We start from the raw sequence: 57,671 nt of genomic DNA, 5'->3' as shown, positions 1-57,671 counted from the left end.
ATACTGGAAAATTCGCACATATTGCTGAACCATCTGCAGCAAGTATGAAAAGTTTATCTGATTTAGTTAAAAAGAATAAAGTTAATATAGGATTCACTCAAGATCCTGATGCAGACAGACTTGCATTAGTTCTTGATGACGGTACTATCATAAGCGAAGAATACACTTTGGCCTTATGTGCTAAATATTTATGGCTTGTTGGTAAAGGAAATGCTGCTGTAAACCTATCTACTTCAAGAATGATAGATGATTTAGCTAAAGAAAAAGGATACTCTGTTGACCGTACAAAAATAGGAGAAATAAATGTTTCTTCTCATGTTGTAAAAAATAAATTATACTTCGGAGGAGAAGGAAACGGAGGAATAATAGTTCCTGCTGTTACTCCAGGAAGAGATTCTCTTTTGGGCATAGCTTTAATATTGGAATTAATGGCTAAAACAGGAAAAACTATCACTGAACTTGTAAATGAAATACCAAAATATGAAATAGTTAAAGAAAAATTGGAAGTATCAAAAATAGATGAAGATAAATTCTTAAAACAAGTTAAAGAAGAGTACCCTAAAGCCAAAATAACAACTATTGATGGAATAAAAATAGATTTGGAAGAAGGTTGGCTTCATGTTCGTTCATCAAATACAGAGCCTATAGTAAGAATAATAGCTGAAGCTAAAAGCAAAAAAGATGCTAAAGATTTAATTACTGTAGCTATGAATATGATAAAAGGAGTAAAAACTCCTGTAAAGCCTACTAAAGAAACGAAACCAAAAAAAGAATCAGTTAAAAAAACTAAAAAGTAAACATAATTAATAAAAATAAAAAAACTCTGGAAAATTGTCGTTCCAGAGTTTTTTATAAACAAAAATCACATATACTTCGACTTTTAAACCAAAAAAGTCGAAAATTTTAAAATGATATTTTTAGCTTGACAAATTCAATATATTTTGTTTTAATATAATATATATTTAACTAATAAAAATTTTTTTGTTATATTTATATATCTTTACATATCAAAAAAGGGTAAATATGGACTTAAATCTTAAAAATAAAACAGCTATAGTAACAGGTTCAAGTAGAGGAATAGGAAAAAAAATAGCAGAAACTCTAGCAAAAGAAGGAGTTAATGTTGTAATCACTGCTACAAATTTAGAAAAGGCCTCTCAAGTAGCTGAAGAAATAAAATCTACTTTCAATGTAGAAACTTTTGCAATTCAACATGATGCAAAATCAAGCGAATCTTGTAAAGAAGTAGTTGCTAAAACTATAGAAAAATTCGGCTCTATTGATATACTTGTAAATAATGCAGGTATTACTAAAGATATGTTAGTACTTCAAATGGAAGATAATGCATGGAATGATGTAATATCAACAAATCTTTCAGGTACTTTTTATATGTCAAGAGAAGCTGCTAAAAATATGCTTAGAGCAAGAAAAGGCAAGATAATCAATATATCCAGTGTTATAGGAAAAATGGGAAATGCAGGACAGGCTAATTATGCTGCTGCTAAGGCTGGAATCATAGGAATGACTAAATCTATGGCCAAAGAATTTGCCCCTAGAAATATATGTGTAAATGCAGTAGCTCCGGGATTCATACAAACAGATATGACAGGAGTTTTACCTGAAGATACAGTAAAAGGAATTATGAGCATTACACCGTTGAAAAGATTAGGAACACCTGAAGATGTATCTAATTTAGTACTATTTTTAGCTTCTGATATGAGCAATTATATCACAGGAGAAGTAATAGCAGTTGACGGCGGAATGTCAATGTAATTAATTATATAAAAGCATATAATGTGTTTAAAAGCACTTTATTAATAATAAACAATAAATTTAAGGAGAATTAAAAATGGCATTAATCGATGAAATTAAAGATGTTGTTGCTAATCAATTAAACATCTCAGACAAAAGTAAAATCACTGATACAGCTTCTTTCGTAGATGATTTAAACGCTGATTCACTTGATTTAGTAGAATTAATCATGGAATTAGAAAAACGTTATGAAATCAAAATTCCTCAAGAAGATCAAGAAAAAATCAAAAATGTAGCTGATGCTGCTAAATACATTGAAGAACATAAAAAATAATTATACTATTTAATTTCCCGTAAATAGAATTATGTCTTTTACGGGAAATTTTTTGTATAGTTCAAAATCATAGGAGTTTTATATATGAGTGAACGTAGAGTTGTAATTACGGGGCTTGGAATAGTAAGTTCTCTAGGAAATGATGTAAAAACATTTTGGGATAATTTGCTTAATGGTGTTTCAGGTATAAAAACATTAAGTAAATATTTTGATCCTGAAAAAGAGCAGCTTATTACCAAAATCGGTGCTGAAGCTTTACCAGTTGAGGGCGATTATTATTCTGATAAAAAAATGTTAAGAAGATTAGACCCTTTTATTAATTTTGGAATATATGCCGCTCATCATGCATTTAAGCAGGCTGGTATAGAACCTAAAACAGGCTTTGATCCTTTAAGAGCCGGTTGTGTTCTTGGTAGCGGTATTGGCGGTATGACTACTCTTTTATCAAATCACAAAATCATACTTAATGACGGACCTAGCAGAGTATCACCTTTCTTTGTACCTATGCAGATAATTAATATGACACCTGGTTTAATATCTATGGAATATGGTATGAACGGACCTAATTACAGTACAGTTACTGCTTGTGCTTCTTCAAACCATTCTATAGGTTTAGGATACAAACATATTAAAGATAATGAAGCTGATATTATGGTAGTTGGAGGTTCTGAAGCTACTATTAACCCTCTTACTATAGCTGGTTTCAATAATGCTAGAGCTTTATCTACTAGAAATGATGAACCAACTAAAGCATCAAGACCTTTTGATAAAGGAAGAGATGGATTCGTTATTGCCGAGGGTGCTGGTATATTGATACTTGAAGAGTATGAGCATGCTAAGAAAAGAAATGCTAATATACTTGCTGAAGTTTGCGGTTATGGATTTACTGCTGATGCTAATCATATCACTGCTCCTTTAGAAGACGGTGCTATGGGTGCTAGAGCTATGTCTTTAGCTATAGAAAGTGCTAAAATCTCACCTGATAAAATCAGCTATGTTAATACTCATGGTACTTCTACTCCTGTAGGAGATATAGCTGAAATTAAGGCTATTAAAAAGGCTTTAGGTGAAGATCATGCTAAAAAGATAAAAATTAACTCTACAAAATCTATGACAGGTCATGCTTTAGGAGCTGCAGGCGGTATAGAAGCTATTGCTACTATTATGAGTATTATTGAAGGTAAAGTTCACCCTACTATCAATGTGGAAGAACAAGATCCTGAATGCGATTTAGATGTTGTTGCTAATACTGCTCAAGATTATAAAATAGAATATGCTATAAGCAATTCTTTCGGTTTCGGCGGACATAATGCTTCTATAGTATTCAAGAAAATATAATTAATTTTTTAATAAAATTAAAAAAATAAAAGCCCTATTTATTATAAATGGGGCTTTTTATTTTAACATTTTTTAATACTAAATCATAATAGAGATACATTGTGATTATTTACAAACTAAATTATAAATTTTATGCTTAAATAGTTTTTCCAATTAAATACTTATCTTCTAAAACTTTCAAAGGCTTGCTTACTAGTTTTGCTATAAATCCTACAAAAATTGCCGCTATAATAGTACCTTCCCTAACTCCTTCTAAATGTCCTAAATATATTAGAATAGTAGTTAAAGAAATCAATACTAATGTAACATCAAAAGCTATTTTAGTATTTCCAAATTTTACAGGAAAAACTTTACATATAGCCAATACCAATCCCTCTCCCGGAGTAGTAACTAATTTCGCCATAACCTCTATACTTACTCCTACACCAACCATCAATATCCCTATAATACATAAAATCCATTGCTGAAAATAATTTGTATATGTTATATCTTTTATTAAAGATTGTGAAAAATCTATCATCATTCCAAATAAAATCAATGCCGGTATCTGAAATAGCTGAAATAAATCATATTTCTTTCTTAAAAGGACTATTTGTAATATTATAAATAAGATATTAATAATAATAGTAGTTTCTCCAACCGAAAGCCCTGATATATAGCTTGTAACATATGGTACGCTTGAAATTGGAGAAGTACCTAATGATGCCTTAATTGAAAATGCTATTCCCAAAGACATCAAATAAAGCCCTATCAAAAATATAATACATCTCTCAATAAAATGATTTTTAAAAATTTCTTTGTTCATTGTTCGACTCCGTTATCTGTAAGTGATTTGCATATTTCTATTAATAAAATTTTAAGTTCTTCCTGTTTATCCTGAGGTATATTTTTTATTGCCTCATTTTCTATTCTTTCAAAAATGTCAAGCATAGCCTTTGAAATTTCTTCTCCTTTATCAGTTAAAGAAACATAAAGTGACCTTCTATTTCCTTCATGCTGTTTTCTCTCTATAAGACCGGCTTTTTCCATACCTAATAATATACTTCCAACCGTTGTCTGCTCTATTTCAAGGTAATTTGCTATAGTTTTTTGATCTGCTTCCTTGAATTTAGATAAAAAATACAATACTTTAGGCTGTCCTGATGTAAGCCCTATTTTATTAGCCTCGTACATTATTTTACGGGCAAATATAGAATTGGTTTTCATTAACAAATAATGCAGATTTTCCAATAGTGAGAATCCTTATAATAAGTATACGTATAATAACAATACTTATTATATACTAATACATTTAAAAGTCAAATAACATATACTACATATAGGTATATAGAAAAAATTAAAAAAGTGATTGACTTTTAATAAAGTTAGAGTATACTAATTATATAAATAAAATTAAAAAATAAGCGAGGGGAAATAAATATGTCAGTACAAGAATTAAAAACAGATAATTTTGAAGCAGCTATAAAAGGAGATAAAGCTATATTAGTTGACTTTTTCGCTGAATGGTGTGGACCTTGTAAAATGCAGACTCCTGTATTACATAAAGTAGCAGATCAATATGCTGATAAAATGAATTTTGGAGCTGTTAATGTTGATGAGGCTGAGGAAGTTGCTGCTAAATATGGTGTTCAATCTATACCTACTCTAATGGTATTCAAAGGTGGAGAAATGGTAAAAAGAGCTGAAGGTATGAAAAATGAAGCTCAATTAAAAGAATGGTTGAAAGAATATCTATAAATAAAATATTTGATTTTTAGCCTAATTTTATTAAAAATTAGGCTTTTATTTATTCTAAATTGATATATAATTCGCAATTATATTATAAAAAATTCAAGGTATAATATATGCTAAACACTAATAATAAATTGCTAGAAAATATATCAAATGAATTCAATATAGAAAATAATGAAGTTGAAAATATCGTTCAAAAATTATTCTCAAAAATAACATCATCCATTTTAAATAAAAACAGATTTTATATTTATAAAGTTGGTATTTTAAGTTTAGATAAAGATAATAATATCATATTAAATAAAGAAGATGAAGATTTTGATGAATCATTAGAATCACTCAATGTTACAAATAATAATATAAAAAATATTTTTTTAGAAAAATCAATATATAAAAGTATATTCAAAAATATAGCCGATATATCAAAAGAAGAAAATGTATACATCAAAGATTTCGGTACTTTTTCAAATACTAGTTTTGAATCCGATAATCATCTAAAAATCAAAATAAAAGAATTAGATAATAATGAAATAGTAGAAGACATACTAGATGAATTAGACAGTCAAATAAAAAATAAGAGTATTAATTATAATTCAAATAATGAGGAAATTGAAGAAATTATTGAAATTACTGATGAAGAGAATAAAGAAGAAGAAAACAAATCTATAGATAATAATATTGTAGGAAATATATGGAAAAATTATAATTCTATAGATTTAAATAGCATGATAAAAAATTTAAATGAAAAAGAAGTTATAGAAAATAAATCCGAAAAAGTAGAAAAACTAGAAGAATCAAAAATTAATAATAATATATCCGATAATAACAACAATGATTATCCTGAAATGAAAGAATATTCAAAAGAAGAATTATTGGATATTAATCATTTTGATAAAGAAGATTTAGAATACAATGATACTGATAATAAGGAGGATATAGAAGTAGATAATATATTAGAAGTAAATATACAAAAAGAATTATTTAATAAGAATAACAACAATAATAATAAAACACTAAACACTAATATTAAAAAATCAGGAAATAAAACTATGGATAAAAAAAATATAAAAAGAAACAATTCATTACTTGTGGGTATTATAAGAGTAATATTTATAATAATAATAATATTTATACTTGGTATAGCATCAACAATATACTATACAAACAATAAGATGATATCTGGTAATAATATAGAAAATAGAAAACTTTATGATATAGTTAATGAATATTTTAATCAAATAGATTCAGCAAACTTATCATATATCACTTCAAAAGACATGTATTATTGGGATATAGCAAAAACTATATATGGAGATGCTACATACTGGCCTTTAATATATGCTTATAACAACGATAAGTTTAAAATAAGTAATGTTATAAAAAAAGGAAGTACTATATCTTATAGAAACATTCCGGATTTTTACTCTGTAAGAGAGATAAAATATTTAAATAATACATTATCAAAATCTTATATATATGTTTACCCTATACTAACAAATGATAATAAATATAATCATGCTTTATGGGCATTAAAATTATCAGCATATTATGATTTGAATGTATTTAAAAACAATTCAAATGTAATACCTGAAGAAACATATATGGAAATATTAAATAATAATAGTACAATAAATACTACATATAATGATCTTATAAAATATGGTCAATTAAATGAAAATATAGTTTTATCAATTTTTGATATTATAAAGGAAGCATTAGGAATAAAAAAATGAAAGTTGTAACTACAGAAGATTTAATTAATATAGATAAAAAAACTATAGAAAAAATTCCTTCCATACTTCTTATGGAGCATGTAGCAAGTGAAATTTTTTATTTACTTGTAAAAAGACATAGAAAATTATTATATACAAAAACTGTTTATATTTTTTCATCTGTTGGAGGAAACGGAGGAGATGGGCTTGCAATAGCTAGATATTTAATAAAAAACGGATATGATGTTAAAATATATATAACAGGAAATCTTGACAGAGTTAATAAAGATACATACTCTAATTTTAATATATTAAAATCTATGAATATAGATATTAATTATTTAGGAAGCGAAGAAGATGCTGTATCCGCTGCTGAAAATATAGAAAGAAAATCTATAGTATTAGATTCATTATTCGGAACAGGCGGAAACAGACCATTAGAAGGAATACAAAAAACTCTTATAGACTGCTTAAATAATTTAGATGTTCTTAGAATAGCAATAGATATACCTTCAGGATTAGCTTCAAAAATAAATGACTATGATAATGTGCATACTTGTTTTAAAGCTCATGAAACTTATACAATTTGCTTTGCAAAAGATATATTCTTCTTATATAGAACTAGAGAATATATAGGAAAATTATTCATAATAAAATCAATATTTCCTAATGAAATACTAGATAGTTGGGGATATAAAGCAAAACTAATAGACTATAATGAAAAAATACATATAAACAGAAACTCACTATACAGCAAAAGAGAACAAGGAATGCTTGCTATAGTGGCAGGAAGCGATAATTATATAGGTGCTGCCGTTTTAGCTGCAAATGCCGCTTATAGATTAGGTGTAGGATATATAAGACTATATGTACCTAAAGGCATAGTGAAAAATATAAGAGATGCTGTAATGCCTTCTATGCCTGAAGTTGTTATTATAGGAGTTGGTGAAGAAAATCAAAAATTCTTCACAGAAAATGATATTGAAATAGTAAATGATATTAATAAAAGTGATGCTTGTATAATAGGCTCAGGTATAGGCAGAGATATGTCTACAGAAATTTTCATAAACAGTATATTAAAGCAAATAAATATACCTACTGTTATAGATGCTGATGCTTTATACTTAATGTTTGAAAGCACTCTTAATGAACTTAACAATAATTTTATAATTACACCTCATATATATGAATTTGAAAAACTTACACAAATCAATCATATAGAGGCATTAGAAAATCCATATCAGGCATTATTAAGATACAGACAAAAAACTAATGCTTCAATAGTCTTAAAAGATGCTGTAAGTTTCTTAATGCATGAAAATGATATATATATAAATTATAACCCTAGAGAATCTATGGGAAAAGCAGGCATGGGAGATGTTTTTGCTGGATTTATAGGTGCTTTGCTTGCTAGAAGATTAAATGTATTAGAGGCTTCAAAATTAGCATTGATAATACAGTCTAAATCTTTTAATATATTATCAAAAAAATTCGGAAATGATTATATTCAGCCTAAAGATTTAGCAAATATTTCATACAAAATACTAAAAAGGATATAAATTTGCCTAGAGAAGTTTACGACCCTAAAGAAAAAGAATTAGAATTCTATGGTAAAAGAGATATAAAACCTCCAGCTCCTAAAAGAGAAGTAAGTATATTTGCAAGAAGATGGTTCATGTTTTTATACGGTACTTTTCTTACATTAGCTGTAGTTGGTATGCTTTTGTATAAAAAAGGATTCTTTAATAATATACCATTATTTGAAGCTTTAAAGCCTAAAACTGATGTAATAGTAAAGATTAATAAAGCACAGTCTATTGATGATGTTATAATAACAACTATAGAACTTGAAAATTCTAATTACACTAATTCTGAAAGTGTAGAAATACTAAGAACTTCTTTCTCATTATACAAATATAGAAAATTAATATTTTCAGGAGATCGTTCTTTTAATAATATAAGATTCCCTGTAGGTCAAAGAATAGGATTTGAGCTTAACTTTGATAAAAATTATTGGAAAGAAGCTAATAAACTAGAAATAATACTGCGTTTCGATAATAATCTAGTCAAAACTAATAGCATAAATACCAAAAAAATCAAAATAAAATATTGATCTATAGCTAGACAACTATATTTTGTCAATTTTAATATTTTTGCAGATGCATTATCAACTTTTTTGACACGGCTTCGCCAAAGTTGCTGCCTACACATACCAAAGGTATGCTACGTGAGCTTGACTTCGTCGGCACGCTTCGTAAAAACGCAATTGATAGAACTTTATATTTGAAAAATACTTATTAAATATAGGATATATCCTAAATTTGGATTAAAAATGCCGTTCTTCGCCGTAGGCGTACTTCGGTATGGTTCTCGCCGCAGGCGGGCTTCGCCTTATACCAATACCGAAAGGTACCTTGCCTACGGCACGCAGAGCGTCGGTAAAAGAACTGGGGGTGTTACGAAGTACGCAGAGCGGCACGACTGTGTGCTTTGCAGGGCTAGTCCCCACAAATAATAAAAATAACAAAATAATTTTTGACAAAATATAATTGTTTGGGTATATACTACAAAATAAGCAAAAATAAAAAGAACTGCTATTTTATAAACAGTTCTTTTTATTTATATATTTTTCAATCTAATTAATTAGATAATTATATTTATTGATTAGAAACAGTATTTGTATTTTCCATAGTTGTATCAGCATTAGTAGGTGCTGTTAATGGAGCTGATGGCTGCTGCTGAGTAGTTGTAGTATTAGCAGGAGTATTTGTAACATTTTCAAAAGCAGTTTTCTGAGTGCTTATAGCAACAGATATAAGTAATGCCCCTACTATAAATATAGTAGAAAGAAAAGTAGTAGCCTTACTTAAAGCATTTCCTCTTTGACTGCCCAAAACATTAGCCTGAGCACTTGAAAATAAACCTTCAGCTTTACCACCTTGTATAATTATTATCAATATTAGTAGTACACATATTATAGAATAAACTACGATTCCTAAAGTTAGTAAAGCGTTCATATATATTTTTCCTTAAAATTAATTTCTTATATTATAAATATTATTTTGTTGCTAAAAATTATAACATCATACAAAATATTTTTCAAGCATAAAAGACTTAATTTTATTTAAGAAATATGGTATTATGTAAATAAAAAAATATTTTTATTAGTAAATTTAAATTTTTTCCGTTAATACTAATAAGGATTATAATATAATGGCAGGTGCTTTATAATGGCTGTAAAAAAGACAGATACTAAAAAAAGACTACTAAAAAACTTTAGACACCAAAAAACTGCATCCAAAACAGCAGAAGAAAAAACTACTGGCAGAATTTCATATAAGGAATTATCTGAAGAATTAAGATTAAAGTTGCAAAAGTCTGATGAAAAAATAGCTGAATTAAATAAAAAATATAAAAAAGTAGTAGATATACAAAAAAAGAAAATAGAAGATAAATACAAAAAAATAATAGAAGATTTAGAATCAAAAAAATCTATACCTGCCAGAACACAAAGCAGTAATGCTGAGATAAATAAACTTCAAAAAAGATTGGAGAAATTAGAAAAAACCAATCAAAAATTAGAAGAAGAAAAAAGAAAAATAGAATTAAAAAATGAAGAATTAAAACAGAAGGCAAGAGAAGCTTTAAAATCAAAAAGCGAAATGTCTTCAAAAAGTGCCAAAACAGACAGAGAAGCTCTAAAAGAAATTAAAGCATTAAAAGAGCAATTATTAGAATCAGAACAAGAAAAGAAAGAATTAAGAGCAAAATTAAAAGAAGCTGTAGCAGATTTAAAAAATGCTAAGAAAAATACAAATAAACTTTCAAAAGAAGATAAAGAACAATATAAAGAAAATTTGAGAATATTAAAGCAGATAGAAAAAGAATCAAAAGCATTAGATAAAAAAAGAGAACTTCTAAAAAAAGAAGAAGAAAAACTTAAAGAAATAAGAGGCGATATAAAAAGTTCTGCTAAAGATATAGCTTCTACAATGAGAAAAAGTTATATAGCTGCTGATGATGAAGATGATAATGATGGTAATTTATTATCAAATATGGATGCCAAAACAGAAGAAGGCATTACAAAATTAGCAACTTTATTATGTGCTGCTATGGACGATTACAGAGAGCAGAAAGAAAAAGAAAGAGAAGAAGCTGAAAAAGAAGCAGAATCTGTATCCGTTTTATCTGAAGGCGAAGAAAGATTAAACAAAGCATCTGAAGAATTAGAAACTCTCGTTGAAAACAGATTGGAAGATTCAGAAAGTACAAAAGATGAAAATTTAAGTAAAAGACCTTTCACTATTATTGATAAAATAGAAAATAGCCGTGTAGAAATTAATGAAGGATATACTCCTCCTGCAGGCGGACAAGCTATAGTAGCTTCTCCTGATTCTACTCAGCAAATAGGACAAGCTCCTCAACAAGGACAGCAGCCTAATATCACAGTTAAAGTTGAAGCTCCTAAAGAAAGTGCTAAATTGGCTAAACCTGAATCTCAATTAAGACCAGCCAGTGAAACACCTACTATGAGAATGAAACTTTTAGATGATATAGATGATTATGAAAAGAAACTTGTAATCACTTATGGTTTTGATAATATGCCTGAAAACACTTACTATTCTAAATACAAAAGAATATTAAGAAATGCTGCTAGAATAAGTTTGTTCGGTAATTTACAGGAAGGTCTTGAAATGTTCAAACTTATAAGAGATCAGAATATACCTGATGAATATAAGCAGATGATAGATAAAAACATACAAGATATCACTTACTATTTAAGAGGCTTGCATAGAGTTAGAATGGAATAAATACAGGATAAAAAGAATAATGAAAAAGCTTATAAGAATTATATTAGCATTATTGATAATACCTATATTATCATGCTCTCAAAAAAAAGTAGTAGATAGAGAAATAGAAGCCGTTTACGATAAAAAAGATAATTCTTATACCATTACATATCCTGAATATAATAAACAGTATCCTAAATTTATAAATTTAAAATATGGAAAAAGCGTAAAAATAAATGAAGGAATATCATTAACTTATAATATAGATTCTGATAATATACCTATACAATTAAATATAGAAGTAGAAGAAAATGATATAACAAAAAAACTTTCTATAGAAAATCCATTAGTTAATAGAAATATAAACCTTACATTATACGCTACAAATTTTACTCCGCCATTAGAAAAAGATAAATTGGATAAATTATCTGTAAGTATAGAAACTGTAGGAAATGTTGATACAAAAGATAAAGTAAAAATTGCAATCAATCAATATGATGATAAAAGAAAAACAAGAGAAAATATAGCATTAATACTTCCAGAAAGCGGACATATAGCAAAAAGCAACCCTCCTTTCGTTATGATAAATAAAAGAACAACTCTCACTAGAATATCAATATCTAAAGAGCTTTCATTTACAACACGTTATGAATATACATTGAGAAATAATAGTTTCTTTTCTATAACTAATACATTAGAAAACGGAAAATGGTATATAGCATTCGATGAAAACGGAGATACAAATTTAAGAAAAATTTACCATTTCTTTATAGATGATAGCAGTACAAAGATAATACCTATAACAAATAAAACTTTTAATATACCAAGACCTTTTGTATTTATAGATAAGCAAACATTTGAAGTTTTATACAATTTATTATATAGGGCAACAAGACTTCAGCCTTCTGTGCTTTTAAGAAATATAAATGCATTCAAATCATATACTTCAGCAAATATGGGTAAATGGTCTGTTAACAACATAGCATATTCATTTACCGATGATACTAATAAATTATACTTTGAAAATCTTCCTTCCCATACAATGGTTATGTCTTTAAAAGCTGCTTTTGAACCTAATAATAATTTACTAAAATATGAAATAAAGCAGATGATAAGGGATATAGTAAATTTAGATGAAACAAAAATAGAAAATTATAATGTTATAGATGCTGTTAATATATTGGCTAATTCTTTGCTTATGCCATTTGATTTAATGTATGATGAGTTTTCTCCTGAAGAAATAGTTTTAATGAAGCAGGAATTTATAAAATATGGAGAAACACTTTATAATTATATAGTAGAAAATCCATCAGAATACAGAAATAAAAACACAATAAAATATGTTACAACATTAGGCTTAATAGCAATCAATATGCTTAATGAAAATGTCAATCAGGATCAAATTAGAAATTGGCATTATTTTTCTATGAATTATATAAACAGCATGGTATTTTCTATGTTCGAAAGTGACGGAAGTTTTAAATCTTCAATAAGTGAAGCATTTGATACTATTATGCCTATATTAACTTATGCATTATCATTAAAAAATGTAGGTATATTTGATGCTTTCACTTTAGAATCATTTAGAAATATAGGAAAATATTTATCAATAGTAGGATATCCTTCAGGCTATACTTTGCCTATAGGATATACTGGAATATATAATAGAAGCAAATTAAGATTCGATACAGGTGCTAGAAATGCAGTTATGGAGCTTTTAAGCAAAATGTATGCTAATCCATTATATAAAAATTATGCTGTATTTGCACAAAGCGAATCTGCTGATATAAGATATCTTCCTTATGTATTAATGTGGAATAATTACTATCTTAAAGATAATGTTAATTCTACTGTTGATTTTCAATTTGAAACTTTACTTTTGAAAAAAATACAAACTGCTATTTATAATGAAAATATAAAAGCTCTAAATGCTCCTTATTTGGCAGTATATGCAAAAGGAAGAAATGCAGATGAGTCTTTCGGACTTAATCATAATGATAGAATGAGCTTCGTATATTACAATTACGGAGATTCTATAATAGATGAATTAGGATACAATTTTGATTCTAATAATTATACTATTTTCAAAGATGCTGATTTTCATAATGGCATATCAATAGATACAGACAAAATAGAAGAAAATATGGGCAGTTATTCTTATATAGAAAATATCACTAATTATTATAAGATGTTCTATGCTCATGCTAAAGCAAATCAAAGATATACATACCCTGTAAATCTCAAAAATTATGATAGAAGATTTTACTATTTAAAACCTAATATTTTGATAATAAAAGAAAATATTGAAGCATTGCCTGATATAACAAGAGAATATCATGTTTACGGATATAAATATAAATGGAATGTAAATTCAAAACTTCCTATAACTTTTGATAATGAATCTAATAAATTCATTATAGACGGTGCTTACTCTTATACATATATACAAATACTTTCATCAAATGAATTAGAATATAATGTTATTCAAACTAATATAGGACAGAATAAATTATATACAGCACAAGTATCAACTAGAGAAAATGTAAAGAAATTTGAACCTTGGATAATAGTAAGCACAATGCCGAAAAATAATGTTCCTATTGGTATGAGAAGAAATATTTTAAATCCTAATATAAATATAGGAAATTTCACAAGTACAAATTTGAACTTCACTGCCGGAAATAAACAATACTATATAAATATAGAAGATTATATAAATACTTCAGATAATACAAATAAAATAAACAATATACTATATACAGAAAATAGGGAAAGTGTTATAATAAGTTCAGATTAATTTTAATTAATTATAAAGGACTTATTAATGAATATATATATAGCTGATTCATATCGAGATTATACCGTATTCACAGCAAAACATATTCTAAATTTCTTAGAAAAGAAACAGGAAAAAAAGAAAAACTTTACATCTCTGTTTCCAGTCAAGATGATACTAAAGATATCTATAAAGAAATAGTGGAAAATGTTAAAAACTATAAAATTAATTTCAAAAATATATTTATATTTCAGCAGTCGGAATATATAGGTTTAGCCCCGACAGATAAAAACAGTAAAGCGTATTTTTTACAAGAAAATTTGCTTTCAAAAATAGATATACCAAAAGAAAATGTATTTTTATTTGATGGAAGTGGTGATGAATCTCAAATGGATAAACAGCTTGAAATAATAAATAAAATAGGAAGATTCGATGTTATATGGTATTCGCTCACTGCTGATTCAACTTCTGCAGGAAATGAAAGAATGTCATCATTATCTTCATTATTTAGAATAAAAACTTTAAGCGAACATTCTGTAAATGAAATTAAAAATAAATTTGAAGATGAAAGCAAAGTGCCTACTACTGTATTTAGTATGGGTATGGGATTTATAGATATGGTTGATACTGTACTGCTAACATCATCTGGAATAGATAATTCATGTTCTTTAAGAGATTGTTTAGAACAGGGAATAAGTAATTCTTCACCTTTAAGCAAATTACAAAAACACAGTGATGTTACAGTAATAGCAGACTATGAATCATCTTTGAGATTATCAAGTCAAACCGTATTTATGAAAATAGAAAAAAATATAAAATAAAAGGAGAATATACATGAGAATCATTATTACAAATGAAAGCGTTTATGAATGGGCTGCTTATTATACTGTTAAATGTATATTAGACTATGCAGATCAAGACAAGCCCTTTGTGTTATCTTTTCCTTTAAGATATGTCAATAAATCGTATTATCAAAAATTATTATCTTTCTACAATGATAATATAGTATCTTTCAAAAATATTCATATAGTTTCATCTGGTGAATATATAGATTCAAATATATCACAAAAATATTTAGAAGATAATTTTTTAAAATTTATAGATATACCTAAAGAAAATGTACATTTATTTGACAGTAATGTAGCAAATAGGAAAGAAGAAGCTAAAAGAATGGCTAATTTAATAAAAGAATTAGGCAATATCACTTTATTGATAGATAATTTAGCTGAAGATGGAAGTTTCTTACTTAATACTCCAAGCTCATCATTAGAAGGAAGCGTTAGAGATAAAAAGATAAGCGAAATAATAAGAAGCTATGAATCTAAAAAATTCAATATGCCTATAGAAATGTTCCCAAGAGAAGGTTTTACATTAGGTTTTGAAGAAGCATTTAATGCAAAATATGTACTTGTTATGGCTAGCGGATACGATGTTTCTGATGCTTTGGCTCATTGTGTTGAAGGAGCTATAAGCCAATTCTACCCTACTTCAGTATTACAGGAACATAAAAAACTTATTATTGTTGCCGATGAAGAATCAAGCAGCGATTTAAAAGTAAAAACTTATAAATATGCTAAGAGTTTGGAAAGCAAAAGTTTACATCCTAAAGAACTTATTAAAGGACTTTATAAATCTTATTATGCTCTTACAAACATCAAAATATTTGACGGTGAAAAGTTTATAGATGGACATTGTATTGTTATAGAAAATAATGTCATAAAAAGCGTAGAAAAAGAAATTGATGTTGATGCTGTTATTACAAGAATAGATTTAGGAGGAAAGATAGTAGCTCCTGGATATATAGACTTGCAGGTTAATGGTATAGGAGGCTATGATATTAATGCTGATCCTTCTATAGAAACATTAAAAAACATGAATGAAGTTTGTCAAAGATATGGCTGTACTTCATATTTACCTACTGTAATTACAAACGGTGATGATTATATGTTAAAAATCATAGACTTGTTTAACAGTATAGAAGATTTATCAGTAATAGGCGTATTAGGAATACATTTTGAAGGACCTTATATATCACATGAAAAAAGAGGTATTCATAATGATAAATTTATAAGAGAACCTAATATGGAAATGATAGATAAAATCAATGCTTCAAAATGTGTAATGGTAACAGTAGCACCTGAAATGGTTGACGGTGAAGTGATAGAAGAATTTGCTATGGGAGGAAAGGTTGTATCAGTAGGACATACTAACGGCACTTATGCAGAAATAAAAGAGAAAATACCTTATGGCATAACTTTTGCAACTCACTTATTCAATGCTATGCGTCCTTGGGGTTCAAGAGAGCCGGGTGCTGTTGGTGCTGTACTTGAAACAAAAGATATGTATGCTGGTTTAATATGCGATGGTGTACATTGTGATTTTGCTTCAGTAGAACTTGCATACAAATTAAAAACAGGTCATATATGTATAGTAACTGATGCTATAGCTCCAGCTGCTGCTCCGGAAATAAAAGAATATATTTGGGCCGGCAAAAAAATACATAGGGATGGAAACAGACTTATAGATGATAACGGTACTTTAGGAGGTTCATCTATAACTATGAGTCAATCTGTAAGAAATGTAGTTAATGAAGTTGGTGCTACAGTAGAAGAGGCTTTAAAAATGGCTTCACTCTACCCTGCTCAGGTTATGGGCATAGATGATAAATACGGCAGAATCAAAGAAGGATATATTGCTGATTTAGTTGTATTAGATGAAAAATTAGTAGTAAAAGGCGTTGTATTCAAAGGAAATTACAAAGAATACGATTATGACCATGAATGGGTAACTCATGCTTAAACTATAAAGTTTCAATTTATTAAATAAATAAGGCTTTGCTTAATTTTTTAAGTAAAGCCTTTTTAATTAATAAATGATTATTACCAAAATGCTAATCATTTTAATCAATAAAAACATACAATACAAAATTAGTAATTATATACTTGACTAAAAATCTTATTTATGTTATCATAATACAACTATTGAGAAAAATATATAGTTATGGAGAGATGCCCGAGAGGCCGAAGGGAGCAGTTTGCTAAACTGTCGTAGGCAACCCCTACCGCGGGTTCGAATCCCGCTCTCTCCGCATCGGTTTATATATGATTAAAAAAATTTCTGTCATATTCTTAATTATTTTCAGCATAGCACTTACTCAAGAAAACACAAATGATACTAATCTAAATAATACTAACAATGCTGCTGCAGTAACAGAAGAAAATACAAATAATGCACCAGAAACTAATTTTTTTAATGCCCCTATAGATAATACCAACAATGCTAATGAACCTGCTATATTACAAGATATAAGAAATATTCAGGACAGAGCCGAAGTAAGTAATGGCTGGATGTTTATAAGAGCCATAATTGGTTTTATAGTTACTTTGGTTGGTATATACCTTGTATTTATATATTTAAAAAATAAGTCAAAAAAAGTTTCAGGATCAAGCGATATTATCAAAGTTCTCGCCACTACTCCGGTAGCTACAAACAGATATATATCTATAATAGAGATTGTTGAAGATATGTACTTGGTTTCTATTTCGGATCATAATATTAATTTATTATCAAAGATTGAAGATAAAGAAACTAAAGATCAAATAAAAATGATGTATATTAATTCTAAAAATAACACTGTAGATGACAGTTTCAAAAATATTTTTAATCAAACATTATCCGTATTTAAACAGCCTAAAATGAAAGAAAAAGATCCTTTACAAACAACCTCAGAAATTAGAGAAAGACTTCATGATTTGAATGCTGAAAATCCTACAATAAATAATAATGATGATGATAATCAAAATAAATAAGTAAAAAGTAAGTAAATAATAAAAAAGGATAGCTAATTTAATAGCTATCCTTTTTATTTTATATTAATTAATTATATTATTAATATACCATTCTTTTATTAGTTTGATTATAATTTATCAATGTATATGAATGAAGTCTTCCGTCACTTCCTTTATAAACATTCATATTAAGAGGATCAACTTCCCATATTCTGTCTACAACGAAATTATAATAGTAGTTTCCAGCCTCAGCTCTCAAAGTTATAACCCATAAATTATTAGAATAAGTCATAGGATATCTTAAACTATCGAAACCTAATTTATCAGAAGTAAACATAACCTCTTTAGCTGTATCATTGCTGTAGAAGAATGTAACTGTACCATCAGAATTATAAATAGGATTTTTTTCATAGAATCCTATATCATTAGTTAAAACAAAATAGCTTACAACCTGATTATTATTATCATATTCTATATTAGCATTTACAGGATCATTAATCCAAACACCATTCACTCTGTATCTATATGTATATTTTCCAGCTTTAAGCGGATGCTGCCAAAGATAATAATAAACACCATAAGAACTCTTTATAAGAGGTATACTATCCTCCCAATTATTGAAATCGCCGGATACTTCTACAGAATCATAGTTCTCAGCAAAAGTAAATAATACTCCGTCATTTACTATTCTAGGAGCCATAACATCTTGTATATTATAATATTTTAAAATTTCCAATCTATTCATTCTAGCTTCATACTGTTCTATAGTTTCAGTATCTTTCTCTCCACATGACAAAAGAACTATGCTAAAAATAATAAATAATATTGTTGATTTATATATTTTTTTCATTGCTTACTCAACCTGTTATATTTAATTTAGTATCACTATTTGATGAAGAATTATCTTTGTTACTATTAGATGATGCTTTGCTTTCACTGTTAGCCTTAGACATTTGCTCTTCAACACCTTCCCAAGCTGTTTTAAGCTCTTTAAGATATCTTATAACTTCTAACAAAGGCGGCTTAGTTTTAGATATATTACCTTCTGTGAGTTTTTGATTCATATATGTATATATAGAAGCAAGTCTATGTGCTATATCTCCAGCCTCATAATTAAGAGAAGATAAAAGCTCATATATGATTTCCTGTGCTTTTAGTATATTATTATGTGCTTCTTCAGTACCATGTTTTTTATCCATAGCGGCACAGGCAGTTTCCAAAAACTTAATAGCTCCGTCATAAAGCATAACTATAAGTCGGTTTTGTGAAGCGGTACTCACATCGACTTTTTTATATTTTTCGTAGCCGTTATTACTTGACAATTGAATCCCCCCATTTGTATTATTATGTTAATTACTAAATATTATCGGAAAATCATAAAAAGCATAAAACATTTTTTAAGATAAAAAAATATAGCTGTAATATTATCTATTATATCATATAATAAAATTAATACCATAATAAGGAATAATTTATGATTAATGTAAAATTTAATAACGGTATAGAAATGCCTATATTAGGGCTTGGACTATATAAAATAACAGATAAAAAAGAAGTAGAAAATGCTGTGAAATGGGCTATAGAAGCAGGATACAGAAAATTTGATACGGCTCAATTTTATGACAATGAAAAAGAATTGGGAGAAGCTATAAGAAAAACAGGAATAAAAAGAGAAGAATTATTTATAACCACTAAAATATGGAATACAAAGCAAGGTTATAACTCTACAAGAAAATCATTTGAAGAAAGTTTGGAAAAACTTAATATGGATTATGTAGATTTAGTTCTTATCCATTGGCCTGGTCAGAAAAAAGAAAGATATTTAGATACGTACAGAGCATTAGAAAATATATGTCAGAGTAAAAAAGCTAAGTCTATAGGATTAAGCAACTTTGAAATAAATCATTTAAAAGATATATTTGCACATTGTAATATAGCACCTGTGATAAATCAAATAGAAAGACATCCTAATTTACAGAGAAATGAATTAATAGAATTTTGTAAAAATCATAATATAATAGCAGAAGCATGGTCGCCATTAGCAAGAGGAAAACTATTTAATGATAAAACTATAATTGATATAGCAAATAAATATAATAAAACTCCATCACAAATAATATTAAGGTGGAATATAGAAAATAATATATCTGTTATACCTAAATCCGTAAATAAAGAAAGAATAGAAGAAAATATAAATGTATTTGATTTTAAATTAGATAAAAACGATATAGAAAAAATAAATTCATTAGAAAATGGATTTAGAGTGGGACCTGATCCTTTAACTTTTGATTTTTAAATAAACATATTCATTATTATATAATAAAATTATAATAAAAAGTTTATAAAAATAGATTTTTAATATATAATTTATTAATCATTATTATTTGGAGGATATTTTATGTCTGATATAAAAAGAATTGCTATAATAGGTGCTATGGATTCAGAAATCACCAACTTTAAAGGTATGATTGAAAATATAGAAGAAATTGAAATAGCTAATATTACTTACTATAAAGGAATATTATGCGGTAAAAATGTAGTATTATTAAAGTCAGGAATAGGTAAAGTTAATGCTGCTATTGCTACAACTATAGCCATAGAAAGATTTAATGTTGAAAAAATAATATTTACAGGTGTTGCAGGTTCTGGTAATCCTGATTATGATATATCTGATATAGTTATATCAAAAGATTTAATAGAACATGACTTTGATACAAGTGATTTAGATGGAGATGAACTTACTGTATTAGTTAAAGGCTATGATAAAAATTATTATCCTGCTGATGCTTCTTTGATACAATTAGCAAAAGAATCTGCACAAAAAGTTATAAAAGAAAATAAAATATATATTGATACAATAGCTACAGGTGATCAGTTTGTAGGCAACAATGAAAAAGTTAAGCAAATTCATAATAAATTCAAAGCCGGAGCTATAGAAATGGAAGGTGCTGCTGTTGCCCATGCTGCTTTAATGTATAAAGTACCTTTTGTAGTTATAAGATCATTATCTGATAAAGCAGACAGTGATGCTGTAGTAGATTTTCCTAAATTTGTTGTAAAATCTGCCCAAAACTCAATGAAAATAGTAGTTGAAATGCTAGAAAATATGAAGTAAATAAAATATAAAAGCGAGTCGTAGCCACCAAGTAGGTTATTGTAGGCTACACCTTGAAGTAAGGTGGACTTCGTCGACGAGCAAGCAATAATAAAAATGCTTGAGAATATAAAGTGATAACTATAAAAATTGTGAGCGTCTGCTAAGTTTACTTGGCAGACCAATAAAAGCGAACAATTTTTATTAGCAACAATAAAACAGGTGATAACTGACAAAGGAAGTTATCACCTGTTTTTTAGCGAGTTTATCGCTAGCAATAATAAAAATAAAAAATCTTATAACTTTAAGTTGTCAGCTATTTTTTTATAAACTTTATATCTATAAATAACATAACATTTTCATATTGAAAAATAATATTATTTACAATTAATTTACTATTGAAAATATTTTGCATTTATAATATAATCTTTACTATTAATTAACATAATATCGGAGAATACATGCCGGATAAAAGAACGATATTAAATGGAAATGGTGTTGGAGATGATGTAGCTATAGGAAATTCATTTTTTTATACTCCATCTTTAAGTACGCCTATATATAAAATAGAAGAATCTGATATAGAAGAAGAATATAGAAGATTTGATGAAGCTGTAAAGAAATCTATAAATGAAATAGAATTATTACAAAATCATGTGGATAATAATATAAAAAATATTCTGCATACTCATATATTAATGCTTCAGGACAGAGTAATCACTAAACAGGTAAAAGAAGAAGTTAAAGAAAAATTATTTAATATAGAACATATATACGATACAATCATATCAGGATATCTCGATAAATTATCATCTATAAATAATAAAATGCTTTCAGAAAGAAGCGGAGATATTATTGATATAAAATCAAGACTTATAAGAAATTTGATACAGCCTGATTCAGGAGATTATTCGCAAGTTCCTAAAGACAGTATTGTAATAGCAAAAACACTAACGCCAAGCGATGTTTTAAAATTCAATAATATAGGTGTTTCAGGATTTATAGTAGAAAGTGGAGGATACACTTCGCATGCTGCAATACTTGCTAAATCTTTCGGTATTACAACTATATTCAATATAGCAGATATATCAAGTAAAATAAAAAATGGCAGAAAAATAATAATAGACTGCAAAAGCAATATAGTTATAATGAATCCTAGTAAAAGAGATGTGGAAAATTATACTGCATTGTCAGAAAATATAAAAAAATTAAAAGAAAAATCTATATTAGATGCTAAAGAAGCAGCATCAACAAAAGACGGCATAGAAATAAAAGTACATGCGAATATAGATATACCGGAAGAAACAGAAAGTTTATTAAAATTCGGTATAGATTCAATAGGATTATATAGGACAGAGTTTTTATATATATTTTCAGATGATGGAATAGCTACTGAACTTCCTAGCGAAGAAATACAATTTCAAGTATATAAAAAGATCGCTTCTAAAATAAAAGGAAGAGTAATAATAAGAACTTTGGATATAGGAGGAGATAAAATATCGCCCGCTTTAGGATTAGATTTTAAAGAGGATAATCCTTTCTTAGGCTGGCGTGCTATAAGATTCTGCCTATCTAATAGAGAATTATTTAAAGATCAGATAAAGGCATTGCTTAGAGCTTCTCATTATGGAAATATAGAAATAATGATTCCTATGATAAGCACTTTAGAAGAATTTATTGAAACTAAAAATTTTATAGAATATGTTAAAGATGAATTAAGACATGAAAATAAAGATTTTAATGATTCAATGAAAATAGGTGCTTTAATAGAAACTCCTTCAGCTGCTGCAATTATAGATTTAATAGTAAAAGAAGCTGATTTCTTATCCATAGGTTCTAATGATTTAGTTCAGTATATGATGGCATGCGATAGAACAAATGAAAAGCTTATGTATTTATATAATCCAATAGATATATCTGTTTTAAGAACTTTAAAAAGAGTTATAAAAATAGCCAATGAAAACAATAAGCCTGTAACATTATGCGGTGAAATGGCTGGAGTTCCGGAATATACTCCTGTACTATTAGGTCTTGGAATAAGAGAGCTTTCTATGTCTGTAACATCTGTAGCCAAAGTAAAAAATATCATCAGAAATATAAGCATAGAAGAATGCGAAGAGTTAGTAAATAATATGCTTGATAAATGCGATAATAATTTTTCAAGATCAATTTTAAGAACTTTTTTAAGAAAAACATATAAAATTAATTAATGAATAATGAAGGTAAATTTAAATATGAATAAAAAATTATTAAGTGTAATTATGTTAATATCTGCTGTACTACTTAGCTCATGCAAAGCAGCAGACTCAATAAACGAATATAGAAAATTAAAAGATATAGAAACTACTGAAGATTATGGACCTTTAGGGGATTTTTTAAAAACACTGCCTAAAACAGAAGAAGAAAATGCCCAATCTCCATATAATGAACTTACAACATTTATTACAGGAAGAAATCAAATATTATCATCTAGCTATAAAGAAGGCTTTGAAACTTTAGCAAGATTTTTATTCACCTACCCTTCAAGTTATTATGAAAGTGAAGCATCATATCTTTTAGGTCAGGCATTAATATATATGGTTGAAAATGATCCTGCATATATAGAAGAATTTTATACTCAATTATTATCAGAAGGTATAGTTGAAGGCGAGGAAAATAATGATGATGCGGTTACAAATTTACAAGCTTCATTAAAAAATATATACAGTCAAATGGGCATCATAGTAAAAGACGGAAAATACTCTTTTAATGGATATGTATTTGATAGAATACTTCAAGATGAAGAAAGTGCTTTTCCATTAAAAGATTTCGCATACTATTTTAGTATAAGACATAGATTCAGCAATATACAAAATGAAAATGACAAAGCTAAATTCATTACAAATATTACTTATTTAAGAAGATTTTCAGACAGATACAGAACAAGCGTATTACAGGACAGCATATTACATAATCAATCATATTTTCCTAATAATCTTCCTTTTACTTTAACTGCTGCTGAAAATAAAAATTATAAAGATACTATGGAAACTGTACAAAAGAGAATAGATGCTATAAGTGCAGCATTTGAAGAAGAATATTATGTCATAGGAAATGGAATAATAATAAGAGATAGAATACCTGCAATTACTCCGGGTACAGAAAAACAACTTTATACATTATATAATTATGATTTTGTAACAGTACTTAATAAAACAAATGTATACAATCCTAAAGAGAGAGCAAGAGAAGATTGGGCATTAGTAAAATATGATACTTATTACGGCCCTATAGTTGGATGGAGCTATTTAAGATATATGACAAATAATATTCAGAACATGGAAGATGTATTTGAAAATTATAAAGCGGCTATGAATTCATATAAGAATTATGACTATTTAAAATCATCAGACTTCTTCTCTTATATACTTAATGATCCTCAGACAAACTATTTCACAGATAAATCAGTTTATTTTCTATGGAAAGTTAATAATAAAATAGGAGAATTAGTGAGTTCAAAAAATAATCCTTATTATAAATATGTATTAGATTATCCTAAATATTTTTATTATAATACAAATAATAATGTACTTCAAAGTTCTACTTTATTGTATAATTATTTAGTTAAAATACTTCCTACTAATCCTTATAGATTTGTTATAAGCGGAGACAGTGAAGCGGAATACAGTGTAGATTAATTTATTAAAAATATTAATTATTAAGGAGTATATATATGAATGAGAATATAAAATTTATAACAGATTTTCTAAAATGCGATTATGAAATACTTGAAGGCGGACTTGAAGATGATACTAAAATAATGGAATGCTACAAGGAACATTTAGAAAAAGGAAAAAAAGAAGGATATACCCCTTTAATAATAATACCTACAGATATACTCACTGAAGCGATTGAAATGTTTTTGGAAGACAATGATGCAGAAATTGAAGATTCAAAAAAATTAATAAATGAATATATAGAAAAATCCAAAGAAGTAGACTATAAAGATTATCTGCATCAGAATATTGAAGATATTTATGATGATAAAGAATATATTGAAGAAATAAAAAAATCATTCAATGCCCCTATAGTAGAAGGTTTTGAAGTAATTGATAGTTTTGCTTCTTATTATGATTATACTTTAGATAATCCTGTTACAGTTGATTTAATATTAGCAAAAATTCCTACTGTTAATCCTTATGAATTGGCATGCTATATTCCTATGGGCGGATTCAATGATTGTCCTAATCCTGAAACACAGGCTGCCATTTTCAAGTATTGGTATGAAAAATATAATGCCTATCCTGCTGTAGTAGGTTATGATACTTGGGAGCTTTGGGTAGAAAAACAGCCTCAAACAGAAGAAGAAGCTAGAGAACTTGCTATAGAACATTATTATTTCTGCTTTGACAGAGTTGATCAATCTGGTGAAGATTATGATCATGGTAAATTGGCTGGTACATTATTAAAGTCTGATGTTTGGTATTTCTGGTGGGATTAATCCGTTTTTCTCATTGACTTTTATATTTATTATTATATAATCTTTCTTGATTTTCACTTACTACTATAGGGTATACTAACTTGGGGGTTAAATTATGGAAGAAAACAATATTCAAAATAATATTACAAATGAAAAAACAAATGTAATAAATGATATAAACAATAAAATAGGCAAAATATTAGAAAATAATTTAATATCAAATTTAATTATTATTGCTATAGGTTTTATCGCATCATTGGCAATGACTATATATTTTTATTTAAAGATTGTAAATATTGCTAAATTAATTGATGGTATTTATTCCACTAGTAATTCTAATATTTTTTCTATAGACATATTTTATTTTTATATATTTTATTTTTTATGTTTTAGTTTAATATTTTATATAAATAAAAATTTCAATTTAAAAAATATATTGATAACATTTTTATCAGTTATTTTTATATTAATTGTAGATTTAAGTACTAGTTTTTTTATAAGAAGTGTTGCCATAGATAATAATGATTTTTTTCTACAAATCTCTATTATAAAATATATATTTTCTGTTATAATATTTTTTATAATAATAGCTTTATCCTATAATGGATTTCAAGTATTAAATTCCAAAACTATTTCAGAGTTCTTTACATTTTCTGCAGATATATCAATATTTGCAGGTTTAATAGCAGGTATAGTATCAACAGTATTTGGAATATTTGCAGCTATAGTTATATTTTTAATAAAAGATATTATCAGCAGCTTAGATGAAAAAATTATATTTAAATTAATATTATTATCAATATCATTCTTAAGTTCAATATTTCCTTTTTTGGTATATACAGTTTATAGGAAGATGAAAACTAATATTTCTATATATTTATCAAGAATATTAATGCCTTTTAGTTTATTATTTATATTTATACTTTTGATTCTTCTATTAATGCCTGATATAAGTCCTTATGATAACAGAGTAAGTTTTATACTTTATAATATTATGCTTGCTATAATTGTATTAAATATGTTCTTCATAAGAATAGATTATAAATCAAGTATATTTACTAAGGCTTTATATATTGTACTTCCTATAATAGCTATTATTTTTGATATATTAGTATTAACTTCTTCTTTGTACAGATTAATAGAATACGGTATAAGCCCAAATAAAATAACATTAATAGGTACAAATTTAATTATGCTAGGTAATTTGATTTTCATAACATTTTTTAATATAAAGTCTATACTAATAATATTCAAAAAATCTGATAATATTCCAAATATAAAAGAAATCACCATTGGAGATACTAAATCAGTATTTTATATATATATTTATGGAATATGGGCTTTTATAGCATGTTTTATAATACCTGTATTATTTTCATTTTTTCAATAAAAATGAATTATGAATTGACATAAAAATAAAATATTTTATAATGCAATTAGGCAATAACTATACAGCTTATATAAGTTCATAATATGGCTGAACGTTTCTACCAATTACCTCAATAATTGACTATAAGTTTTTGTGCCTTATTTTAATTAACGGAGGTATCAATATATGTCTAGTATATTTATCAAAAATGCTTCTTCTATAGTTACATGCGATAATAATGATACGGTTCATAGCTCCAGTAATTTATTTATAGAAAATGGAGTTATAACTTATATCGGTAAAGAAACAAAAGAAGAAAAAAATGCAGATAAAGTAATTGACGCTGAAGGCTGTTTTGTATATCCGGGACTTATAAATACTCATCATCATTTATTTCAAATATTCACTAGAAATCTTCCGCAGGTTCAGAATATGGAATTATTCGAATGGCTTACTAATCTATACGAAATATGGAAAAATCTTAATAATGATGTTGTGTATTATAGTTCTATGACAGCAATGGGCGAATTACTAAAAACAGGCTGCACAACATGTTTTGATCATCATTATTTATTTCCTAATAACAATGCAGAAGGAATATTGGATTCTCAATTTGCTGCTGCTAAAGATTTGGGAATAAGAATGTATGCTTCAAGAGGAAGTATGGATTTAAGTAAAAAAGACGGAGGACTTCCTCCTGATTCTGTGGTTCAGTCAATAGATGATATTCTAAAAGACTGTCAGAGAGTAGTTGAAAAATATCATGACAGCTCAAAATATTCTATGAACATGGTGGCATTAGCTCCTTGTGCCCCTTTCAATGTTACTGGTGAATTATTAAAGCAGTCTGCTGTTTTGGCTAGAGATTTGAAAGTAAGGCTTCACACTCATTTATGCGAAACTAAAGATGAAGAAGTTTTTGTAAGAGAAAAATTCAATATGCGTCCTTTGGAATATATGGAATCTCTTGGCTGGGTTGGTGAAGATGTATGGTATGCTCATGGAATTCATTTTAATGAAAAAGAGTTAAAATATTTGGCTGATACAAAAACAGGTGTAGCTCATTGTCCAATATCAAACATGAAATTAAGTTCCGGAGTTTGCAGAATACCTGAAATGCTTGAATTAGGAGTGCCTGTAGGTTTGGCAGTTGATGGAAGTGCAAGCAATGATGGTTCTAGTTTACTTGAAGAAATGAGAGTATGCTATTTGCTTCATAGACTCAATTCAAGCGATAAAGCTCCTAGTGCATATAATATATTAAAAATTGCAACAAATGGAGGTGCAAAAGTTTTAGGCAGAGATGATATAGGAAGTTTAGAAATAGGAAAAGCAGGAGACTTATTCATGATAGATATGAGAAAATTAGAAATGGTAGGTGCTAATTTCGATCCTAAATCTTTATTCGGCACTATAGGCTGGAAGAATACCGTTGATTATACTGTTGTTAATGGAAAAGTTGTTGTGGAAAAAGGAAAAATTATCACTATAGACGAAGAAAAAATATATAAGCTTGCAGATGACACAGAAAATAAATATCTAAGTAAAGTTAAATAATTATAAAGACACTAATTTACTCCTTGTTTAATATACAAAAATATAAGCACGGCTTTATTTATAGAGCCGTGTTTTTTTATTTTTTATAACAATGTCTTCCTTATATAATTGACAATTAATCAATATAATATAGTATTGAAACAATATGGAGAATTAATAGTATGAAAAAAATTTATTTTATTTTAATTTTTATATTAATAATAATATCGTCATGTCAAAAAAATAATATTTTACACCCTAAAAATAGCGGAAACCTTATAATAATTCATATGAATGATACTCATGGAAAAGATGAAGAAGAAAACGGTATGTATGGAGCGGCAAGAAGAGCTGCTTATATTAAACAGGTAAAAGCAACTAATAATAATGTTTTAGTTATTCATGCTGGAGATACCATTACAGGAAGCATTTATTCCACAGTTTTCAAAGGGCAAGATGAAGTTAAAATTATGAATAAACTTGGAGTAGGTGCTGCAACAGTTGGAAACCATTTTGTAGATTACGGACTTGATAATTTTAATCAAATAATAAAAAACAGAAAATTCCCTACTCTTTCAGTAAATATAAAAAACAAATCAGACAATAGCTATTATGCTGAACCTTATATGGTAACTAATATAAACGGCATAAAAATTGCAGTAATAGGTGTAACAATAAAGAATTCAGGATACAATCCTCAATATATTCAAAATTTAGTATTTGAAGATGAAATAGAATCATTAAAAAAATTTATGACAGAAATTCCTTTAAATACAACTAATGATGTTACAATACTTTTAAGCCATGCAGGATATAATGTTGATATAGAAATTGCTAATACTATGCCTAATACTTTTGATGTTATAATAGGAGGCCACACTCATACAGTGCTTCAAAATGCTGACATAGTTAATGGCACACCAATAGTACAGGCTGGATGTTATGGACAGTATTTAGGAAATATTAATTTAAATGCTAATAATGGAAATGTATCAGGATTTAATTATAAATTAGTAGCAATGGATAGCAGTATAGAACAAGATGCTGATATGCTTGCTTTAGTTAATGAAATGAAAGCTCAGGTAGAACAGGAATCTAATGTTAGAATAGGCACTTTATCTGAAGATTTAAATTATAATGTTATAGAAATCAGATCTAAATCTACACCTTTAGGAAATTTCGTATGCGACTTGATATATGATTCTAATCAGGAAGGAGATAAGGCAGATATAGTGTTTATTAATGGCGGAGGAATAAGAGCTGGATTTACTAAAGGTGATATAACATTAGCAAATACAATGACAGTTTCGCCATATGATAATGAAGTAATATTAGTTACATTAACAGGAAAAGATATACTTGATTTACTAAGAGTAGCCTGCAAAAAAAGTACAATAATTCCAGAAAATTCTGGCGGAAGTTTCCTTCAGATGTCAAAAGGAATGGAAGTTAAATATAATAATATCGGTGACTTAATATCTGCTAAATTAAATGGTATAGCTATCAATGAATCTCAATCATACAGAGTAGCTTTATCTTCATTCATATATAGCAGCAGCGATTATGTTAACATTACTCAGAAAGGAAAGAATATTAACATGACAGGTAAAGACTGCAGAGATGATATGATATCAAAAATAAAAGCTCTCGACAATATACCTTCTAGTTATATAGATAAGACAGTTAGAATTGATGTTCAATAAATAAAAAATAATATATAAATATCATACTTAATCATTTAAATTAAGTATGATATTTTTTATTTTTAAATTTTTTAATTTAATTTTTTATATTAAAATTTTCTTTTTAATACTATAGCTTTATGAGGGCATAATTCCTGACAGCAATAACAAGATATACAATTTTTATAATAATATTCAGGCGGATAATCTTTACCTTTTTTATCAAAATTAAGTGCTAATGGTGTTACAGGGCAAACCTTTACGCAAACACCGCATTTTACACATTTATTTTTTTCTATTACAGGTTTAGGTATTATAGTTGCAAAAAGTCTTTTGATTAGAGGGAATTTGCTTAACTTCATTAAACTTCTTCCTATACCTATTCCTTTATGCGGTTTTTTAAAATCTGTTACTTTTACACTTTCTATACCATCGCCAACAACTTCTATTTCCTCTTTATTTGAAAATCCATGTTTAAATCCCATTTTCAAAGTTGGTATACTATTATAATCGAATGATATTATTTTGGAAGCAACATAATCCAAAGCTACAGCATCATTAGAAACTATTAAAGCATTAACTTTTCTAGGGTTTCCGTTTCTAGGTCCGTTTCCTTCCATAGCTAGAATTCCGTCCATTATATAAAGTTTTGGACTAACTAGTTTATTCAAATCAAGAAGCATAGTAGAAAAATCTTCAAAATCTGGAAGCTTCAAGTGATATTCAGCTTTTCTAAAACCGGGTATGCATCCGAATTGATTTTTTACTGCTCCTGTCATAGTTGTAAGGGCATGTGATTTTAATTTCGGTAAACTTATTATTACATCAGCTTCCTGTATAGGCTTTGCTATAGTAAAACTTTTCTCCTGTACTCCGTCCTCATAAGTAACACCTACAGGCTCTTCAAAATCAGCGTATTTGACATTCAATTTATTAGCTATTTCATCTATACCGGACTTCAATGCTACACTGCTACCCTTACCTATTCCCGGAGAATCTCCATAAGAAATATTTTCAGTTTTTTCCTGAAGTATAGATACAACAGCCTCAAATACTACTGGATGAGTTGTTACAGATCTTTCAGCAGTTTCAGCAGCTAGAAAATTAGGCTTAAGCAATACCTTATCATTTTCTTTAACAAATAAATCTATTCCGCCAATCAAATCTATAGCTTTTTCAATAGCAGATTTAACTTCTTCTAAATCATAATTTTCACATTTTATTACAGCAACTTTACTCATAGAACTCCTATTATTACTAATAAAAATTGTTTGTAAAAATAAACTTATCAAAAGCTCACAATCTTTATAGTTTAATTTTTCGTATAAAAAATACTGTTTATATAAATTATATAAAAATTAGTGTAATTGTAAATAGATAAAATTATTAATATCATTAAATTTTTATTTAATTACTTTCTTTAACGCACGGTAAGTAAAGTTATATTCATGATTAAAATTGAAATTATTACTTAATTCACATATTAAATTTATTCAACGTGCGGTAATAAATACCATAATACTTATTTAAACTTGGGTGGGCAGCAAAAATAACAGTAAAAATTTTTTAAAGAAAAATAAAATAAAAATGACAAAAAATAATAAAAAGCCTATAGGGCGGGGAATGTAAATAAAGTTTTAAAACTTATTTTCATTCCCACCCTTTATATTTTTTTACTTAATTTTAATTTTTTATTTTTCACTTCCTTATTACTAAATTAGAACTTATAGCACCCACCCAAGTGATTTTTAAATTTAAAATCTAAATACCGCACGCATAGCGAAATTAAAATATAAGTTTATATTAATTATAATAACAATAAAAATTGAAGTTTTTATTACCGTGCGTTAAAGAAATTTTAATTATGTTTTAAATAATTTTATTTATCATTTTTATAATATTTGTATCTGTTTTCTCTATACCGTATAGATACATCTTTTCCGAATAGTGTAAATCTTATATAATTATATTTGTATTTTATTTTACTATAATACTCTTTTATTGTATTAGACTCTATAAAAATAATAAACTCTTTAGAAAAATATTTATTATAATCTTCTTTATCAATATTTTTTAAAACTTTATTTAAAGTATTTTTTATAATATCAAAAATTTTTCTCTCATCATCAGGAATAAAATTTTTTGTTCTAAATGCAAGAAAAGCCTCGCCTTCAATATATTTAGCAAATGATAAAGACTTACGATCCCAAAAATTATATTTAGTATAAAAATCATCTAATAACTCAAACCATTTTGGTATAGCTTCTAATAATATCTTAGGTTCTTTAACAGCTCTTTGCGAATCCTGTCCAGGCCTTTTCACATAATGATAATTTACACTGTATTCAAAACTAACATTATTAGTATACATTAAAAGTTCATGCGAAAATATACCGTCTTCTCCAGGCTGAACATTCAAAGGATATCTCAAATATTTATAATTATCCAATATAGAGTTTTTGATAAACATTGAACAAGTTGGAAGTGCTGAATGATAATCTTTATTTACTCTTTTATCTAACTTCCAAAAACTGCTTAATACCACTAAATCGCTATTATTTTTTTTAGCATTATTATAAAAAACTTCAATAAAATTATTATCTATATAATCATCACTATCAATACAAAATAAATATTCACCTTTAGCTTTATCTATTCCATCATTTCTTGCCGCAGATACTCCAGCATTTTTTTTATCTATTATAACTATTCTATTATCTTTATTTGCATACTCTCTCAATATATCAAGAGAATCATCAGTAGATCCGTCATTAATACATATTATTTCTAAATCTTTATATGTCTGATTAATTACACTATCTAAACAAGCTCTTAAATATTTTGAAACGTTATAAACAGGTATTATTATACTAATCATATTTTCTATATCCATATAAACTAATTTATTATATTATAACAAATTATTTTTTTAAGTACATCATATAAAAAAGAGAGGCTAATAAATGCCCCTCTATAAAAAATTTACTTAACAGTAAATTAATTATTTTCATTTATATATGATAATAGATTTTCGTACTGCACTTTCATATTCTCAGGAACTTTAGGATCATCAAGAAGTTTCTCTAAATATTTCTTAGGTTCATCTTTTTCACCAGCTAAAGCCATCATAACAGCTTTATAATAATGTGCTATATAAACCTCTTCAGAATTAGGATAATTTTTTATTATATCATCAAAATATTTATTAGCATTATCATAATCTCTTTTCTGTGCTTTTATCAAACCAAAACCAAGTAAATATTTAGGCATTTTTTCTTTAGATATAGCTTTTTTCTGAATTAAAGCATCATATATCTTTTGAGATTCTACTTCATTGCCTGATTCTAAATACAAATCTAATTTTTCCAAAGTAGGCTCTTTATTTGCTAATACCGAATTTACTTTATCCAATTTTTCTATGGCATTTTTCATATAAGGAACAAATTTTTCACCTTCAACATATCCGCCTACATTTTCCAATATAAAACCGTCAGCACTTATAAAAAGTATTGTAGGAAATCCTTGAACGCCATATCTCTGTGCTATCTCTGCACCTTCTTCTGAAGTTTCAGGATTTAATTTAATAGAAACCATTTTTTTAGCAACATCTATAACATCTTTATGTGAATAAGTATTTTTGTCTAATTCTTTACACCAAGTACACCAATCAGTATAAACATCTATCATTATAGGAACATTTTTCTCTTTAGCTTTCTTCTTGGCTGTAGCTAAATCTTTTTCCCATTTTATTTCAGCACTCGCATTGTTGCATGAAATAATAGATGCAAATATTATGACAAGAACCATTAATATATTTTTATTCATAGTTTTCTCCTTTTTTAATTATACTATTATAACGTATTTTAATAATAAAACAATATATTTAATTAGAACTAAAATAATCTATAAAGTCTAAATACTCATTTTTTATTCCATCTGGAACTTGATTTGTGAGATTCTCTATATATTTTATACCCTCATTTGTCTGAGCATTATTAACTATCATATCTAAAGCTTTATAATAATGAGCTATATAAACTTCATTATAATTACTATATTTACTTATTATTTCATCAAAATATTTCATTCCTTCTTCCTGCTTATTATTATCTAAAAGCAAGAGAGCAATGCTTGACATATATCTAGGCATTTTATCTTCAGGTATTTTATTTTCTTTTGCTAGTTTATTATACATATCTAAAGCCTCATTGTCATAACCTGACTCAAGATATATATCTAACTTATCCAATGAAATATTATCATCTTTAAAAATATCTTTTACTTTATCATTTCTTTTATTCATGCCATTCATTTCATTTATTAATTCATCGCTTTCAATATAGCCTACTATTCTTTTTAAAATAAATCCGTCACTATTTATAAAAAGCATAGTAGGAAAACCTAATATATTATATTTTTTTAGTATATCTTCACCATTAGGCATTTTTTCAGGATTGAATTTTAATGCTATAAAATTTGTGCTGCTATCAATTACACTTTTATTTTTAAAAGTAGTTTTATCCATTTCTTTGCATGCACCGCACCAATCCGTATATATATCCATCATTATTATTTTATTTTCAGATTTTGATTTTTCAACTGATACATCAAAATCATTTTCCCAATTTATTTTACCAGCATTAGAACATGATACTAGCAATACAAAGCTAAAAATAATTATATATAATTTATTCATATGATATTTTCCTTAATTATTTTTACTATTTATAAATTATAAAAAATCTTATATATTAAAAAACAATCAAATTATATAAATGTAAATCAATAAACAATGCCTCCGCATAAAGTTATATCATTATCATAGCATACACATGATTGTCCTTTAGCTATAATTCCTGTAGGTTCATGAAATTTTATATTAATAGTATTTTCATCTATTGGAATGACAGTAGCCATAGTACCTTTATGGGCACTTCTAGTTTTAACTAATGCTTCAAATTCTTTTTGCATTGGTTCAGCTATCCAATTAACATCATATATTTTTACTTCATTAACAAATGTATGATTTTTATTTCCAACATAAACAGTATTTGTTTCGCTGTCTAATGATACTATAAATAAAGGATCTTTATAGGCTATACCCAAACCTTTTCTCTGACCTACTGTATAATGCCATATTCCTTTATGATGTCCCAATATTTCATTAGTATCTATATTTATTATGTTACCTTCTTTATCTTCGTCAAATAATCTATGATACTCGCCTGCAAAAAAATCTTGACTCTCACTCTTTTCTGCAACATCTAAATTATATTCTCTTGCGATGTTTCTTGTATCTTCTTTTGTATTTTCATGCATTGGAAACATTATTTTAGATAATTGATCTTGAGTGAGTCTGTACAAAAAATATGACTGATCTTTTATTAAATTTTTTCCTCTTAAAAGAAGATATCTTTTAGTTTTTTCATCGTATTTTACACCAGCATAATGTCCTGTAGCAAATTTATCAAATTCTAAACCTTGTTTCTCTATAGCCTCAAATAAAGCCATAAATTTAATCTGACTATTACACATTATACAAGGGTTTGGAGTAAATCCTTTTTTATAAGATTCAGTAACATAATCTATAACTTTTTTCTTAAACATCTCGCTTACATCGAATGCATAATAATCTATACCTATTGCCTTTGCATATTTTTCGCATTCCCCTACAATATTTTTCTGATAAGGGCTATAACAAGAACCACTTAAAGGTGCTCTTTCATCTCCATTCCATAAAAGCATAGTAACACCGAATACATCATTACCTTGCTCTTTTAAAAGTTTTGCTGTAGTAGTAGAATCAACTCCTGCACTCATTCCAACCGCTATTTTTTGCATACTACTCTCCTTTTATTCTTTATATAATATAACTATATCATATTGAATTTAATAAAAATTACAAATAAGAAAACATTTTAAATTTTATTATATATACTGAAAATTTTTAAGCTCGTCAATTTTTTGTTGTTCTTTTTCCCGCCGCACGCCACAGGCGGGCTTCGCCAAGAACCATACGAAGTACGCCTCGCGAAGCGTGCCTTTGGCAGGCGAAAGTGCAAGTATAAAATTAATACTAAAATAGTTTTACCTGTAAAATAAATTACCAAATTTAAGTCAAAATGTAGCCTTTCGCCCCTGCGGCAATACCACAGGAACTTTCTTCGGTCGCAAAAGAAGTGGTGTGTGGCATGTATGTGTGCTTCGCAGCAAAGCCCCAAATATCAAAACAAAAATATAAATTTATTTTTGACAAAGTATATTTGTTTAGGTATATTATATTTTTTCAGCAGAACTTTTACTTATCCAGCCTTTGAAATTACCTTTAACATAATACCAATTAGTATATTCTTCAAGTACTTTCAATTTCTCGCCTTCAGATATTTGTGAAACTATAGATGACTTTGTACTGCTTCCGCTGTATAGATTGGCATTATCTATTGTTATTACATAATCAGAATTTATATTATTATTTAATATTGCAGTAGGTATTAAAAGAACTATTGAAAGCATTAATAAAAATTTATTTATTTTTTTACTCTTTATAAACATCATTATCATTAAAGTAAAAAATACCAAAAACAGCATTAAAAATCCATACATTATAATTATAAGTTGTGAATCATAATCATTATTGCCTGTTAATGAATTTATCATCACTTTTGTTTCCTTATCAAAAGGAGATATATTCAAAGCCTTTTCATAATAAAGAACTGCATATCCATTGCTTCCTATAGCTGCATAAGATGAAGCTAAATTATAATACAAATCTTTTGAAACAAAATTAGATGCCGCAATATCTTTATACAAATAATTAGCCTCTAAATATTTGCCGTCATTATAAAGTTTATTAGCAGATTCAAATAAATTATTTAATTTATCCAAATCAGCTGCACTGCATAAATAATATGATTGAAACAAAAGTAATACTATAATTAATTTTTTCATATCAATATATAACCTATCATATAAAATTACTTTTTAATTTTTAATTCTTTTATATATTTTACTAATTCTATAGATTTTGTATGATAATCTTCATTTGCTGATGATTTTCCTGAATACAATTCAAAATTACATTTATCAATTATATTTTTTATTTCATTAGCTTTTTCATAATCAATATAATCTTTTAATTTATCATACAAAACATTATCATCTTGTATATTAAATTTATTTTTTATAGCAGTAAGTAAAAGATTTTCTACAGATTTACAGTACTCTTTTCTATTATTAGAATTATAATAATTTAAAATATCATCTATACTATTGTCTTTATTATTTTTTTTAGCAAATGAAAATTTTATATTACTAAATCTTTTAGCATTATAAATAATCAAAGAAGCAATTATCAATATTAATATGTAAATATAAATTATATTAATGCTTAATACTTTGAAATTCTTATCTTCTCTAAGATTAGTATTTCTTATAGATATAGTATTTATTTCTTCACCGTCATTATTAATAAATGAATTATTATTAATTTTATTTCCTGATATTGTTAAGCTTATAGGATTAGAATGTATATTAGTATAAGCTTTATCATTAGGAGAGAAATAACAGAAATCAATACTATCAATAGAAGAAGCTCCCTCATTTTTAGCTACTAAAATATATTCTTTAACCTTTCTTCCAAGCATTTTATTATCATCAAACCAATTAGTTTCATATATTTTAGGCTGATAAACAGAGAAATAGTTTGTAATATTGTCATTAATATTGGGCATTGTTATTATAGAAGTATTACCCTCTCCGGCAACTTCCATTGTAATTAAAAGCTCCTCTCCCACAGCAACATTAGTTTTATTTACTTTTGTAGTAAAAATAAAATTACCAACTGCACCTGAAAAATTTTCAAAACCTTTTCTGTCAGGAAGCGGAAGCACTTTTATAGAAAAAGTTTCCTCTCCGTATTGTACTCTGTCATAAAACATTCCGTCCTTTTCAAATACAAAAGGAGTAGTTAATATATTCTTAGTACCTGTTTTTACCGGATAAAGAACTTCTCTTTTTAATGGTATGCTGTTTACTCTTTTTCCGTCTATTATTTCAGTAAAAGTATTATATTTTGAAGAATCCGAATATGAAATAAAATCTGTTCTGTCTGGTATCTTAGAAAACCCAAGTACTGTAACAGGAATATGAGTATAAGCCTTTTGTGTTATATATATAGGCTCATACATATATACTTCTTTTTTATTAATGCTATTATCCACATATATATCATCAGCATAATTCATAAAGTCATTGAATCTGTTTCCGCTTGGGGTATAAGAATCATCATTTCTAGTAGGAGCACTTACAACTTCTATCTCTACAGGATTGGATATATATGTTCTATTATTAACTTTAACAGTTATATGATCGAATTTATATTTACCTTCGCTATTTGCAACATAAGTAAAATTATATGTTTTTATAGATTTGAAAGTTCCTGAAGAATACATCATATTAATAGACTGAGATGTGCCTCTTAATGTAAGCCCCGGAATATCATCTATTAAAACCCTTCCTGAACTATTATCTATAGTTACGGAAACAGTAAACACCTCTCCAACACCAACTTTAGTATCTGATATTTTAGCATTGATGCTGGTTTGAGAAAATAAAGATGAACAAGCAATAAAAAACACTGCCAATATATATTTTAAAGCTGCATTACCAATCCTTATCAATTCTGCCTCCGCCGTAATATTGATCTCCATTATCTTTATCTTTTCTATACTGTCTTAAAGATTCTAATAATCTGTCTATATCTGATTTACTGTCTTGATTATCATTTTGATTGTTATTTCCGCCATTATTGTTTTGATTATCCTGATTATTATCTCCGCCATTGTTATTCTGATTATCATTATTTCCATCATTATTTCCATCATTATTTTGATTATCTTGATTATTATTATTCTGATCGTTTTGATTGTTCTGGTTATTTTGATTATCTTGATTTTGATCGTTCTGATTATTTTGATTATCCTGATTATCATTATTCTGATTATCTTGATTATTTTGATCATTATTTCCAGAACCACTATTATTATTGTCGCTTTGTCCTTGCTGATTCTGATCTTGATTCTGCTGCATACTAGGACCTGCATTGTTATTCTGTTTTTGTTCTTCTAATTTTTTCTGTGCATACTCTAATGCCATTTTTGAATTGCTGTCATCTGGAGTATTAACAAGAGATTCAACTAATTCATTTATAGCACCCTGATAATCCTTCATTTCAATTCTAGTTAGTCCAGCATTATAATGTACTGAACTTTTCATTTCTTTACTTGTATTATCTGTAAAGCTTTTTTTAGCCATGTCAAATAATTGAAGAGCACTGTTCATATCGCCTATAGATGACATAGTAGTACCCATATTATAAAATATTTCAGGTGAATTAGGTACTTTACTTAAAGCTTTTTCATATAAAGTTACAGCTCCGTCATAATCGCCTTTCTTCATAAGTCTATTTGCTCTGTCAACATCAAGTTTTGCTGTAAACTCATTAAATGAAAAAGCATATATATTTGTAATAAAGCTGAATAAAAATATTATAATCAATAAACTGATTTTTTTCATTTTCATAATACCTCTTAATAATTCCTCACTTCAGATTTTCTATTCATTATTTTTTCTTTTATTATCTTCTCTTTAATAGTCTCTCTCACCTTTATTTGAGTCAATATATTAAATATGCTTGCTAAAAATATCAAACCAGCAGAAATGGCCAAAAATATTTGAAATCTTTCTTTATAGCTTCTATTATTTCTCACAGCTGAAACACTATCCATACTCTGCTTCATATCATCAAATATGCTTTCAAGAGAAACATTTTCTGCAATATAACTTTTTCCATGAGTAGAATCTGCTATTAGCTTTAATGTACCGTCATCTCTTTTTGAAATAACAGATTTTTCTCTCACTCCTAAATCGGTGCTTATGCTAGCCCCAACTTCAGTTCCAACACCTACAGTATATACACTGATATTCATTTCATTTAATTGCTTTAATATATCATCAAAATAACCGCCATGATCTTCACCGTCAGTTATTAATATAATAGATTTTTTACTAACAGCATCAACGTTAAAAGTATTCTTAGCTGTAACTAAAGCATCAGCTATTCTAGTACCTTGTAAAGTAACAGATTTAGTTGTTAAATTATCAAGTATATAAGTAAATGTTTCCATATCCTGAGTAAAAGGAGAAGCTATAAAACTAGTTCCTGCAAAACCCACTAATGCCACAGATAAATTATCGGTTTTTTTTACAAATTTTTCTATTTCCAATTTAGCTCTTTCAAGTCTTGAAGGCCATACATCATCGGCATCCATTGACCTTGATAAATCTAATGCTATAGTTACCATATAATTATCTGTTTTTATTTTCTGCTCTATTATTCCCCATTTAGGCTGCATCAAAGCAAATATCAAGCATGCAGCTGCAAGTATCATAAATATAATAGAGAATATTCTTAAATTTGATATTCTTTTATAATTTTTATCATTTTGAAAATTCAAGTTTTTAGTAAATATTGATAAAACTTTATGTACTTTTCTCCTTGACATAATAAATAAAATTATAAGTACAGGAATAAATACATACAAAACTATAAATTTAAAATCTCCAAAAAACATATCATTTCCATTAAAAATAAAATATTATTAATATTATACCTATATTTGGTATAATATCAATACGCTAATCTTTCATAATAATAACCATTATATTTAAAATATATTAAAAAGTATATTATCATTTTAATTAATATGTTGCTTTAGCAATAGAATTTTATATATAAATATTCTATTATTATTTTCATAAGATGCTAGAAAATAACAAAAGATAATAAAATATAATAAAGGATATTATAAATGAAAAGAAGAATAATAAAAATTGATGAAGATAAATGCACAGGCTGCGGAATATGCATACCTGATTGTCCGGAAGGAGCTTTACAGGTAATAGACGGAAAGGCAAGACTTATAAGCGATTTATTTTGTGATGGGCTTGGTGCTTGTATAAAGGCTTGTCCTGAAAATGCTATGGAGATAGAAGAGAGAGAAGCTGAAGAATATAATGAAAGCAAAGTAATGGAAAATATTGTAAAAGGCGGAATTAATGTTATAAAGGCTCATCTTGAACATTTAAGAGATCATGGAGAAGATAAGCTGTTTAATGAAGCTGTAAAATATTTAAAAGATCATAATATGGAGGTTCCAAACATGGAAGAAAATAAACATTGCGGCTGTCCGGGAAGCATGCAGAAAGATATGAGAAATCAACTCAGAGGTGAAAATAATAATAACAATGTACAAATGACTTCAGAATTGAGAAATTGGCCTATACAATTAAAATTAATGAATCCTAATGCTAATTATTTAGATAATGCAGATTTACTTATAGCTGCTGACTGCGTGCCTTTTTCTTATCCGAATTTTCATTCAAGATTTTTAAAAAATAAAACTCTTTTGATGTTCTGTCCAAAATTAGATACTGATATAGACAGCTACATAGAAAAACTAGTTAACATATTTACAAATAAAAATATTAAGTCTATATCTATAGTAAGAATGGAAGTTCCTTGTTGCGGAGGAGTTGAGATGATAGTGCAGAAGGCTCTTGAAATTGCTAAGAAAAATATAATAATTAAAGAGTATATAATTTCAATAGACGGCAATATAATTTAATAATATATTTTTAATTAAATAATAAAAAAACACAAAAATACTATTTTCTAACTTTACTAGAAAATAGTATTTTTTGTATATACTTAAAATTTTTAAGTTTGTCAACCGATGCATTTTATATAGATATTATCTACTTTTTTGCCGCACAAAAAAGTAGCTGCCACAGGCACGCTTCGCGAAAACGCAATTACTAGAACTTTATATTAAATATATACTTATTAAATATAGGATATAACCTAAATTGAGACCACACCAAAGGTGGACTTCGTCAAATGCAGGCTTTTTGGTTCTTTGTGCCAACAAAAGAACTGGGGGTGTGGGGGCTAGTCCCCACAAATAATAAAATAATTTTTGACAAAATATAATTGTTTATGTATATACTAAAAATTTTTAAGTTTGTCAATTTTAAATAAGCATTAGTATTCAATCATACTAAAATTGTATTACAGTAAATTTAAACTAAAAAATTGTTATAGTTTTAATATCAAATTATTTTTTATTTTACTTAAATAAAAGAATCACTCAAAAAAATCTGAACCCAATATTTACTTCCATTATATTCATACACTCCAACACCAATAGTAGTATAATAATCAGCTAAAATATTATCTTTATGTCCCTGAGAGTTCATCCAAGCATTCATAGCCGAAGAAGCACTTTCCCTCATAGCAACTATATTCTCACCTCTAATATAAGCCCCTGAATTAAATCCGTATTCATCAAGCACAGTATCCCATTCCCTTCCGTCAGGTCTTATATGATCATATTTTTCTACTATTTCTTTGGCTCTTTGGTTTGCAGCTTCACATAATTTTGCATCTAATTTGTATTCTGTAAGTCCTGCTTTTAATCTTTCTTGATTAACTAAATTAAATACTTCCTTAGCATCTGTACTTATTGATATGTTATTGCTGGGATTAGTAGCATTATTATTACAAGATATTATAACTAGCAATAAAAAAATTAAAATATAGTTTTTCATTCTACACCTTTGTTTTACTTGTTTGGTTTTTAATATAACAATTTTATATATAATGTGTAATACTAAAACAAAATTATTTAAATGCCATACTTGAATTTTTATAGATATATGATATATTCAGTTTTCATGAAACATATTATTTATTTTTTGCATCATAATATTTAAAAAAGAAATTTTCAAAGAATACAATCTTCTATAAAAGGAAGAGGTATTCTTTTTTTATATAAAATATATTTATAAAAATAAAGGTTCATAAAATGTTTTTAGAAGACGGTATTATAATAAATAATATACAAATATCAAATGATAAGTATCTGCTTAGAATAAAATCAAAAGAAAGCTATAAACATTCAAAAGCAGGACAATTTTTCATGCTTAAAAGCAATACTTTTTTAAGACGCCCTATAAGCCTGCATTATATTGATAATGATATACTTGAATTTTATTATCAGGTAAAAGGAGAAGGTACAAAGTATTTATCAAAATTAAAAGAAAATGACAATATTAGTATTCAAGGGCCATTAGGCAATGGATTTGATACAAATATCAATAATAAAAAAATATTAATAGTAGCAGGCGGAATGGGAATAGCCCCTATTAAACTTTTAATAGAAAAATTAAACAATTCCAACAACTCTATAACATTGATAATGGGCGGTGCTGATTCAAGTGCAATAAAAATAATGGATAGATTCAATACCAATAATATTGATTTACACATTACAACTGATGACGGTTCTGTAGGAGATAAATGCAATACAGTTGATAAAACTAAAGAATTATTAAAAGAAAAAACTTTTGATATTATATACACTTGCGGTCCTACAGTTATGATGAAAGCTTTAATAAAAGTTGCTAAAGAAAATAATATACTTTGCTATGCTTCACTCGAAGAGAGAATGGCTTGCGGAGTTAATGCATGCTTAGGATGCAATATAGAAATAAAAGATGAAAAGTCTGGATATACACTTAAAAAAGTTTGTCATGACGGCCCTGTATTCAATGCTGAATTATTAAACTTTTAAATTATAAAATATATGGATAAATTTATGAGCAGATTAAATATAAATTTTTTAGGAAAAGAATTAAAAAATAATGTTATAACATCTTCAGGCTGTTTCGGATTTGGTGAAGAATACAGCAATTACTTTGATGTTAATGAACTTGGAGCAGTTAACCTAAAAGGGATAACATTAAATAAAAAAGACGGCAATAAAGGTACTCGTATAGCAGAAACTCCTTCAGGTATGATAAACTGCATAGGACTTGAAAATCCGGGAATAGAATATTTCAAAGATAATATAATAAAAAATATAAAATATTCTACACCTATAATATTAAATATAAATGGTGCCACTATAGATGAATATGTAAAAGTAGCTGAAATAGCAAATGAAATAGAAAGAGTTGATTTCATAGAGCTTAATATATCATGTCCTAATGTAAAAAATGGAGGAATGGCATTTGGAGCAAGCTGTGAAAGTGCTGAATCTACTACAAAGGCTGTAAAAAAAGTTCTTAGCAAAAAGCATTTAATAGTGAAATTATCTCCGAATGTTACTGATATAGCAAGCATAGCAAAAGCAGTTGAAAATGCCGGTGCCGATAGCGTATCACTTGTAAATACATTCTTATCTATGAAAATAGATACTAAAACTAGAAAACCACTACTTGGAAATGTATTCGGCGGATTATCAGGTGCATGCATACGCCCTATAGCTGTAAGAATGGTTTATCAAGTATATAAAGCTGTAAAAGTGCCTATTGTTGGTATGGGCGGTATCACTAATTATAATGATGCTTTAGAGTTTATACTTGCCGGAGCTTCTTTAGTTTCTATAGGAGCTGGAATATTCTCAAACCCTGTACTTCCTATAGAGGTTATTAATGGAATAGATAATTATCTTAAAGAAAATAAAATAAACAATATAAAAGATATAATAGGTGCAGCACATTTATAACTTTATCAAAATATTTAAGTTTTAAAATATAATAAATAATTTGATTATAAAAATATAAAGGATAAATTATGACAAAATTAACTGAAAACCCAAAAGAAAGATTAATTATAGCATTAGATTTTAATTCTATGGGAGAGGCTACCAAACTTATAGATGAGCTTGGAGATGAGGCTGTATTTTATAAAGTAGGACTAGAACTATTTTTATACACTAAAGGTGAAATAATAGAATATTTGGCTAGTAAAAATAAAAAAGTATTTTTAGACTTAAAATTCCATGATATACCTAATACTACAGCTATGGCTTCATTATTCGCTGCTAAACAGAATGTATTTATGTTCAATGTACATACAAGTGGCGGTAAAAAGATGATGGAAAAAACTGTACAAGAGATAAAAAAACTTAATAAAGATAATTTAATAATAGGCGTAACAATATTAACAAGTCTTTCAGAAAATGATGTAAAAAATATGTTCAGTTCTAATTTACCTCTTACAGATTTAGCAGTTAATTGGGCTAAATTAGGAAAAGAATCCGGACTTGACGGTGTTGTATGCTCTCCTAAAGAAGCAGCTGTTATAAAAAGAGAATGCGGAGAGAATTTCAGAACAATTTGTCCGGGTGTAAGACCTAAATGGGCAGGTACTGATGATCAGGAAAGAGTAATGACTCCTAAAGAAGCTATTGAAAACGGATGTGATTATCTTGTTGTTGGAAGACCTATTACAAGAAATGAAGACAGAGTAAAAGCCTGCAAAATGATTGTTGAAGAAATTTCTGAAGGTATGGAGAACAATAAAAAAGCAAAATCAAAATTGATAGCAGGTGCTTTATTAGAAACTAAAGCAGTTAAACTTAATGTTAAAGAGCCTTTCACATTTGTATCAGGAATAAAAAGCCCTATATATTGCGATAATAGATATGTAATAGGATTCCCTGAGGCAAGAAAAGTTATAGTAGATGCATTTGTAAGCATTTTGAGAGATAAAGACTTTGATGTTATAGCTGGTACTGCCACAGCAGGAATACCTTGGGCTTCTTTCATAGCTTATGAACTTAATAAGCCATTATGCTATATAAGAGCAGAAAAAAAAGAACATGGACGCGGAAAACAGATTGAAGGTGCTGAATGTAATGGTAAAAAATTAATATTGATAGAGGATTTAATTTCTACAGGCGGAAGTTCTATAAAGGCATTTGAAGCTGCTAAAGCTGAAGGGGCTATAGGACTTGAAATTATATCAATATTTACTTATGAATTTGAAAAAGCATATAAAAACTTTGAAGAAGCAGGAATTAAATTCTCATCTCTTTCTAATTTCTCATCTCTTATGGAAATAGCTAAAGATGAAAAATACATAACAGAAGAAGAATTATCTAAGGCTTTGGAATGGAATAAAAATCCGGATGCTTGGGGTAAATAAATAAAATTTAAATAAAATAAAAAGCAAGGGATTATCCCTTGCTTAAAAAATAATTACTTGATAAGTTTTCTCATATATCTGAAGAAATCTTCTTTTTCTTTAGGTGAAATCATACATGTATTCAAAAATACTTCCATAATTTCTTGATTAACACTTCCCATAGCAGCTTTAACGGCTAAAGACTGATTAAGTATATCGCCGCAATATTCTCCTTTAGCAAGCATTTTTTTCATACCTTTGATTTGTCCTTCTATTCTATTCAATCTGATAATAAGTCTTTTTCTTCTCTCAACAGCCTCTTCTCTATCAAATTTAGAAACTTTGTTATTATCTCCAAAATGTTTATTCCAAGCCTTTAATCCGCCTTCTAATATATATAGATTCTTAAACCCTTCTTCTTTCATATACTCTGCTGCTTTTATACTTAGTTTACCAATGGAACAATATAATAAATATGGAGCATCTTTGTCTAATTTAGATATTTCTCTTTTAAACACTCTTGGTTTAAGGAAATCCATAGAAATAGAATCTTCAATCATACCCTCATAATTATGTTCCATCTCCGTTCTTACATCCAATATAACTATATTGTCTGTATTATTGATAATTTCATCAGCCTCCGAAGGAGATAATATTTTTAAATCATTTTCTATTAACATATTTCATCCTTGTTAAAAGTATATCTCTTTTCTTATATTATATAATAAATATAAAAAAATAAAATTATAAAATCTTTTTTTAAGAAAAAATTTGAATTCTATATATTATTAACAATAAAAAGAGCCATTTAATAAAAAACGGCTCTTTTATTATAAAGGTATACAAATATAAAATTATCCGAAATATCCTGTTAATATAGGTTTTCTTCCAGTGCTTTTATCGTTAAAATATTCATATTGAGATAATCCGATAAATCCACCTGAAACATTAACAACATTATTAAATCCGATATTTTGAAGTATTTTGCATGCTGTATAGCTAGTCAATCCTGTTTTGCAAGTTATATATACTGTTCTGTCTTTAGGTATCTCATTATATCTGCTTCTTAAAGCTCCAAGAGGTATATTAACAGCTTTTTCTAAATGTCCTACCGCAAAATCTTCAGGCATTCTTACATCTAGGAAATAAGCATCTTTTTCAACCAATTCTCTAACTTGGCTATAATGAACTTGTTTATAATCTCCATTTCTTAAATTAGAAGCAACATAACCAGCGAAATTAACAACATCTTTAGCAGTACCGAATGAAGGAGCATAGCATAATTCTAAATCTTTAAGATCATCTATAGTGCCGCCGAATTTTATGATAGTAGCTATAACATCTATTCTCTTATCAACATTTCCTTTACCTATAGCCTGAGCACCTAATATTTTACCTGTAGGTACTTCATATATAAGTTTGAAATGCATTAATCTAGCATTAGGCATAATTGATACGCCATCAAAAGGAATAATCTCTACAGTATCATAATCTATATTCAAATTCATAGCTTTAATGAATCCTTCAGAAAGTCCTGTAGAAGCTCCATTATATCCGAATACTTTAATAACTGATGAACTTATAAATCCTCTATTATCAACTGTTCTTCCATTGATATGATCAGCAACTGCCCTAGCCTGTTTTTGAGCAGGTCCAGCTAAAGGAAGTCTGTAATAATCATTGAATAAAGGACTATATACTTCTATAGCATCTCCAACAGCATAAATATCTTTATCATTAGTTCTGTAAGTTGAATCTACTTTTATAGCTTTAGTTTTTCCTAATTCTATACCAGCTTTAACAGCAATATCAGTTTCAGGAGCTACACCTATAGCAAGAATAACAGCATCAGCCTCTATTTTTTTACCTGAAGCTAAAATAACTGTATTTGTATCGAAGCTGTCAACTTTATCATTAACTATTAAATTAACCCCATTATCCATAATTTCTCTATGAAGAATTTGAACCATATCATAGTCAAAAGGCTTCATTATTTGAGGCAATGCTTCTATTATAGTTACATCATATCCTACTTTTTTCAAATTCTCAGCCATCTCAATACCTATAAATCCGCCGCCTATAACAGACACTTTAGCATTTGGCTTTCCATTGAGGAAATTATGTATTTTGCTTATATCAACAACATTTCTTACAGTAAATACATTAACTTTTTCAATTCCCTTAATAGAAGGTACTATAGGTTTAGCACCCATTGAAAGTATAAGTTTATCATAGCTTTCTCTATACTCTCTACCTTCAGATACAACTACAACCTCTTTATTTTTTCTATCTATTGCTACAACTTCACTATTAACTCTTGCATCTACATTAAACTGTTTTAAAAATTTCTCAGGATTCATTAAAAGTAAAGTTTCTTCATTAGGTATGAGTCCTCCTACATGATAAGGAAGAGAACAATTAGAAAAAGATACATGAGGACCTTTTTCAAACATTATTATTTTATCTTCTTCATTTAATCTTCTAAGTCTTGCAGCTGCAGAAGCACCGCCTGCAACACCACCTACTATTAATATTTTTTTCATAGCATAAAACTCCCAGATAGTATTTTATTCTTAATATACCTAGTATATGTATTATTAAAAAATAAGTCAATATTTTTAAGAAAAAAATATAATAAAAAATATTATATTACTATATTAAACAATATTGCTGTAATAATAATGCTTTGTATTTTCACTTAAACTTTAAATTATGAAAATATAGAAAATTTTATACATTTCTTCCATTTTCTATATTTATGTTCATTTTAATAATAAATATTCCGATATTATATGTATAATAAGTCTTTGGAGGTTTTAAATGGGTGTTTCACTTAACTCTATTTATTCATCCGATATGTTTCCATTGACTAGACATATGACTTCTGCAGGATTAAATGTTTACAACTCTTCTGCTTACGGCTCTGCTCAGTCTGCTGATAAAGTTGCAAGCATGGTAACTCCTCAGGGATCATCTGCTCCTATAAATAACAATATTGGAAAGACTTTGGATGTATATGCTTAATTATTAGTTTTGACCAATTATGTGAAAGTTCCGCTCTATAAGTTGATAAAAAATAAAAATAATGAAAACATAATTGGTCATCTCTTTTAACAAAAAAATACATTATGTAAACTATATTGTTATCATAACACATTCTATAGTATTTATTTTTTAATATTTTTAAATATTTTTCTTGATTTAATATAGCATTGATTTACAATTATACAGTAAATTAGTTTTAAATTTATAAATTTAAATGGAGGTATATACTATGGATCTTTCAGCTTATAGTTCTTATTCTACTGGAATGCTTAAACAAGATATTTCTTTAAGCATGATAAGAAAAACTTCAGACATGCAAGCTCAGGCTGTTGATAAAATCATGACTAGCATGCAGCCTCAAGCTGTTTCTGCACCTATGAGACCTGGTGTAGGTGAAAGATTAAGCACTTATGCTTAATTAAAGTAAAGTAATTTTTATAAGGCTGCTGATATTTATTATTGGCAGCTTTTTTATTTTAATGTTAAATAAAATATACCCACTATAAAACACCAAAAATATACTTTTTTCACTAATAATCAAATTATAAATTGTTTTTTTAATTAAAATTTTTGTATATCATAAACAAATAGACATAAGTATAAATGGAGTTTTTTTTATGATGGATACAGAAGTAGTATTAAAAAATTTAGGTCAAAACATAAGAGAGTTAAGAAAAAACAAAAAAATGACTATAGATGAATTAGCTGAAAAATCTTCACTTTCTGGAAAATATCTTCAGGGTGTAGAAGTTGGAAATAGAAATATATCAATCAAAAATCTAAATAAAATCTGTAAAGCATTAGAAACTTCTCCAGATATATTATTGAATATGAAACCATATAATTTAAAAACTTCAGAAGAAAAAATATTTGCAATATCAGAAAAACTCAAAAAATTTGAAGAAAATAAATTAGATTTCATAGGAAACATGATAGATCATTTAAACAATATAATAAAAAACGAAGAAAAAACGAATAATATATTAAATCATCTTATACTAAATTCACATCCGCAATAATTTTGTCTGTAAAGTCCAGCTTCATTAGCTATTATATTAGTCTTTTTAAATCCGTCTTTCTTCTTAAAGTCAAAATGCAAATACTCTATTCCTTCATAATTCTCAGCTAAACTTTTACCTATCATCTCAATAACTTTGCTGTTTTTATGCGGGCTTACAGTCATTACAGTAGCGACATATTTAGCATTTATACTTTCAGCATATTCAAAAGCCTTTTTCATTCTATGCTTAAAACAAATACTGCATCTTGCCCCTTTTTCAGGTTCATTCTCTAAACCTTTTATATCATTATACCATTTAGCAACATCATCATCTTCTTCGGATATATAAGTTTTTATACCCAAAGTATTAGTATAATTTATAAACTCATCTCTTCTTCTTTTATATTCTTCTATTGGATATATATTAGGATTATAAAAATAAAATACTGTATCATAATCCTCTAAAATAGTACGAGGATAAGACATACAAACAGCACAGCAAGTATGAACCACTAATTTTTCTTTCATTGCCATAATAGAAAAATTACCTCTTACTTGCTTTTAAAGTGATAGTTTTATCATCAAAGCTATTTATTATTATCTGATAGCCCATATTTTTAGCTTTAGAATTAATATCAACAGCCAAATCTCTGCTGCTTCCTACATAAGTAACAACATATCTTGAAGACTCTCCGGATACTCCTCTATTATAAATGTTTTTTAATCCACCTATATTCTTTTTCATGGCTTCTTCAAAACCTATAGACTCATTAAAGTCAAGTCCGCTTACATATATAGTATACTCTGTACCGTTCTGAACTTCGCTTTGCCATTTATTAACTATCTGATTAACAAAATCATCTGATACATAATCTGCTGATTTTACTAAAGCTATAGAATGTGCATCCTTATCACTTCCTCCAACACCTCCTGCCTGATGTGTAGCACGGGCTATAGTAGAATAATCTGATATATTAATGGCTGTTATTGCAACATCACTTCTATAACTTTTCATAGCAGTGCCTTGTATAGTTGTGAAGAAAGCTGCATCTGCTTTACCTATTATAGCTATTTGTGCCCCTGTAGCATCAGCTATCTTTTTTATTGAAGAAGATGAACGGGAACCTCTTGTATCTTCGTAAGTTATATTTTCTTTTCTCATTACATTTTCTAAAGATGAAGGACTAACAAATTTAAATCCTTTCTCACTCATATTTTTTTCTAATTCTACATTAAAAGATTCGCTTAAATTTCCTGTTTCATCTGTAACAAGCACAACTATAAGAGGAAGATTTTTTCTGTCCATAAGTATGCCCATTGCCTGAAGATTATCCTGAAGCATGTCCACACCAACTGTAGCCTCTATTTTAGAATACCAAACAGAACCGGATTTAGATATATTCATAACTTTATAGGCAGATATATAACCTGTTGTATTATCATATATTTTAGAGCTTATAAGTCTGTTATTTTCTACCAAAGTACTTCCATTAACTATAGAACCAACTGCCTGCTCTACTGCATTTCTTTTAGCACTTTCAATGGATCTTTCTATAGCATCAGCCTCACCTCTTCCATCAGCAGATGCATAACCTTCAGCGATTATTTTTGTGGTTTTTCCGCCTTTGAAATCAGGATTCTTCCAATTATTAACTATTCCTATTTCTCCAGTGTCTTCTCCTACATATACTCCGCCGCTTGATGTGCTTTTAGAAGTTGTAGCACAGGATATAAAAAATAAAGATAAAAATATAAATAGATATAACTTATTCAATGTAAATTTCATATTATCATAAACCTCAATTAATATAACTATAAAACTCTTATTACAAATAAAAAATAAAATTTTTAATTAAATATAATGTTATTAACATATATTTTATAATAAAGTTATATTTTTTCAAGAAAGAATTCAATATAATAAATCGAATTCATCAAATTCATGCTGTAAATCCTCAAAGAAAATACCTACATGATATCCATCGCATACACTATGATGTATTTGTAGTGCTAATGGCATTATTATATTGTTTTTATCATCTGTATAATATTTTCCTATAGTAAATATCGGAGCTAAATACTCAAAACTATTTGGTAAATTAAGATTAAAGCTAGTAAAAGTTGATAATGGAAGAGATGAAATATTAAATATATTTTTTATATCACATGGCTTAGCTAAAAAAGTTTTATTTTCTCCATAGGTTTCCATATCCGAAATATAATTTTTATAAAACAAATCAAATTTTTCATTATATTCTGTATGGATAGATGAAAAAGTTTTTGTATCATTATGAAATATGGTATAACTTGGATTAATAATATCATAATAGCCAAGTTCTTTATTATCATTCAATACCATTTTAAATTCTTTGTATTTATTTACAACTTTTGATATTAAGTAAATAACAGAGGCATAAAATTTAATATTCTTATCTTTAACAGCTTTTTTAAATTTTGTGATATTTAAAGGCACTGTTATACTATATGTACATGGAATATTATTCATATACATTTCATAATGTTCTTTTCTATTATAATTATTTAAATCTATTTTATTAAACATATTACAATTATATTTTTACAATTTTTTTATATCTTTCTATATTTATAAAAAAATTATTCGCTTTTAGCATATTTTAAGTAAACTCAAAATATACTCATAATTTTTTTATCTCTTCTATACTTAATCCTGTATATTTTGATATTGTATTCAAATCAACTTTATCTCTCTTCATATTTATAGCCATAGATATTTTTGTTTTCTCTATACCTTTCTCTATACCTTCTTTTATCCCTTTCTGAATACCTATTTCTATACCTTCTCTTTTTCCTTCCTCTCTCTCATACTGAAGCATAGCAGCCTGTCCGTAAAGAAAAGTATCTCTTTCATTATAGGCAGACATCTCTTTTTCATCAGCTACAAATCTTTTATATTTATCTATAACTTTAGGCATTATATCATTACCTCCTATAAGTTTATCAATTCCTTTTTCTAAATCTTTTGTTGTAAAAAAATCAATCCAAGATAAAAGTTTATTTTTATTATAGTCATATATACTAGCATTTTTTAATATTTCTGCAAACCTTTTTATCTCTATAAAATGTATCTGAAAATCGTCCAGTCTAAGATTAGGATTGTTAATATCTGAAAATGTTAAACATTTATGTTCTTTTTTATATCAGTTTCGCTTCCAATATCTAAATTAAAATTGATAAAACTAATACTAATCATTTGGCTTATATTAATGTATAAATCACTTTCTTTTAATTCTGAAGCTATATTTTTAGCTATGTAATACAATATTCTTTTTATAAAATTGTTATTTCCTACTAACTGTATTTCAATAAGTATTTTCTTACCATCTTTAGTTTTTGCTTTAACATCAAGAATAGACTCTTTTAAATTTTCATTTTCAGGTAAGTTATAAGGATTAATAATTTCAAGATTGCTCACAGATTCAAAACCAACATCATTTAAAACAGCATTAACAATATTTTCTAATATATCCTCATCGCCTTTAGTACCAATTAGATATCGTACAAATAAATCATTGAGTCTGTTAATTTCTTTCATAACTTAATTATACTAAAAACATTTTAATTTGTCAAAATAAGATTAAATAGCTTTATAAACAGACAAAAGTGAAGGAAGAATTTCTTCAGGCTCAAGTTTTTTTAAGCAGTCAATAGTTTTGCACCCTCTTTTCATATACTCACAATGAAAACTTTTTAATGCTGTGCAGTATTTTTTTCTTGCCTCTATATTTATAGCTTTATCTCCTCTAGCTCCATAAATCAAAGGTAAAGTATCTCCGAATATACCTATAGAATATATATTGCAGGCATTAGCTATATGCAAAGGGGCACTATCTCCACCAATCAAGGCATAAGAATGTTTTATTACTGATATAAGCTCTCTTATACTCAATTTATTAGTAAAATCATCAGTTATTATATTGCCTAATCTTTTTTTCATCTCTTCAGAAAAAACTAAATCATCTTTAGCACCTATCAATATTATAGGCACTTGTTTTTCTTTATAAAACATCTCTATAAGTTTTGAAAAATTATCTATTCCATACCTTTTACTTATTCTAGTAGCCCCGCCATGAACAAGCAAAGCATTTTTATAATCTTTCATTTTATTAATACCGAATTCATTTTCTTTTTCATTCAAAAAGATTTCTGTATTTATTCCGTCTGTTTCTATATTCATAGGTTTTAATATAGAAAGTATCGTATCTACTATATGTCTTTTATGTTTTTTCCAAGAAGTTTTTTTATTAAGAAGAAATCCTCTGCATTCACTGTTTACACCTGCTCTTATTGGTATTTTTGCCTTATATAGAAGTGAAGCCCCATAAAATGCTGTTGTAGCTGTAATACCTATATCATAGTTCTGATTTTTTATATATTCTAATGCTTTATCATCTCTGACTATAATATTATTTATATAAGGATTCTCTTGTAAAATATCTATTCCCCTAGCTCCATTTACAACATCAATAATACAATCATTATAATGTTTTTTTATGGCTCTTATTAAAGGAGTTATAAATATAGTATCTCCTATATAATTCATTCCTATAATCAATATTTTTATCATATATAAAACTCTTGATAATTATTATTAAATTATGATAATCTTCGTCTTTTTAACATTCTTTCCTTTTTTGATTCTAATGCTCTTTCTTCATTGTATATTTTCATAATCTCAAAGAATAGTATAAAACTTAAAGGGCCTAATATAATTCCTGAAAGTCCAAAGAATAATACACCTCCAAGTATAGCAAAGAAAATAAATAATGGATGAAGTTCTATTCTGTTTCCAAGAAGCAAAGGACGTACAAAATTATCAGGTATTGTAATAAAGAACCATGAACATACTATAAATATAATGGCTTTAATAATTTCTCCGTTTATTAGAAATAATATTCCTAGCGGTATCCATATTATAGTAGTTCCTATTATAGGCATGAAAGATGCTATTATAGTAAGAAATGCAAATGTAAATGAATTTGAAACTCCAAATATAGTGTATACTATAAAAGCACAAAGACCTTGAAACATTCCTGTAAATAAATTTCCAAATACTATTCCTTTTATACCTTCAGAAACTTGCTTTATAAGTCTGTCAAGATATTTTGCATCTATAGGAACTAATGTTCTTACCTGACCTATCAAATATTCTCCGTCTACAAAAAAGAAAAATAATGAGAACATCATAAATATAAATGAACTTACAAATCCACCTGTACTTTTTAATAAACTAGCTACATTTTGAGTAAGATATGAACTTATAAATGTTAAATTTGAAAGAGAAGAATCCTGTATCCTTTTTAATATACTTTCCATAGATACATCTATAGGCAAAGATTTAAGGAAATTATTTATATTAGAATTATTCATAACTTCATTAACATCTAAATTCATAAAATATTTAATACCAATGTTTGAAATATCTATAAGCTGAACTATTATAGTATAGGCTAATATGCTTGTAGGAACTAAAAATATAATTAAAGATATAAGAGAAAAAAGCAATGCTAAAGTATTTTTTTTGATTATAGAAAGCTTGTCTGTTTTTTTATAGCTATCACCCATAGCCTTTATAAAAAGAGGATTTAATATGACATAAAAAACAACGGCAAAGAATATTATCATGCCGAAAGGTCTTAACAATTTATACATTATAAATATAGACAGGAATATAAAAGCTATAAAGAAAATATAGCCTATATTGTTTTTATTCATAAAATCTCCAAAATAAAATAGTCCAAATTAATAAAATTAATTAGGTTTTTATAATAATATATATAATATATTTTTCAAGCATTTTAATTTGAATTATTAAATATTTATGTTATCATATAAAAATGGTATTCAATTTAAATGATAAACAAAAAGATATAATAAAATGTTTTGAAGATAATGGCTTATGCTTTGTTAATGCATCGGCAGGAACAGGAAAAACAAGCACTATAACAGAAATATATATAAAATTATTAGAAAATAGAGAAAAAGTTTCAAATATAGTAGTTATCACTTTCACAAAAGCTGCAGCTAATGAAATGCTTTTTAGAATAAGATCCAAAGTAAGAAATAAAATAGATTCTATAAAAAATACAAATGATGAAAAATCTCTAAAAGAAAAAAAATACTGGCAGAATGTTTATAAAGATATACTTACAAGTGCTAAAATTTCAACAATAAATGCATTTGCCAATTCTATAGCTATGGAAAATGCAATGTATCTTTCCATACCTCCTAATATGGCTATATTGGAAGATAGTATTGATATTCAGGAAACATTAAAAAGCGAGATTTTAAATATTTTAAGACAATCAAAACATGCAGAAATCATACGTTCTCTATATAGAATATCTACAGAAGACAGTAAAAATAAATTTGCCCAAAGAATACTGCATTTCTTACTAAAAATAAAGCCAAGACTAGAAAATATAAATAGATTTGAAGAAAGAGCATTAGAAATAATAAAAATAGATGATAAAGAATATAATAAGCTATATAACAACATATATAATTACAGTATAGAGCTTATAAATGATAATCTAAAAAGCGGTAAATTCATAACAGAATGCAAAAATAGAATATCTCTTCTCCTTCAAAAGATTGATTTAATAAAAAATAAAGAAAAAATAAAAAAATTAAAATCAGAAGATTATGAATATATTAGAATTGCATTAGATAATGTATCAGATGCTAAATTAGGAAATACAAAGCATGATGAATTTAGAGCCGTGTTGGAAGATTTAAAACAATGCACTAAATCTATGTTTCATTATGTTGATATATTATATAACGAAAAAAATTACAAAGCGGTAATAGATTTTATAAAAGAAACATACAATCATATAGAAAAAATAAAATCTAATATAGGTATATACTCTCATGAAGATATGATGTATAAAGCCATAGAAGCATTAGAAAATAACAACATATCAAAAGAAATAAGAGATAATATATCGGCATTAATATTAGATGAAGCTCAGGATACAAGCATTTTACAATTTGATTTCATAAATTTAATAGTATTCGGACAAAGAGAAATAACAAGCAAATCAAAAACAGATAAAAAATTAATGATAGTAGGAGATAGAAAGCAGTCAATATACAGATTCAGAAATGCTGATGTAAATGCCTTCACTAATACTCAGGAAAATTTCAGCGATTATGTAAGATATTTAAAAGATAATTACAGAAGCAATTCTATG

General features: G+C 27.1%; 51 protein-coding genes, 1 tRNA gene, 1 pseudogene and 1 riboswitch (2 of these 54 only partly in view). Of the genes and pseudogenes, 30 read left to right on the top strand and 23 right to left on the bottom strand.

Features of this window, described 5'->3' with window-relative positions; translation table 11 throughout:
* From glmM to fabF, 4 genes are all read left to right on the top strand, one after another.
* On the top strand, window positions 1-797 hold the 3' portion of the coding sequence (gene glmM, locus BINT_RS04320) for a phosphoglucosamine mutase (RefSeq protein ID WP_014487334.1). Its footprint begins 616 nt before the window's first position; 797 of the gene's 1,413 nt are visible here — the last part of the coding sequence; the start codon falls outside the window, past its left edge; it ends in the stop codon at window positions 795-797.
* Window positions 798-1,023: 226 nt separating this feature from the next.
* Window positions 1,024-1,773, top strand: a complete 750-nt coding sequence (gene fabG / locus BINT_RS04315) for a 3-oxoacyl-[acyl-carrier-protein] reductase (RefSeq protein WP_014487333.1) — start codon at window positions 1,024-1,026, stop codon at window positions 1,771-1,773.
* 76 nt (window positions 1,774-1,849) lie between these two features.
* Window positions 1,850-2,086, top strand: a complete 237-nt coding sequence (acpP, locus tag BINT_RS04310; RefSeq protein WP_008724300.1) for an acyl carrier protein — start codon at window positions 1,850-1,852, stop codon at window positions 2,084-2,086.
* Between the two features lie 84 nt (window positions 2,087-2,170).
* Complete coding sequence (gene fabF, locus BINT_RS04305) at window positions 2,171-3,424, top strand: beta-ketoacyl-ACP synthase II (RefSeq protein ID WP_014487332.1); 1,254 nt, start codon at window positions 2,171-2,173, stop codon at window positions 3,422-3,424.
* A 136-nt stretch (window positions 3,425-3,560) separates the two neighbouring features.
* Here fabF and BINT_RS04300 read toward each other — a convergent pair whose 3' ends face one another.
* Both BINT_RS04300 and BINT_RS04295 read right to left on the bottom strand, forming a co-directional pair.
* Complete coding sequence (locus tag BINT_RS04300) at window positions 3,561-4,229, bottom strand: YczE/YyaS/YitT family protein (protein ID WP_014487331.1); 669 nt, start codon at window positions 4,227-4,229, stop codon at window positions 3,561-3,563.
* On the bottom strand, window positions 4,226-4,630 hold the full coding sequence (locus BINT_RS04295) for a MarR family winged helix-turn-helix transcriptional regulator (protein WP_014487330.1): 405 nt from the start codon (window positions 4,628-4,630) through the stop codon (window positions 4,226-4,228). Before BINT_RS04295 ends, BINT_RS04300 begins: the two co-directional genes overlap by 4 nt.
* Window positions 4,631-4,843: 213 nt before the next feature.
* Here BINT_RS04295 and trxA point away from each other — a divergent pair, with 213 nt between their 5' ends.
* From trxA to BINT_RS04275, 4 genes are all read left to right on the top strand, one after another.
* Entirely contained in the window at window positions 4,844-5,161 is a 318-nt protein-coding gene (trxA, locus tag BINT_RS04290; RefSeq protein ID WP_014487329.1) for a thioredoxin, read from the top strand.
* Window positions 5,162-5,268: 107 nt separating this feature from the next.
* Window positions 5,269-6,888, top strand: a complete 1,620-nt coding sequence (locus tag BINT_RS04285) for a LysM peptidoglycan-binding domain-containing protein (protein WP_014487328.1) — start codon at window positions 5,269-5,271, stop codon at window positions 6,886-6,888.
* Window positions 6,885-8,426, top strand: a complete 1,542-nt coding sequence (locus BINT_RS04280; protein WP_014487327.1) for an NAD(P)H-hydrate dehydratase — start codon at window positions 6,885-6,887, stop codon at window positions 8,424-8,426. The genes BINT_RS04285 and BINT_RS04280 overlap by 4 nt, the downstream gene beginning before the upstream one ends.
* 2 nt (window positions 8,427-8,428) lie before the next feature.
* Entirely contained in the window at window positions 8,429-8,980 is a 552-nt protein-coding gene (locus BINT_RS04275) for a hypothetical protein (RefSeq protein ID WP_014487326.1), read from the top strand.
* A gap of 544 nt (window positions 8,981-9,524) precedes the next feature.
* On the opposite strand, the gene BINT_RS04265 is transcribed toward BINT_RS04275, so the two are convergent.
* Window positions 9,525-9,884, bottom strand: a complete 360-nt coding sequence (locus tag BINT_RS04265; RefSeq protein WP_041177247.1) for a preprotein translocase subunit SecG — start codon at window positions 9,882-9,884, stop codon at window positions 9,525-9,527.
* Window positions 9,885-10,097: 213 nt separating this feature from the next.
* On the opposite strand from BINT_RS04265, the gene BINT_RS04260 reads away from it, so the two are divergent.
* From BINT_RS04260 to BINT_RS04235, 6 genes are all read left to right on the top strand, one after another.
* On the top strand, window positions 10,098-11,678 hold the full coding sequence (locus BINT_RS04260) for a coiled-coil domain-containing protein (protein WP_014487324.1): 1,581 nt from the start codon (window positions 10,098-10,100) through the stop codon (window positions 11,676-11,678).
* 19 nt (window positions 11,679-11,697) lie between these two features.
* Window positions 11,698-14,454: a hypothetical protein gene (locus BINT_RS04255; protein ID WP_014487323.1), complete on the top strand. Its 2,757-nt coding sequence runs from the start codon at window positions 11,698-11,700 to the stop codon at window positions 14,452-14,454.
* 179 nt (window positions 14,455-14,633) lie between these two features.
* Window positions 14,634-15,254: a sugar phosphate isomerase family gene (locus tag BINT_RS04250; RefSeq protein ID WP_014487322.1), complete on the top strand. Its 621-nt coding sequence runs from the start codon at window positions 14,634-14,636 to the stop codon at window positions 15,252-15,254.
* A gap of 13 nt (window positions 15,255-15,267) precedes the next feature.
* On the top strand, window positions 15,268-17,232 hold the full coding sequence (gene nagA, locus BINT_RS04245; RefSeq protein ID WP_014487321.1) for an N-acetylglucosamine-6-phosphate deacetylase: 1,965 nt from the start codon (window positions 15,268-15,270) through the stop codon (window positions 17,230-17,232).
* 203 nt (window positions 17,233-17,435) lie between these two features.
* Window positions 17,436-17,521: transfer RNA gene (locus tag BINT_RS04240), tRNA-Ser, on the top strand.
* A gap of 13 nt (window positions 17,522-17,534) precedes the next feature.
* Entirely contained in the window at window positions 17,535-18,242 is a 708-nt protein-coding gene (locus BINT_RS04235) for a flagellar biosynthetic protein FliO (RefSeq protein ID WP_014487320.1), read from the top strand.
* A 79-nt stretch (window positions 18,243-18,321) separates the two neighbouring features.
* On the opposite strand, the gene BINT_RS04230 is transcribed toward BINT_RS04235, so the two are convergent.
* Window positions 18,322-19,071: an AMP-activated protein kinase subunit beta gene (locus tag BINT_RS04230; protein WP_014487319.1), complete on the bottom strand. Its 750-nt coding sequence runs from the start codon at window positions 19,069-19,071 to the stop codon at window positions 18,322-18,324.
* Window positions 19,072-19,078: 7 nt separating this feature from the next.
* Entirely contained in the window at window positions 19,079-19,543 is a 465-nt protein-coding gene (gene fliS / locus BINT_RS04225) for a flagellar export chaperone FliS (protein WP_041177246.1), read from the bottom strand.
* A gap of 152 nt (window positions 19,544-19,695) precedes the next feature.
* Here fliS and BINT_RS04220 point away from each other — a divergent pair, with 152 nt between their 5' ends.
* The 8 genes from BINT_RS04220 to BINT_RS04185 all read left to right on the top strand — a co-directional run bounded on the left by BINT_RS04220 (window position 19,696) and on the right by BINT_RS04185 (window position 30,382).
* Window positions 19,696-20,517 carry an aldo/keto reductase gene (locus tag BINT_RS04220; protein WP_014487317.1) on the top strand — a complete coding sequence of 274 codons (822 nt, stop codon included), beginning with the start codon at window positions 19,696-19,698 and terminating at the stop codon, window positions 20,515-20,517.
* Window positions 20,518-20,619: 102 nt separating this feature from the next.
* Window positions 20,620-21,336 (top strand): 5'-methylthioadenosine/adenosylhomocysteine nucleosidase, encoded by a 717-nt coding sequence (locus tag BINT_RS04215; protein ID WP_014487316.1) that lies wholly within the window; start codon window positions 20,620-20,622, stop codon window positions 21,334-21,336.
* Window positions 21,337-21,776: 440 nt separating this feature from the next.
* The gene (ptsP, locus tag BINT_RS04210; RefSeq protein WP_014487315.1) at window positions 21,777-23,525 is read left to right on the top strand and encodes a phosphoenolpyruvate--protein phosphotransferase; all 1,749 of its coding nucleotides are present in this window, start codon (window positions 21,777-21,779) and stop codon (window positions 23,523-23,525) included.
* A 24-nt stretch (window positions 23,526-23,549) separates the two neighbouring features.
* Window positions 23,550-24,992: a hypothetical protein gene (locus tag BINT_RS04205; protein WP_014487314.1), complete on the top strand. Its 1,443-nt coding sequence runs from the start codon at window positions 23,550-23,552 to the stop codon at window positions 24,990-24,992.
* 35 nt (window positions 24,993-25,027) lie between these two features.
* A complete protein-coding gene (locus BINT_RS04200) occupies window positions 25,028-25,795 on the top strand; it encodes a DUF4253 domain-containing protein (protein WP_014487313.1) in 768 nt (255 codons plus the stop codon).
* A 94-nt stretch (window positions 25,796-25,889) separates the two neighbouring features.
* Window positions 25,890-27,164, top strand: a complete 1,275-nt coding sequence (locus BINT_RS04195) for a hypothetical protein (protein WP_014487312.1) — start codon at window positions 25,890-25,892, stop codon at window positions 27,162-27,164.
* A gap of 46 nt (window positions 27,165-27,210) precedes the next feature.
* A riboswitch (purine riboswitch) is annotated at window positions 27,211-27,307 on the top strand.
* Window positions 27,308-27,329: 22 nt separating this feature from the next.
* Window positions 27,330-28,700, top strand: coding sequence for an 8-oxoguanine deaminase (locus BINT_RS04190; RefSeq protein ID WP_014487311.1), 1,371 nt, complete (start codon window positions 27,330-27,332; stop codon window positions 28,698-28,700).
* Window positions 28,701-28,861: 161 nt separating this feature from the next.
* Window positions 28,862-30,382: a bifunctional metallophosphatase/5'-nucleotidase gene (locus BINT_RS04185; RefSeq protein WP_041177245.1), complete on the top strand. Its 1,521-nt coding sequence runs from the start codon at window positions 28,862-28,864 to the stop codon at window positions 30,380-30,382.
* Window positions 30,383-30,471: 89 nt separating this feature from the next.
* On the opposite strand, the gene BINT_RS04180 is transcribed toward BINT_RS04185, so the two are convergent.
* The 9 genes from BINT_RS04180 to BINT_RS04140 form a co-directional block, all read right to left on the bottom strand.
* On the bottom strand, window positions 30,472-31,602 hold the full coding sequence (locus tag BINT_RS04180; protein WP_014487309.1) for a DUF362 domain-containing protein: 1,131 nt from the start codon (window positions 31,600-31,602) through the stop codon (window positions 30,472-30,474).
* A 638-nt stretch (window positions 31,603-32,240) separates the two neighbouring features.
* Entirely contained in the window at window positions 32,241-33,239 is a 999-nt protein-coding gene (locus BINT_RS04175) for a glycosyltransferase family 2 protein (RefSeq protein ID WP_041177244.1), read from the bottom strand.
* A gap of 119 nt (window positions 33,240-33,358) precedes the next feature.
* Window positions 33,359-34,186 carry a thioredoxin fold domain-containing protein gene (locus BINT_RS04170; protein ID WP_014487307.1) on the bottom strand — a complete coding sequence of 276 codons (828 nt, stop codon included), beginning with the start codon at window positions 34,184-34,186 and terminating at the stop codon, window positions 33,359-33,361.
* Between the two features lie 58 nt (window positions 34,187-34,244).
* Entirely contained in the window at window positions 34,245-35,057 is an 813-nt protein-coding gene (locus tag BINT_RS04165) for a thioredoxin fold domain-containing protein (protein ID WP_014487306.1), read from the bottom strand.
* Between the two features lie 86 nt (window positions 35,058-35,143).
* Window positions 35,144-36,202, bottom strand: coding sequence for a tRNA 2-thiouridine(34) synthase MnmA (gene mnmA, locus BINT_RS04160; RefSeq protein ID WP_014487305.1), 1,059 nt, complete (start codon window positions 36,200-36,202; stop codon window positions 35,144-35,146).
* A gap of 435 nt (window positions 36,203-36,637) precedes the next feature.
* Window positions 36,638-37,309, bottom strand: a complete 672-nt coding sequence (locus BINT_RS04155) for an SH3 domain-containing protein (protein ID WP_014487304.1) — start codon at window positions 37,307-37,309, stop codon at window positions 36,638-36,640.
* Between the two features lie 26 nt (window positions 37,310-37,335).
* Window positions 37,336-39,069, bottom strand: a complete 1,734-nt coding sequence (locus tag BINT_RS04150) for a BatD family protein (RefSeq protein ID WP_041177243.1) — start codon at window positions 39,067-39,069, stop codon at window positions 37,336-37,338.
* Window positions 39,023-39,940: a tetratricopeptide repeat protein gene (locus BINT_RS04145; protein ID WP_014487302.1), complete on the bottom strand. Its 918-nt coding sequence runs from the start codon at window positions 39,938-39,940 to the stop codon at window positions 39,023-39,025. The genes BINT_RS04150 and BINT_RS04145 overlap by 47 nt, the downstream gene beginning before the upstream one ends.
* A gap of 8 nt (window positions 39,941-39,948) precedes the next feature.
* Complete coding sequence (locus tag BINT_RS04140) at window positions 39,949-40,992, bottom strand: vWA domain-containing protein (protein WP_014487301.1); 1,044 nt, start codon at window positions 40,990-40,992, stop codon at window positions 39,949-39,951.
* Window positions 40,993-41,229: 237 nt separating this feature from the next.
* On the opposite strand from BINT_RS04140, the gene BINT_RS04135 reads away from it, so the two are divergent.
* On the top strand, window positions 41,230-42,045 hold the full coding sequence (locus BINT_RS04135; RefSeq protein ID WP_014487300.1) for an ATP-binding protein: 816 nt from the start codon (window positions 41,230-41,232) through the stop codon (window positions 42,043-42,045).
* Between the two features lie 505 nt (window positions 42,046-42,550).
* On the opposite strand, the gene BINT_RS04130 is transcribed toward BINT_RS04135, so the two are convergent.
* Window positions 42,551-43,027, bottom strand: a complete 477-nt coding sequence (locus tag BINT_RS04130; RefSeq protein WP_014487299.1) for a CAP domain-containing protein — start codon at window positions 43,025-43,027, stop codon at window positions 42,551-42,553.
* Between the two features lie 257 nt (window positions 43,028-43,284).
* Here BINT_RS04130 and BINT_RS04125 point away from each other — a divergent pair, with 257 nt between their 5' ends.
* The 3 genes from BINT_RS04125 to pyrF all read left to right on the top strand — a co-directional run bounded on the left by BINT_RS04125 (window position 43,285) and on the right by pyrF (window position 46,412).
* Window positions 43,285-44,052, top strand: coding sequence for a dihydroorotate dehydrogenase electron transfer subunit (locus tag BINT_RS04125; RefSeq protein ID WP_014487298.1), 768 nt, complete (start codon window positions 43,285-43,287; stop codon window positions 44,050-44,052).
* Between the two features lie 24 nt (window positions 44,053-44,076).
* Window positions 44,077-44,988: a dihydroorotate dehydrogenase gene (locus BINT_RS04120; protein ID WP_041177242.1), complete on the top strand. Its 912-nt coding sequence runs from the start codon at window positions 44,077-44,079 to the stop codon at window positions 44,986-44,988.
* A 68-nt stretch (window positions 44,989-45,056) separates the two neighbouring features.
* Window positions 45,057-46,412: an orotidine-5'-phosphate decarboxylase gene (gene pyrF / locus BINT_RS04115; protein ID WP_014487296.1), complete on the top strand. Its 1,356-nt coding sequence runs from the start codon at window positions 45,057-45,059 to the stop codon at window positions 46,410-46,412.
* A gap of 53 nt (window positions 46,413-46,465) precedes the next feature.
* On the opposite strand, the gene BINT_RS04110 is transcribed toward pyrF, so the two are convergent.
* Together BINT_RS04110 and BINT_RS04105 are read right to left on the bottom strand one after the other, a co-directional pair.
* Window positions 46,466-47,071 carry a metal-sensing transcriptional repressor gene (locus BINT_RS04110; protein WP_014487295.1) on the bottom strand — a complete coding sequence of 202 codons (606 nt, stop codon included), beginning with the start codon at window positions 47,069-47,071 and terminating at the stop codon, window positions 46,466-46,468.
* Between the two features lie 174 nt (window positions 47,072-47,245).
* Window positions 47,246-48,934, bottom strand: a complete 1,689-nt coding sequence (locus BINT_RS04105; protein ID WP_014487294.1) for an FAD-dependent oxidoreductase — start codon at window positions 48,932-48,934, stop codon at window positions 47,246-47,248.
* A gap of 277 nt (window positions 48,935-49,211) precedes the next feature.
* Here BINT_RS04105 and BINT_RS04100 point away from each other — a divergent pair, with 277 nt between their 5' ends.
* The 3 genes from BINT_RS04100 to BINT_RS04090 all read left to right on the top strand — a co-directional run bounded on the left by BINT_RS04100 (window position 49,212) and on the right by BINT_RS04090 (window position 50,455).
* A complete protein-coding gene (locus BINT_RS04100) occupies window positions 49,212-49,415 on the top strand; it encodes a hypothetical protein (protein ID WP_041177241.1) in 204 nt (67 codons plus the stop codon).
* A gap of 250 nt (window positions 49,416-49,665) precedes the next feature.
* On the top strand, window positions 49,666-49,854 hold the full coding sequence (locus BINT_RS04095) for a putative motility protein (protein WP_041177240.1): 189 nt from the start codon (window positions 49,666-49,668) through the stop codon (window positions 49,852-49,854).
* A 199-nt stretch (window positions 49,855-50,053) separates the two neighbouring features.
* Window positions 50,054-50,455, top strand: coding sequence for a helix-turn-helix domain-containing protein (locus tag BINT_RS04090; RefSeq protein ID WP_014487291.1), 402 nt, complete (start codon window positions 50,054-50,056; stop codon window positions 50,453-50,455).
* Here the strand turns inward: BINT_RS04090 and BINT_RS04085 are convergent.
* The 6 genes and pseudogenes from BINT_RS04085 to BINT_RS04060 all read right to left on the bottom strand — a co-directional run bounded on the left by BINT_RS04085 (window position 50,425) and on the right by BINT_RS04060 (window position 56,190).
* Entirely contained in the window at window positions 50,425-50,970 is a 546-nt protein-coding gene (locus tag BINT_RS04085) for an epoxyqueuosine reductase QueH (RefSeq protein ID WP_014487290.1), read from the bottom strand. The genes BINT_RS04090 and BINT_RS04085 overlap by 31 nt on opposite strands.
* Before the next feature lie 10 nt (window positions 50,971-50,980).
* Window positions 50,981-52,222, bottom strand: a complete 1,242-nt coding sequence (locus BINT_RS04080) for a DUF6175 family protein (protein ID WP_014487289.1) — start codon at window positions 52,220-52,222, stop codon at window positions 50,981-50,983.
* 126 nt (window positions 52,223-52,348) lie between these two features.
* On the bottom strand, window positions 52,349-52,999 hold the full coding sequence (catA, locus tag BINT_RS04075) for a type A chloramphenicol O-acetyltransferase (protein WP_014487288.1): 651 nt from the start codon (window positions 52,997-52,999) through the stop codon (window positions 52,349-52,351).
* A gap of 94 nt (window positions 53,000-53,093) precedes the next feature.
* A pseudogene (locus BINT_RS04070) lies at window positions 53,094-54,010 on the bottom strand (Rpn family recombination-promoting nuclease/putative transposase).
* 42 nt (window positions 54,011-54,052) lie between these two features.
* Window positions 54,053-55,042, bottom strand: coding sequence for a glycosyltransferase family 9 protein (locus BINT_RS04065; RefSeq protein WP_014487287.1), 990 nt, complete (start codon window positions 55,040-55,042; stop codon window positions 54,053-54,055).
* 29 nt (window positions 55,043-55,071) lie between these two features.
* Window positions 55,072-56,190: an AI-2E family transporter gene (locus BINT_RS04060; RefSeq protein ID WP_014487286.1), complete on the bottom strand. Its 1,119-nt coding sequence runs from the start codon at window positions 56,188-56,190 to the stop codon at window positions 55,072-55,074.
* 122 nt (window positions 56,191-56,312) lie between these two features.
* Here BINT_RS04060 and BINT_RS04055 point away from each other — a divergent pair, with 122 nt between their 5' ends.
* Window positions 56,313-57,671: the 5' portion of a UvrD-helicase domain-containing protein gene (locus tag BINT_RS04055; protein ID WP_014487285.1), read on the top strand. The gene runs 2,031 nt beyond the window's last position; the window shows 1,359 of its 3,390 coding nt (coding positions 1-1,359); it begins with the start codon at window positions 56,313-56,315; its stop codon lies beyond the right edge, outside the window.

It is taken from the genome of Brachyspira intermedia PWS/A, assembly GCF_000223215.1.
Lineage (GTDB): Bacteria > Spirochaetota > Brachyspiria > Brachyspirales > Brachyspiraceae > Brachyspira > Brachyspira intermedia.
This window is presented reverse-complemented; position numbering and strand designations above follow the sequence as displayed.

Bases quoted from the DNA above. Each gene is read 5' to 3' on its own strand.
- BINT_RS04175 (WP_041177244.1), bottom strand. From the start codon at position 33,239: ATGATTAGTATAATAATACCTGTTTATAACGTTTCAAAATATTTAAGA.
- BINT_RS04255 (WP_014487323.1), top strand. From the start codon at position 11,698: ATGAAAAAGCTTATAAGAATTATATTAGCATTATTGATAATACCTATA.
- BINT_RS04220 (WP_014487317.1), top strand. From the start codon at position 19,696: ATGATTAATGTAAAATTTAATAACGGTATAGAAATGCCTATATTAGGG.
- BINT_RS04095 (WP_041177240.1), top strand. From the start codon at position 49,666: ATGGATCTTTCAGCTTATAGTTCTTATTCTACTGGAATGCTTAAACAA.
- BINT_RS04165 (WP_014487306.1), bottom strand. From the start codon at position 35,057: ATGAATAAATTATATATAATTATTTTTAGCTTTGTATTGCTAGTATCA.
- BINT_RS04235 (WP_014487320.1), top strand. From the start codon at position 17,535: ATGATTAAAAAAATTTCTGTCATATTCTTAATTATTTTCAGCATAGCA.
- BINT_RS04295 (WP_014487330.1), bottom strand. From the start codon at position 4,630: ATGAAAACCAATTCTATATTTGCCCGTAAAATAATGTACGAGGCTAAT.
- fabF (WP_014487332.1), top strand. From the start codon at position 2,171: ATGAGTGAACGTAGAGTTGTAATTACGGGGCTTGGAATAGTAAGTTCT.
- BINT_RS04215 (WP_014487316.1), top strand. From the start codon at position 20,620: ATGTCTGATATAAAAAGAATTGCTATAATAGGTGCTATGGATTCAGAA.
- trxA (WP_014487329.1), top strand. From the start codon at position 4,844: ATGTCAGTACAAGAATTAAAAACAGATAATTTTGAAGCAGCTATAAAA.
- BINT_RS04265 (WP_041177247.1), bottom strand. From the start codon at position 9,884: ATGAACGCTTTACTAACTTTAGGAATCGTAGTTTATTCTATAATATGT.
- BINT_RS04120 (WP_041177242.1), top strand. From the start codon at position 44,077: ATGAGCAGATTAAATATAAATTTTTTAGGAAAAGAATTAAAAAATAAT.
- BINT_RS04060 (WP_014487286.1), bottom strand. From the start codon at position 56,190: ATGAATAAAAACAATATAGGCTATATTTTCTTTATAGCTTTTATATTC.
- BINT_RS04200 (WP_014487313.1), top strand. From the start codon at position 25,028: ATGAATGAGAATATAAAATTTATAACAGATTTTCTAAAATGCGATTAT.
- BINT_RS04130 (WP_014487299.1), bottom strand. From the start codon at position 43,027: ATGAAAAACTATATTTTAATTTTTTTATTGCTAGTTATAATATCTTGT.
- BINT_RS04285 (WP_014487328.1), top strand. From the start codon at position 5,269: ATGCTAAACACTAATAATAAATTGCTAGAAAATATATCAAATGAATTC.
- BINT_RS04260 (WP_014487324.1), top strand. From the start codon at position 10,098: ATGGCTGTAAAAAAGACAGATACTAAAAAAAGACTACTAAAAAACTTT.
- BINT_RS04205 (WP_014487314.1), top strand. From the start codon at position 23,550: ATGAATAAAAAATTATTAAGTGTAATTATGTTAATATCTGCTGTACTA.
- BINT_RS04110 (WP_014487295.1), bottom strand. From the start codon at position 47,071: ATGTTAATAGAAAATGATTTAAAAATATTATCTCCTTCGGAGGCTGAT.
- BINT_RS04300 (WP_014487331.1), bottom strand. From the start codon at position 4,229: ATGAACAAAGAAATTTTTAAAAATCATTTTATTGAGAGATGTATTATA.
- BINT_RS04135 (WP_014487300.1), top strand. From the start codon at position 41,230: ATGAAAAGAAGAATAATAAAAATTGATGAAGATAAATGCACAGGCTGC.
- BINT_RS04145 (WP_014487302.1), bottom strand. From the start codon at position 39,940: ATGAAAATGAAAAAAATCAGTTTATTGATTATAATATTTTTATTCAGC.
- catA (WP_014487288.1), bottom strand. From the start codon at position 52,999: ATGTTTAATAAAATAGATTTAAATAATTATAATAGAAAAGAACATTAT.
- BINT_RS04090 (WP_014487291.1), top strand. From the start codon at position 50,054: ATGATGGATACAGAAGTAGTATTAAAAAATTTAGGTCAAAACATAAGA.
- BINT_RS04085 (WP_014487290.1), bottom strand. From the start codon at position 50,970: ATGGCAATGAAAGAAAAATTAGTGGTTCATACTTGCTGTGCTGTTTGT.
- BINT_RS04180 (WP_014487309.1), bottom strand. From the start codon at position 31,602: ATGAGTAAAGTTGCTGTAATAAAATGTGAAAATTATGATTTAGAAGAA.
- BINT_RS04140 (WP_014487301.1), bottom strand. From the start codon at position 40,992: ATGTTTTTTGGAGATTTTAAATTTATAGTTTTGTATGTATTTATTCCT.
- BINT_RS04100 (WP_041177241.1), top strand. From the start codon at position 49,212: ATGGGTGTTTCACTTAACTCTATTTATTCATCCGATATGTTTCCATTG.
- nagA (WP_014487321.1), top strand. From the start codon at position 15,268: ATGAGAATCATTATTACAAATGAAAGCGTTTATGAATGGGCTGCTTAT.
- BINT_RS04155 (WP_014487304.1), bottom strand. From the start codon at position 37,309: ATGAAAAAATTAATTATAGTATTACTTTTGTTTCAATCATATTATTTA.
- BINT_RS04080 (WP_014487289.1), bottom strand. From the start codon at position 52,222: ATGAAATTTACATTGAATAAGTTATATCTATTTATATTTTTATCTTTA.
- ptsP (WP_014487315.1), top strand. From the start codon at position 21,777: ATGCCGGATAAAAGAACGATATTAAATGGAAATGGTGTTGGAGATGAT.
- acpP (WP_008724300.1), top strand. From the start codon at position 1,850: ATGGCATTAATCGATGAAATTAAAGATGTTGTTGCTAATCAATTAAAC.
- BINT_RS04185 (WP_041177245.1), top strand. From the start codon at position 28,862: ATGAAAAAAATTTATTTTATTTTAATTTTTATATTAATAATAATATCG.
- BINT_RS04170 (WP_014487307.1), bottom strand. From the start codon at position 34,186: ATGAATAAAAATATATTAATGGTTCTTGTCATAATATTTGCATCTATT.
- pyrF (WP_014487296.1), top strand. From the start codon at position 45,057: ATGACAAAATTAACTGAAAACCCAAAAGAAAGATTAATTATAGCATTA.
- mnmA (WP_014487305.1), bottom strand. From the start codon at position 36,202: ATGCAAAAAATAGCGGTTGGAATGAGTGCAGGAGTTGATTCTACTACT.
- BINT_RS04230 (WP_014487319.1), bottom strand. From the start codon at position 19,071: ATGAAAAAAATATATAAATCAACAATATTATTTATTATTTTTAGCATA.
- BINT_RS04065 (WP_014487287.1), bottom strand. From the start codon at position 55,042: ATGATAAAAATATTGATTATAGGAATGAATTATATAGGAGATACTATA.
- BINT_RS04150 (WP_041177243.1), bottom strand. From the start codon at position 39,069: ATGGAGATCAATATTACGGCGGAGGCAGAATTGATAAGGATTGGTAAT.
- BINT_RS04190 (WP_014487311.1), top strand. From the start codon at position 27,330: ATGTCTAGTATATTTATCAAAAATGCTTCTTCTATAGTTACATGCGAT.
- fabG (WP_014487333.1), top strand. From the start codon at position 1,024: ATGGACTTAAATCTTAAAAATAAAACAGCTATAGTAACAGGTTCAAGT.
- BINT_RS04105 (WP_014487294.1), bottom strand. From the start codon at position 48,934: ATGAAAAAAATATTAATAGTAGGTGGTGTTGCAGGCGGTGCTTCTGCA.
- BINT_RS04280 (WP_014487327.1), top strand. From the start codon at position 6,885: ATGAAAGTTGTAACTACAGAAGATTTAATTAATATAGATAAAAAAACT.
- BINT_RS04125 (WP_014487298.1), top strand. From the start codon at position 43,285: ATGTTTTTAGAAGACGGTATTATAATAAATAATATACAAATATCAAAT.
- BINT_RS04195 (WP_014487312.1), top strand. From the start codon at position 25,890: ATGGAAGAAAACAATATTCAAAATAATATTACAAATGAAAAAACAAAT.